The following is a 57671-nucleotide window of genomic DNA, read 5'->3' as shown; positions in this document are numbered from 1 at the left end:
TTTGTGCTTCAGGAGGTTCCGGCGATTTGTAATGAAGCGGAGCATACTTTTTACCCACAGGGAAAAGAAATCGTCTTCAATCCGACGCTGAAACATAATGACGGACTACTCTGCGAATCATATATGCAAGCCTATACGATCGGATTCAAAGAGGCCCAGTCGATGTTGAAAGAGGATGTAGATACACTGAAATCAGCCATGGCGCAGAGAAACCGGGTTTCTCTGGGACGTATAGGCGCTTTCCATAAAGGAAACGGGGATACGCTTGTTTTCCATCCTTCCGAAGGAGAGGCATTCGGGCTGGAATCCTACGGACTGGCGGCGTTTCATTTGTTGCCGTTGCAAACCATCCTGGAAGAGGGTGAAAAGGAGGCCAAGCTTTTGGAGACCTCCAAACACCGGCGGAAGGATGTCTATTACATACCGGTCAGCCGAACTTTCCTGAGAATAGCGGGTGCTTCCGTAGCTGTAATCCTTTTGTTTTTCATTTTATCGACTCCGGTCAAAGATGTAAATCCTTCGGCTTATACGGCAGGCTTTATTCCGGGAGAGATTGTTACACATGCCAAGCAACCGGCAGATAAAAAGGTGACGCCGCTGACAATCTCGGCCACTGATACTCCCAAGGAAAAAAAAGAGACCATACAAGAAACTCCGGCACTAACCACGCAAACGGAACCGGCAAAAAAAGCGGTTCCTGCTAAACAGATTATGTCGGATACAAAGAAATATTACATCGTCATCGCCAGTTTACCGAATGAGGGGCAAGCTAAAAAATATTTGTCGGAAATGAAATTGCCTTCCACTATGAAGGCCGGTGTAGTAATACGTGAGGGTAAGGTTCGCGTGTATGCCGATCAATTTACAACGCGGGAGGAAGCGGAATCTTATTTGTCCACTTTACGGACGAATGAGCGGTTCTCCAATGCGTGGCTATTTATCAGCCGGTGAGAATCGGAATCATTATTATTATTATTATTTCTTTTTAAACCCCGGCCTAGCGAAGGCTCTGATCTACCAGGTATAGGAAAAAACTAACCCATAAAAACATCCGGACAGGATTTCTCCCGCCCGGATGTACTATCATTGATTATTGTGGAAATCTTATTATTTGTCCGAACCGATGATTGCTACGCTGCGTCGGATGAATTTACTCAAGGCTTCTCCCTTTAATAGGCCATTTGCCAGTAGTCCCAGGTCGATAAGCTGGCCGACCAGCGGATTACCTTTTGCATATTCGGCAATGATTGCATTGCCTTGTTCACGCAATTCGTCGATCTTATGATTGGTATTTTCCATATCTTTCTTTTCCGCTTCGGTGATCTCTTCCGGTTTCTTTTTGCCTTGCGCCTCGCGAAGGTCGGCCTGGCGGGTTTTCCATCCTTTCAAATCGGAAAGGATCGGTTGAAGTTTCTCTGAGCAGGCGGATTCCTCGTCCGTCAGGATCTTTTTCACTAATTCGTGATCGGTATTCAACACCAGGTTATAGCTGTCCGGCATTTCTCCGTAGAAAGACATGCCTGGTTGCATTGCCGACATCTCACGCATCCTGCGCATGTATTCGCTTTGCGTCAGCAAGACCGGATTGGCCTTTTCGCCCAATGCTTCGAAGGTAACATAGAATTCCGTCTTTTCCATTGCCGGCAACTGGCTCTTGAAAATTTCCTGCAAGGCATTTTTCTGTTCTTCGTCCAAATTTACCTGGCTTTGTTCCGCCTTTCGGATCAGATTGTCGATTGTGTCGCTGTCCACACGGACGAAACGCGTCTTCTCAAATTTCTGTTCAAATTGGCTCACAATATGTACATCCAACTGCCCGTCCATTACAAGGACACTGTAACCCTTGTCTTTAGCGGCCTGGATATAGCTGTATTGTTCGTTCTTGTTGGTGGTATAAAGATAGATCAGCGTCCCGTCTTTATCTGTTTGTTCGTTTTGAATCAGCGTTTTATATTCGTCATAAGTAAAATACTTACCTTCTACGTCTTTCAATAAGGCAAATTTCACCGCACGGTCATAGAATTTATCTTCGCTAAGCATTCCGTATTGGATGAATAGCTTCAGGCTGTCCCATTTCTCTTCGAACTGTGAGCGGTCGGATTTGAAAATCTCCTCCAGCCGGTCTGCCACTTTCTTCATAATATGGTTGGAGATCTTCTTTACATTCTGATCACTTTGCAAGTAGGAGCGGGAAACATTCAACGGAATATCCGGAGAATCGATCACTCCATGCAGTAAAGTCAGAAATTCGGGAACGATTCCTTCGACCGAATCCGTCACGAACACCTGGTTGCAATAGAGCTGGATCTTGTTTCGGTTCAGATCAATATTACTCTTGATACGCGGGAAATAAAGGATACCCGTCAAATGGAACGGATAGTCTACGTTCAGATGAATCCAGAACAGCGGTTCTTCGCTCATCGGATAGAGTTCCCGGTAGAACTTTTTGTAGTCTTCGTCTTTCAGGTCGGCCGGTTTGCGTACCCATGCCGGCTGTGTATCATTAATGATATTGGGTGCATCCGTTTCCACTTCCTTGCCGTCTTTCCATTCTTTCTTTTTACCGAAAGCAATGGGTATCGGAAGGAATTTGCAGTATTTGGTAAGCAGGGAGTTGATTCGTGTCGTTTCAAGGAATTCCTTGTTATCCTCATCGATATATAGAATAATATCTGTTCCGCGGTCTGCCTTTTCGGTTTCTTCCAAATCGTATTCCGGATTGCCTTCGCAACTCCATTTCATGGCGACGGCGCCTTCCTTATAGGACTTGGTGATGATTTCCACCTTCTTCGATACCATGAATGACGAATAAAAACCAAGTCCGAAATGACCGATGATGGCGGCCGCGTCGTTCTTGTATTTTTCAACAAACTCTTCCGCTCCGGAAAATGCGATTTGATTAATGTATTTATCGATCTCTTCAGCGGTCATACCGATTCCCCGGTCGGAGATGATCAGTTTGCCCTTCTCGATCTTGACCTGAATCGTGAGGTCACCCAATTCCCCCTTAAATTCACCGACGGACGCCAAAGTTTTTAATTTCTGGGTTGCATCGACTGCGTTGGAAACCAATTCACGAAGGAAAATTTCATGATCACTGTAAAGGAATTTTTTGATGATCGGGAAGATGTCCTGACTTGTTACACCAATATTACCTTGTTTTGCCATATTCTTTATTTATTTTTTGATTATATTTCATCTCTTTTTCTAAGAGCAAAATTTAAAACAGCCTCTAAACGTTGATTTTTTTGCAAAAAAAATGCCAGACAAGATTGCCTGACATTTTGACTATAGGGAAGGAATCACTTAAGACTCCTTTTTCTTTATTTCGCTCGTTATTTTCTGCTCTTCTTTGTCAAATCCAACGAGAATCGTGTCTCCTTCAGTTACGGACGCCCGGATAATGAGTTCTGCCATTTCGTCTTCCAGGTACTTCTGGATGGCACGTTTCAACGGACGGGCGCCGAATTGTACGTCATAGCCTTTGGACGCAATGAAGTCTTTGGCATCTTCCGTCAGCTCTATCTCATAACCCAGTCCGTTAACCCGTTGATAAAGACCTTTCAGTTCGATATCGATGATCTTATGAATGGCTTCCTTATCCAATTGGTCGAACATGATGATATCGTCGACACGGTTCAGAAACTCCGGTGCGAAAGCCTTGTTCAATGCCTTCTGTATCACCCCACGGGAAAATTCTTTATCGGGGTCCCCTACACCGGTGGTATTGAATCCGACACCGCGGCCGAAATCTTTCAACTGCCGCGTTCCGATGTTCGAAGTCATGATCAGGATCGTATTCTTGAAGTCGATCCGTCTTCCCAGGCTATCCGTCAACCGGCCTTCGTCCAGCACTTGCAGCAACAGGTTAAATACGTCCGGATGCGCTTTCTCTATCTCATCCAAAAGGACGACCGAATAGGGTTTACGGCGTACTTTTTCCGTCAGCTGTCCCCCTTCTTCATATCCCACATATCCCGGAGGCGCACCGATCAGACGGGAAACGGCGAATTTTTCCAGGTATTCGCTCATGTCGATGCGGATCAAGGCATCTGCCGAATCAAACAGGTATTCAGCCAGTTTCTTGGCCAGATGAGTCTTACCTACGCCTGTCGGACCCAGGAACATAAAGGTTCCGATGGGTTTGTTCGGGTCTTTCAGTCCTACGCGGTTCCGCTGAATGGCTTTGACAATCTTGCTGACCGCTTCATCCTGGCCTACGATTTTCTGTTTCAGGACATCGCCCATTTCCAGCAACTTCAGGTTTTCCGCCTTCGCGATCCGTTGGACCGGAACGCCTGACATCATGGCAACGACTTCGGCAACCTTGTCTTCATCCACCGTCTCCCGATGTTCCTGCAACTCCTGTTCCCACTTAGTTTTGGCGGCTTCCAGTTGCAACAGATATTGGCGTTCCTTATCGCGGAAACTGGCTGCCAGTTCAAAGTTTTGTGATTTGACGGCGGCTATTTTTTCCGTTTTTGTCGCTTCTATCTGTTTTTCCAACTCTTCAATATGTTGGGGCACAATAATATTTGAAATATGTACCCGCGATCCGGATTCGTCCAAAGCGTCGATCGCCTTATCCGGGAAATTACGGTCGCTGATATAACGTTCTGTCAGCTTGACACAGGCTTTTAAGGCCTCCGGCGTATACGTTACATTATGATGTTCCTCATACCGGTCTTTGATGTTATCAAGGATCTGTAACGTCTCTTCGGCCGTTGTCGGATCGACGATGACCTTCTGGAAACGACGTTCCAGAGCGCCGTCTTTCTCTATGTTCTTACGATATTCATCCAAGGTCGTCGCCCCGATGCATTGTATCTCACCGCGCGCCAAGGCCGGCTTCAGCATGTTGGCGGCATCCATCGAGCCCGAGGCCGAACCGGCGCCGACAATTGTATGGATCTCGTCGATGAATAGGATGATATTCGGATTTTTGGACAGCTCGTTCAATATTGCCTTGATACGTTCCTCGAATTGGCCGCGGTATTTGGTTCCGGCAACGATCGAAGCGATGTCCAGGCTGATTACCCGCTTATCAAACAAAACGCGCGATACTTTCCGTTGGATGATCCGTAAAGCCAATCCTTCCACGATTGCCGATTTACCGACACCCGGCTCGCCGATCAGCACCGGATTGTTTTTCTTCCGGCGGCTCAGGATCTGTGCAAGGCGTTCGATCTCTTTTTCACGCCCAACGATCGGATCCAGGCGGTTTTCCGACGCAGCCCGCGTCATATCCGTCCCGAAATTATCCAATACCGGCGTATCGTTTTGCGACTTGGTCTGGACTCCGGGGTTGCTTCCCTGTGCACTGCCGCTTCCGGGCGGCTCTTTCCGCGACGAGAACGAATCGTCGTCGTCATCATCGTCGTCATCCGTATAGCCGTCTTCGATATCATCCAGTTCTTCTGCCTCTTCTTGCAGATGAGTGAGTCCCGTTTCATCCGCCAAAAGGTTATAGACGGTCCGGTAGTCGATGCCGATTTCGTTCAGCATACGGGCGACCAGGTTGAACTCCTCTTTCAGGATAGCCAGCAGAAGATGTTCCGTACCGGTTTCCTCTCTTTTGAACAAACGCGATTCCAGCATGCTCATCCGTAAAACACGTTCCGACGTTTTACTTATAATTATGTCGTTCAGCGTCCTGTCTTCCGTCTCGAAGGTGTTTTTAGTCTCTTTCTCTATTTTTCTTTTTATGGTGGTCAAGTCTGTATCCAATTCTTTCAATAAATTGAAAGCCCTGCCTTCACCGTCGCGAATGATTCCCAACATCAGGTGTTCAGGGCCGATATAACTGTTCTGAAGCCTTGCAGCCTCTTCCCGGCTATACTCGATAACATCAACCAATCTTTTTGAATAATTGTTTTTCATATTTTCCCTTTATTCTAAATAATGCCTTTACATGCAAAAATAATAATCTATTTCAATAATCTACTCAAATACTATGCCATAATTCATTAATAATATTAATCAACCGATAGAGAGAAACATGCAATGCACTCCAACAAGGAGTTGCTATCGAAAGTTTTTATTCCCGCCTGTCCGTTTATTTGCATAAGGATTTTATTACCTTTGTCGTCTTATAATGATTAAGTTTTAGATTAATGAATTCGAACACGCGTAAACGCATAATCACTTTCTTTTGGGCGGGTTATGCCATTCTTATAGGCTTGGTTGTTTTGGTTTTCATCGCGATAGCCAATGGCTCCATCGGCTATATGCCGCCGGTGGAACAGTTGGAGAATCCGATTGACAAATATGCTTCCCAGATCATTTCGGCGGACGGAAAGACGTTGGGCGTCTACGCAAATAGCAAGGATAGCCGTATTTTTATTACCTATAACGACCTGTCCCCCCATTTGGTAAAGGCTCTGGTGGCTACTGAGGATATCCGTTTCGCCAATCATAGCGGAATCGATGCAGTCGGTCTGCTCCGGGCGTTAGTGAAGCGCGGGATCCTGATGCAAAAAAGCGGTGGCGGCGGAAGTACCGTTACGCAGCAGTTGGCAAAGCAGTTGTTTTCGCCGGGCGCCGAGAATGTGCTGGAACGGTTGCTTCAGAAGCCGATCGAATGGGTAATTGCCGTCCAGTTGGAAAAATATTATACAAAAGAGGAAATTGTAAATATGTATTTCAACAAATTCGATTTCCTGTATAATGCGGTGGGCATCCAGTCCGCAGCCCAGGTATATTTCGGGGTGAAGCCGAAAGACCTGAAGATCGAAGAAGCGGCGACGTTGGTCGGGATGTGTAAGAATCCTTCCTATTACAATCCGCTGCGCCATAACGAACGGACGCGCAACCGGAGAAATACGGTGCTTCGCCAGATGGAGAAAGCCGGGTATATCAGCAAGGCGGAATGCGATTCATTGGTCAAGCTCCCGTTGACCCTTCGTTTTACGCGAATGGATCATAAGGACGGGTTGGCTCCCTACTTCCGGGAGTATTTGCGGTTGGTGCTGACGGCTTCCAAGCCTTCGCGCAGTAATTACGCCTCGTGGCAGGGTCAGAAGTTTTCGGACGACTCGCTGGCATGGGCTACCAATCCGCTCTATGGATGGTGCAACAAGACTAAGAAATCGGACGGAGAGTTTTATAATCTCTACACCGACGGTTTAAAGATTTATACGACGATCGATTCCCGGATGCAACAATATGCCGAAGACGCGGTGCATGAACACATGGGCGGCTCAGTTCAACCGGATTTCTTCCGCGAACAGAAGGGGCGGGAGGGCGCTCCTTTCTCACGGGACGTGACGGATGAACAGGTGGAAGATATCATGTTTCGGTCGATGAGACAGACGGACCGCTACCACGGGTTGAAGAAAACGGGAAAAAGTGATAAGGAGATCCGCAAGGAATTCCAGAAGCCGGTGGAAATGCGGGTGTTCAGTTATAACGGGATGATAGATACGATTATGAGTCCCTGGGATTCCATCCGTTACCATAAGTCTTTCCTGCGTTCCGCTTTCATGGCGATGGATCCGAGAACCGGCCACGTGAAAGCCTATGTGGGAGGGGTCGATTACAATGTATTCCAATATGATATGGTGACCGGCGGCCGTCGCCAGATCGGTTCGACCATGAAGCCTTATCTTTATTCGCTGGCGATGCTGGAAGGGATTAGCCCGTGCGACGAGATGCTGCATGTGGAGCAACAACTGACCGACGAGTTGGGACGCCCCTGGATTCCCCGCAATTCCACACGGAAGAGAGAAGGGGAGATGGTGACGATCCAATGGGGATTGCAGAATTCATCCAACTGGGTTACCGCCTATCTGATGAAGCAACTCTCACCTTATACATTGGCCCGCCTGCTGCATTCTTATGGCATCCGGGGCTATATCGATCCGGTCGTTTCGATGTGTCTGGGAACGCCGGACATATCCGTTGCCGAAATGGTGAGCGGTTATTCAGTCTATCCGAACAAAGGGATCCGGATAGAGCCGTTGTACGTAACGCGCATCGAGGATACGAACGGCAATACGATTGCAACCTTTAATCCGAATATGAATGAGGTGCTGAGCGAAGAGGCTGCCTGTAAAATGCTTCATATGCTGCGAAGCGTGATTGATGGGGGGACCGGCGGACGTATCCGTTTCCGTTACGGCATCCGGGCGCCGATGGGCGGCAAGACCGGCACGACGCAAAACAACTCCGACGGTTGGTTCATGGGCTTTACTCCGAGCCTGGTCGGCGGATGCTGGGTCGGCGGGGAAGACCGGTCGATTCATTTTATTCGCATGTCGGAAGGGCAGGGGGCGAGCATGGCTTTGCCTATTTACGGCTTATTCATGCAGAAAGTCTATGCGGATAAGACGCTCGGTTACTCGGAAAGCGAAAACTTTGATATTCCTCCCCAGTATGCCGATCCGTGCCATACCGATAGCGTTCAGCAAGAAGAGCAAGCGGCTCCTGCCGAGTCCGGTGGCATCGATCATATTTTCAATTGATATTCAGGGAACCTTTTAGGAATGCGGTTTGTTTTTATATAAAATTCTGAAAGCAAGATTGTAAGCCGGGTGGCTTCGCTTGTTTTATGTAAAACACAGTGAATACAATATGATAAATCGTGAGTTGATAAACCCCCAAAGCATTATTGTGGTAGGAGGATCGAACAACCTGCATAAGCCCGGCGGGCGGTTGGTGCGCAGTCTTGTCGACGGTAAATACAGAGGTGACCTCTACATTGTTAATCCCCGGGAGGAGGAAATACAGGGAATCAAGGCCTTTCCGAGTGTGGAAGAGGTTCCGGAAGCGGAACTGGCTATATTGGCCATACCGGCTCTCGCATGCCCGGCTTCGGTAGAGGTGCTGGCAAAGAAGAAGAATGTAAAAGCCTTTATTATCATCTCCGCCGGCTTCGGGGAAGAATCCAAGGAAGGGGAACAGTTGGAGAACCAAATCCTGCAGATAGTCAATGAGGCAGGCGCTTCTTTTATCGGACCCAATTGCATCGGATTGATGAACACGCATTATCACGGGGTTTTTACCCTTCCTATTCCGGAGTTCCATCCGGAGGGAGTCGACTTTCTTTCGAGNTGCGATTCATTGGTCAAGCTCCCGTTGACCCTTCGTTTTACGCGAATGGATCATAAGGACGGGTTGGCTCCCTACTTCCGGGAGTATTTGCGGTTGGTGCTGACGGCTTCCAAGCCTTCGCGCAGTAATTACGCCTCGTGGCAGGGTCAGAAGTTTTCGGACGACTCGCTGGCATGGGCTACCAATCCGCTCTATGGATGGTGCAACAAGACTAAGAAATCGGACGGAGAGTTTTATAATCTCTACACCGACGGTTTAAAGATTTATACGACGATCGATTCCCGGATGCAACAATATGCCGAAGACGCGGTGCATGAACACATGGGCGGCTCAGTTCAACCGGATTTCTTCCGCGAACAGAAGGGGCGGGAGGGCGCTCCTTTCTCACGGGACGTGACGGATGAACAGGTGGAAGATATCATGTTTCGGTCGATGAGACAGACGGACCGCTACCACGGGTTGAAGAAAACGGGAAAAAGTGATAAGGAGATCCGCAAGGAATTCCAGAAGCCGGTGGAAATGCGGGTGTTCAGTTATAACGGGATGATAGATACGATTATGAGTCCCTGGGATTCCATCCGTTACCATAAGTCTTTCCTGCGTTCCGCTTTCATGGCGATGGATCCGAGAACCGGCCACGTGAAAGCCTATGTGGGAGGGGTCGATTACAATGTATTCCAATATGATATGGTGACCGGCGGCCGTCGCCAGATCGGTTCGACCATGAAGCCTTATCTTTATTCGCTGGCGATGCTGGAAGGGATTAGCCCGTGCGACGAGATGCTGCATGTGGAGCAACAACTGACCGACGAGTTGGGACGCCCCTGGATTCCCCGCAATTCCACACGGAAGAGAGAAGGGGAGATGGTGACGATCCAATGGGGATTGCAGAATTCATCCAACTGGGTTACCGCCTATCTGATGAAGCAACTCTCACCTTATACATTGGCCCGCCTGCTGCATTCTTATGGCATCCGGGGCTATATCGATCCGGTCGTTTCGATGTGTCTGGGAACGCCGGACATATCCGTTGCCGAAATGGTGAGCGGTTATTCAGTCTATCCGAACAAAGGGATCCGGATAGAGCCGTTGTACGTAACGCGCATCGAGGATACGAACGGCAATACGATTGCAACCTTTAATCCGAATATGAATGAGGTGCTGAGCGAAGAGGCTGCCTGTAAAATGCTTCATATGCTGCGAAGCGTGATTGATGGGGGGACCGGCGGACGTATCCGTTTCCGTTACGGCATCCGGGCGCCGATGGGCGGCAAGACCGGCACGACGCAAAACAACTCCGACGGTTGGTTCATGGGCTTTACTCCGAGCCTGGTCGGCGGATGCTGGGTCGGCGGGGAAGACCGGTCGATTCATTTTATTCGCATGTCGGAAGGGCAGGGGGCGAGCATGGCTTTGCCTATTTACGGCTTATTCATGCAGAAAGTCTATGCGGATAAGACGCTCGGTTACTCGGAAAGCGAAAACTTTGATATTCCTCCCCAGTATGCCGATCCGTGCCATACCGATAGCGTTCAGCAAGAAGAGCAAGCGGCTCCTGCCGAGTCCGGTGGCATCGATCATATTTTCAATTGATATTCAGGGAACCTTTTAGGAATGCGGTTTGTTTTTATATAAAATTCTGAAAGCAAGATTGTAAGCCGGGTGGCTTCGCTTGTTTTATGTAAAACACAGTGAATACAATATGATAAATCGTGAGTTGATAAACCCCCAAAGCATTATTGTGGTAGGAGGATCGAACAACCTGCATAAGCCCGGCGGGCGGTTGGTGCGCAGTCTTGTCGACGGTAAATACAGAGGTGACCTCTACATTGTTAATCCCCGGGAGGAGGAAATACAGGGAATCAAGGCCTTTCCGAGTGTGGAAGAGGTTCCGGAAGCGGAACTGGCTATATTGGCCATACCGGCTCTCGCATGCCCGGCTTCGGTAGAGGTGCTGGCAAAGAAGAAGAATGTAAAAGCCTTTATTATCATCTCCGCCGGCTTCGGGGAAGAATCCAAGGAAGGGGAACAGTTGGAGAACCAAATCCTGCAGATAGTCAATGAGGCAGGCGCTTCTTTTATCGGACCCAATTGCATCGGATTGATGAACACGCATTATCACGGGGTTTTTACCCTTCCTATTCCGGAGTTCCATCCGGAGGGAGTCGACTTTCTTTCGAGTTCCGGGGGGACGGCTCTTTTTATCATCGAATCGGCATTGACCAAGGGATTGCGTTTTTCCTCCGTCTGGTCGGTAGGCAATTCGAAGCAGATCGGTGTAGAGGATATTCTGGAATATATGGACCGGCATTTTAATCCGGTGACCGATTCGAAAATCAAAATTTTATATATAGAAAGCATCAAGGAGCCGGATAAACTGCTCTATCATGCATCTTCCTTAATTCGTAAGGGCTGCCGGATTGCCGCCATCAAGGCGGGCAGTACGGATTCCGGCAAACGGGCGGCTTCTTCCCATACGGCGGCTATCGCCAGTTCGGATTCAGCAGTGGAGGCGCTGTTTCGTAAGGCGGGAATCGTCCGTTGTTTCAGCCGGGAGGAATTGACGACGGTGGCCAGTATCTTTACCCTGAAAGAGGTAAAAGGCAAAAACTGTGCGATTATCACCCATGCGGGCGGGCCGGCGGTCATGCTGGCGGACGCTTTGTCCAAGGGACGGCTGAATGTGCCTACTTTCGACCCGGTATTGGCCAATGAACTGAAATCCAAACTGTATCCGGGTGCTGCCGTCAGCAACCCGATCGACATCATCGGAACCGGGACGCCGGAGCACCTGGCGATGGCAATCGATTATTGTGAAAAGAAATTCGATAACGTCGATTTGATGATGGTTATTTTCGGCTATCCGGGTTTGGTCAAGCCAGTAGAGGCTTATGAAGTGCTCCATAAGAAGATGGGGGAGTGCAGCAAACCTATTTTTCCCGTCCTCCCGTCTATCGTGACGGCCAGTCCGGAGGTGAAGAGCTTTGTGAAAAAAGGACATGTGAACTTTTCGGATGAGGTGACACTCGGAACGGCCCTGTCACGGGTGCTGAATACGCCCAAGCCGGCAAGTACGGATATCCGGCTTTACGGAATCGATATACCTGCCGTCCGGCGCATTATCGAACAGTTGCCTTCCAATGGCTTCTTGAATCCCTCCGAGGTGCGCATTCTACTGAAGGCGGCGAATATTCCGCTGGTGGACGAACATACTTCATCCGACCTGGATGAGATCTTGGCTTTTGCAAAGAAAGTCGGCTATCCGGTCGTGGCGAAAGTGGTCGGCCCGATCCATAAGAGTGATATCGGCGGGGTGACGCTGAACATCCGTACGGAAGATCATCTCCGCCTGGAGTTCGAGCGGATGATGAACTTGCCGGAAGTAACGGGTATCTTGGTGCAGCCGATGCTGAAAGGACAGGAATTATTCCTGGGGGCCACATACGAAAACCGCTTCGGGCATGTTGTCCTTTGCGGATTGGGCGGGATCTTTGTCGAAGTACTGAAGGATGTATCCTACGGCTTGGCTCCGCTTTCTTATGAAGAGACTTATTCCATGATTCATTCGCTTCGCGGTTATCCGATTATTAAAGGTACGCGCGGGCAAAAAGGAATCGACGAGCAGGAATATGCGGACATCATCGTCCGCCTTTCAACGATGCTCCGTTTCACCAGCGAAATTAAAGAAATCGATATCAATCCGTTAATAGCAACCGACCGGGGGCTTTTTGCCGTAGACGCTCGGATTCGGTTAGAGAAATGATTTTTCTCTTTTTCTTCCCGAAGAAATAATGTATTTTTGATGTCCGAACGGATAAAATACATGGCGGAAAGAGAAAAATATACAAATAGAAGCCGGACAAAGACCACAGTTGTTCCTGATATGGGGCGATTACAGCCGCAGGCTGTAGAGTTGGAAGAAGCTGTTCTCGGCGCATTGATGCTTGAGAAGGATGCTTATTCCATCGTGAGTGAGTTGCTGAAACCCGAATGTTTTTACGAAAAAGCGAATGAATTGATCTATGCGGCGATTGTCGACCTGGCAATCAGCCAGCGTCCGATCGATATGCTGACGGTGACGGAACAGCTGAAGAAGCAAGGTGACCTCGATGCGGTCGGAGGGCCTTTCTATATTTCCCAGTTGACGGGTAAGGTGGCGAGCAGCGCCCATATCGAATATCACGCCCGCATTATCGCCCAGAAATATCTGGCGCGGGAACTGATCTCTTTTACCGCCATGATCCAGGGAAAAGCGTTTGACGAAACTATCGATGTCGACGACCTGATGCAGGAGGCCGAAGGCAAACTCTTCGAAATCTCCCAGCGGAATGTGAAGAAGGATGTCGTACAGATTAACCCGGTTATCAAAGATGCGATGGATCTGTTGCAAAAGGCGGCCAACCAGAAGGAAGGATTGAGCGGATTGCGTAGCGGATACNAAACGGGCGGCTTCTTCCCATACGGCGGCTATCGCCAGTTCGGATTCAGCAGTGGAGGCGCTGTTTCGTAAGGCGGGAATCGTCCGTTGTTTCAGCCGGGAGGAATTGACGACGGTGGCCAGTATCTTTACCCTGAAAGAGGTAAAAGGCAAAAACTGTGCGATTATCACCCATGCGGGCGGGCCGGCGGTCATGCTGGCGGACGCTTTGTCCAAGGGACGGCTGAATGTGCCTACTTTCGACCCGGTATTGGCCAATGAACTGAAATCCAAACTGTATCCGGGTGCTGCCGTCAGCAACCCGATCGACATCATCGGAACCGGGACGCCGGAGCACCTGGCGATGGCAATCGATTATTGTGAAAAGAAATTCGATAACGTCGATTTGATGATGGTTATTTTCGGCTATCCGGGTTTGGTCAAGCCAGTAGAGGCTTATGAAGTGCTCCATAAGAAGATGGGGGAGTGCAGCAAACCTATTTTTCCCGTCCTCCCGTCTATCGTGACGGCCAGTCCGGAGGTGAAGAGCTTTGTGAAAAAAGGACATGTGAACTTTTCGGATGAGGTGACACTCGGAACGGCCCTGTCACGGGTGCTGAATACGCCCAAGCCGGCAAGTACGGATATCCGGCTTTACGGAATCGATATACCTGCCGTCCGGCGCATTATCGAACAGTTGCCTTCCAATGGCTTCTTGAATCCCTCCGAGGTGCGCATTCTACTGAAGGCGGCGAATATTCCGCTGGTGGACGAACATACTTCATCCGACCTGGATGAGATCTTGGCTTTTGCAAAGAAAGTCGGCTATCCGGTCGTGGCGAAAGTGGTCGGCCCGATCCATAAGAGTGATATCGGCGGGGTGACGCTGAACATCCGTACGGAAGATCATCTCCGCCTGGAGTTCGAGCGGATGATGAACTTGCCGGAAGTAACGGGTATCTTGGTGCAGCCGATGCTGAAAGGACAGGAATTATTCCTGGGGGCCACATACGAAAACCGCTTCGGGCATGTTGTCCTTTGCGGATTGGGCGGGATCTTTGTCGAAGTACTGAAGGATGTATCCTACGGCTTGGCTCCGCTTTCTTATGAAGAGACTTATTCCATGATTCATTCGCTTCGCGGTTATCCGATTATTAAAGGTACGCGCGGGCAAAAAGGAATCGACGAGCAGGAATATGCGGACATCATCGTCCGCCTTTCAACGATGCTCCGTTTCACCAGCGAAATTAAAGAAATCGATATCAATCCGTTAATAGCAACCGACCGGGGGCTTTTTGCCGTAGACGCTCGGATTCGGTTAGAGAAATGATTTTTCTCTTTTTCTTCCCGAAGAAATAATGTATTTTTGATGTCCGAACGGATAAAATACATGGCGGAAAGAGAAAAATATACAAATAGAAGCCGGACAAAGACCACAGTTGTTCCTGATATGGGGCGATTACAGCCGCAGGCTGTAGAGTTGGAAGAAGCTGTTCTCGGCGCATTGATGCTTGAGAAGGATGCTTATTCCATCGTGAGTGAGTTGCTGAAACCCGAATGTTTTTACGAAAAAGCGAATGAATTGATCTATGCGGCGATTGTCGACCTGGCAATCAGCCAGCGTCCGATCGATATGCTGACGGTGACGGAACAGCTGAAGAAGCAAGGTGACCTCGATGCGGTCGGAGGGCCTTTCTATATTTCCCAGTTGACGGGTAAGGTGGCGAGCAGCGCCCATATCGAATATCACGCCCGCATTATCGCCCAGAAATATCTGGCGCGGGAACTGATCTCTTTTACCGCCATGATCCAGGGAAAAGCGTTTGACGAAACTATCGATGTCGACGACCTGATGCAGGAGGCCGAAGGCAAACTCTTCGAAATCTCCCAGCGGAATGTGAAGAAGGATGTCGTACAGATTAACCCGGTTATCAAAGATGCGATGGATCTGTTGCAAAAGGCGGCCAACCAGAAGGAAGGATTGAGCGGATTGCGTAGCGGATACCATCAATTGGACAAGATTACTTCCGGATGGCAGAATTCCGATTTGGTTATTATCGCCGCCCGTCCGGCAATGGGGAAGACAGCCTTTGTCTTGTCTATGGCCAAGAATATGGCGGTAAACTTTAATACGCCGGTTGCCCTGTTCTCTCTTGAAATGAGTAATGTCCAGTTGGTTAACCGTCTGATTGTGAATGTATGCGAAATTCCCGGCGAGAAGATCAAGAGCGGACGGCTGGAAAGTTATGAGTGGGAGCAGCTTGATTTCAAGATAAAGGAACTCTACGACGCTCCGATCTATATCGACGATACGCCCAGTCTTTCGGTGTTCGAATTACGTACGAAAGCCCGCCGGCTGGTGCGTGAGCATGGGATCAAGTGCATCATTATCGACTACCTGCAATTAATGAACGCCAGCGGCATGAGCTTCGGTAGCCGTGAACAGGAGGTGAGTACGATCTCCCGTTCATTAAAAGGGCTGGCCAAAGAGCTGAACATTCCGATCATCGCGCTCTCCCAGTTGAATCGTGGAGTAGAAGCGCGCCAGGGAGTGGAAGGAAAGCGTCCGCAGTTGGCGGACTTGCGTGAATCCGGCGCCATCGAGCAGGATGCCGACATGGTCTGCTTCATCCATCGCCCGGAATACTACAAGATAACAGAGGACGAGCGAGGCAATTCATTGTTAGGATTGGCTGAAATCATTATCGCCAAACACCGTAACGGAGCTACTGGCGACGTGCGGCTCCGCTTCAAGAGTGAATTTGCCAAGTTCATGAACATAGAAGACGACATCCCGGTACGGGAATTTAATTCCGGCATGAACGGCGCCGATGCAATGCCGCCGATTCCCGCCCCCGGCGAAGATTTCCTGAAGGGAGGGCGAAATAACGAAATGCCGTTTTAAATCAACAGTGAAGAATTGAAATTTTAGTCGGACAATAGTAATATTTTATCTAAGTTTGTAGGAAAAACAATAAAGATGCATCACCTGAAAATTATATCGATCGCCCTTTTGTTTCTATTGGCCGGAGAAGCGCTTCAAGCGCAGGAATTATCTTCTTATATCAATCCTATGATTGGAACCGTAAAAATGGGACATACCTTTCCCGGAGCTTGTGTTCCACATGGTATTGTGCAATTGAGCCCTGACACCGATACCATTCCTCATAACGTCGACGGAAAATATCAAAAAGATGCGTACAAATATTGTGCAGGATACCAATACGATGATAAGACGATCGTTGGTTTCAGCCATACCCATTTCAGTGGAACCGGGCATTCTGACTTGGGTGATATTTTAGTCATGCCTATCACCGGGGAAGTAAAGTATAACCCTGGGACAGCCGATAACCCCGATAGCGGTTATCGTTCACGCTTCTCCCATGATACCGAGGTGGCCAAAGCCGGATATTACGAAGTCATGCTGGACGATTACGGCATCAAAGCCCAGCTAACCGCAACCGAACGTACCGGAATCCACCGGTATACCTATCCGAAAGAAAAGAACCAGGATATTATCATAGACTTAACGCATGGCATTTATAACTACGATGGCAAAGTCTTGTGGGCAAATGTCCGCGTAGAAAATGATACCCTGCTGACCGGTTTCCGTATTACAAACGGATGGGCTGCCTTGAACTACACCTATTTCGCTATTTCCTTCTCCAAGCCGATTCGTGATTTCGGATATTTTGAAAAGGAAAAACCTTTATACTCAGGCTTTCTCCGGAAGTTTAATCTAAAGAGCAATTTCCCGGAAATGGGCGGCCGTAAAATTGTCACCCACTTTTCTTTTGATCCGACAGACCCCACATTGGAAATGCGGGTTGCTATATCGGCCGTCAGTACACAAGGAGCTATCAAAAACTTGCAAGCGGAAACCTCCGGAAAAACGTTTGACCAGCTTGTTTCCGAAGCCAATAACAAATGGAATAAGGAACTCGACGTAATTGAAATTGAAGGGACGGAGGATCAAAAAACCATGTTTTATACCTCTCTTTACCACACGATGATTAACCCTTCCGTTTATATGGACGTAGACGGACAATACCGGGGAATCGACCATGAGATACATCAGGCTAATGGTTTTACCAACTATACCGTCTTTTCTGTCTGGGATACCTATCGCGCTTTGCACCCGCTCTTTAATGTGATCAACCGGGATCGTAGCAAAGATATCGTGGCTTCCATGCTGGCCCATTATGACCAAAGCGTACATAAAGCCTTGCCGGTATGGTCTCATATGGGAAACGAAAATTGGTGCATGATTGGCTACCATTCGGTATCCGTATTGGCTGATGCCATAACCAAAGGTATTCCTGTTGATATTAACCGGGCATTAGATGCCATGAAGCATAGTTCGAATGTGGATTATTATGATGGAACGTCTTATTATAAACAATTGGGTTATGTGCCGGTCGATAAAAACAGCAATGGAAACTCAATCACTTTGGAGTATTCCTATGATGATTGGACAATTTATAATACTGCTTTAAAAGCAAATAATACGGCCTTGGCCGAAGAATATAAAAAACGGGCAGCTAATTACCATCATGTTTTCAATCCTGAAATACGCTTCGTTAGCGGACGCTTAAGTGACGGAAGTTGGGAAAAAAACATAGATTTATTTAGTACGCACGGAGAAGGGTTTATAGAAGGTAACTCTTGGAATTACTCTTTCTATGTACCTCAAGATGTAAAAGGACTTATCTCGGAAATGGGAGGTGATAAAGTTTTTGTCACCCGCCTGGATTCCCTATTTACCATGCATCTTCCGAAAGAATTCTTTGAAGATACGGAAGATGTTACCGAAGAAGGAATTCTGGGAGGATATGTGCATGGAAATGAACCCAGTCATCATATTCCTTATTTATATGCCTGGACTTCCCAGCCTTGGAAAAGCCAGTATTGGATCCGGGAGATTATGAACCGGATGTACCGGAACAGCATTGACGGATTATGTGGAAATGATGATTGCGGACAAATGTCGGCGTGGTATATCTTTTCATCAATGGGATTCTATCCGGTTTGCCCAGGTTCAGACCAATTTGTGATTGGTGCTCCTTTCCTACCTTATCTGAAAGTAAATATGGGTAACGGAAAGTTCCTTACCATTAGGGCTGAACATGTAAGCGACAAGCTGCGCTATATCAAATCGGTGAAGTTAAATGGCAAAACGTATGCAAAACCCTATCTCACCTATGATGACATTAAAGATGGGGGAGAGTTAACGTTCGAGATGACTTCCAAGCCTAATAAAAAGAGAATCTTTAATGATGAAAGCGGACTTTACTCGCTAACAAAATAAAGGAGATCGGCTTTTATCAGCTTATAACAGTTGTCGGCTTGGCATTTGTTCACCTGGCATTTGTTCAATTGCATGGATTTCTTTGTTCCGTCTTGTTTCTCTTTAAAAAAATATACAGGTTTTAGGGATTTATTCAATGAGGAAGCGGTTGAGTTATAATGTTAATGAATTGTAACTTTGACTGCATCGCCTTTTAGATTCTCAGTAGGTATTGCAATGGACGTTGAATTGTCCGTCGGGTTATAAGTGCAATAATCCCCTTGCCATTTGCCGCTGAGATGGAGTACGATCTTCGATTGCTTTTGTGTGGGATCGCAAACGGAAAGCAACCGTTTGCCTTCGTGTTCTTCCAGCATGACGATGCAAGGTTGGTCGCTTGAAAGCGATTCTCCTTCCTGAATTTGTAGCGGTGCCGGATCGAAAAAGACGGCTTGCAGGACGTTTTTATTTCGGATGGCATGTACTTTTTCATCCTGTTGCAAGGGAAGGATGCCCGATTCTTCCACTTTGTCTTTCCAATTTTCTGCTGTAACAAGCGGAAAGACCATATATCCATAGGAGGCGTTTTCCGGTGAAACCCCATGGTTTATCCATAGCCTGAAGACATCCTTTTCAACAAGCGTATCACTATTTACCGAAGCCACCCGTTGCCAGTTGCCGGTGGCTTTCCCGCTTTCAATCTTCAGCAGAGCGTCATCGAAAAGGTAATACGCCATACTGTCATGGAATACAATTTGTCCGTTTCCTTTCTTCGCAATTGTAATATCTCCATGCTGCAACTTCTGTTCGATGGAAGTAGCTATTTCATAACCCTTATCTCCGTGAATGCCGCTGCCCATGCATACGATAGCCTGTTCCGTGAAAAAGTACGACTTCCGGGCGGTCAGTCCCTGGTCATTCAGGATCATGGCGGATACTCCCGCCTGTTCACCCGATAGTCCTCCGACAAAATCATGGTCATTTTTGTAATATTTGCTCAGAATCACTCCGGGAAACAAAGAGTCTGTTTTGTAGCAAGTTGTTCCCGGCAGTAATGTCCAATCCCATACCGGGAAGATGTTTTCATATTCTTTCCCGTCACGGTAATAATAGATGCTTCCGTCGCCCAGATACATTCCCAAAAGGTTTTCGTAATTCACGATTTCCGAGCCGATAGTCCTTTTGGAACTCATCTTTAATCCGGCGCTCCAATCTTTTGTCCGGAACAGGCCGTAATCGGAATACCGGAAGAAACGGTAACCGGTGAGGTTGTTTCCGGGAACGGTTGCTTCCACATCGCGCACCAGTATTTGTTTGTATATCTCCGCCCGTTCGGGATCAGCGATGATAGCATGTTTGAGGGCCGTACCATAACCTCTCGCCTTACTTTTCTGGGCATCCAATACAAGTTGGCGCCCGCAGGATCCGATATCCATAGATCCTTTCCAGCAGGTCCATTGCAAACCGTCGATCAGGTAGTTATAGATTACGTCCAATTGCTCTTTAGTCAATTCATAAGCCGTACCTTTGAATATTCTGGCCCAATACGTTTGGGACGTGGCGAAAGCCAGCCCATAGTTACCGAACTGCTGTTGGGGGCCATGTTGGTGAAAACTCATATCAGGACGTATGCCTTCTCCGTTTTGGCTGACTGCCAGTTCTTTCAGGATATAATCGCGGGCCTGTTTGAACGTCGGTTCGTCTTTCTGGAGGATGGTGCGTACCAGTACGTTTTCGGCAAGCCAGGCGCTGTTTTGCCCTGTCATTCCGAATTTGGCATTCTCCATATATTTGATGGCCGCTGCTATTTCTGCTTTATCCATTTCCTCTTCCATCAATAGAAATAAAGTTCCTAAGATTTTAGGAACGCCGATCTGGTTATACCACCAATTGGTGCAGACAAAATTACCGTCAAACCAGTATTTCATTCCGCGATGAATCTGTTTGGAGAGGCCTTTCCGATGGTAATAAGCCGAATTTTTATCCTGATAAGCGGTTGCCATTGTTGTCAGCCGGTTTGCGTGCAAAGTCGGTTCCCACAGGCTCCGCTTTTTATCCTGATAATTGATATCCGCCCATGAACCGTCCGGCTTTTGTGTTTCCATATATTGCTTCACCTCTCCGTCCGGCGCTGTATTCTGAAGTTCAAGTATATTCCGCTTTACCTGTTGCATATCTTTTATACCGGCAAAGCATATGATACCCGATAGCGCTATCCATACTAAAATCAATCCGATTCGTTTCATTTCAAAGTTGCTTTTTTACAAATGAATATTCTATTTTCTTTTTGTCAAGAAAGGGGACGCCAATTATCCATTCGCCTACTCCCGGTTCATCTATGCGTATTGTAACACGATTGTCCTGTGTTGAGAGGATGGAAGCCTTGATTTCGGGCGCTTTTTTCTCCGATGGGAGTAATATCCATACAAAAACACTATCGGCAGGCAATTGGGTCCCAAATACGGAAGTCATGTTTGGCTCGTAAGTGTTGTATTCTTTGCTATACCATCCTTGAATCGGATTTTCCTGCCCGGTTATTTGTTTGAGTTTCCATCCGGGGTTTCCGACGGGGATGATCGTTAGATTTCCTGTGTCATTATCTGTCGATACGATGCCGTTTCCAAGAAGTTTGATTTTGCAGGATGGATGCCAATGCCATAGCGTTTCAATCTCCCTTGGGCGGTCGGTTTGGAGCCGGTCTGCAACAATCCAGAAATGATCCCGCACATACATGACCGAGCGGGTATGGCTGAAAATTCCATCCGTGTCAATGAATTTATCAAATAGGCCGCTGCCATAATCATATTCTTTTTCTATACGGTAGTGATTTTCGTCGACGGGCGAAGAGGCAACCGGTATTCCTTTATCCTGTCCTTTTCCGTCTACCAAAACCAGGTTATGACCTTGACTTCCCAGGGCATATCCCCTGAATTTATCCGCTACATCACCCCTGTAAGCAAATCTTCCTGCATCGACCAACAAGTCCCGCCCATAGGCATAAACGGATAAATGTAGCTTATCATTATGCTGATGTCCCGCTCCCCAAGGCCCCATATCGAAAAAAGACCAATGCGCTTTTGCGTCATAACCGTTTCGTGAAATAAGTTGCCCTGCGTAGGGGAAAAAGCAAGATGGCCCGACGGACGGTTGGTTTCCCAGATTGCCGTTGGAAGCGATATAGGTCCATTCCGGACAATCGTATTCTTCTGCTATTTTTAGAATCTTGTCTTTGTTATAATCCAAATCGGCGTCATTATTCAATAATCCGAACCCATCCGGACGAATAGTCCATGCCAGATAATTCCACATATCTTTTATTGTACGCGTATAATATTCCGGCAGACGAATGCCTGACGCTTTACATATATTGGCAAACAAATTAAAATTGGATAGAGCCACAGCATGATAATGTGATGTTAACTCTGTTTGTACTCCATCCGGATAGACCTGTTCTTTCATACTTGAAAGCATGGCGTTGATCGAATAATCCATCCATTGCGGGGCTTCCTTAAGTTCCGGCCAGGCGCTGACAACCGTTGCCAACCCCGACATTTCCATCGTGAGCCAGTTACCTCCGGCATGAAAGTTTTTTGCATAATGGGCGTGGGAAGGCAAGCTGGTTAGTATTAGTAATTGTGTTGCCGGATTAATTTCTTCGGTATTCCAGAGTTCGTAAAATACAGATTTCCAAACTTTCTCGCGGGAACTCACTTCCAGTCCACGCCACATAGCCGTATTGCTTTTTTTTGCCGGATAAGGCCAACTGCTAATAATCCAGTCTTTTACAAAATTGTCAATATACCGGATATAATCAAGGTTTCCCGTCTCGCGATAGGCTCCTATTAAGTCGTTAACCGGATAATGACGGTTAAGTGCCCATGCCCACTCGATGTCATCTTCCGGACCGTTATATGCCCATTGTAAATGCCCATCCGGTAGCCGGGGCGTCTTCCCTTTTACTCCCTGAAAAGTGTAAGTATCCTGAAGAATCTCCTCGGCATTTTCTTTTTCTTTGGATGAAGCCGCCGGTAGTTTTTCCTTAGGAGTAATTAATCGGGATTTTCCGTAGTATTCCAACAAATGTTGACAGGCTGCCGGCAGATCTCCCTTTTGATAAGCCGCTTTTACCGCCGTTAAGCCGGGATAGTCGAGATTAAGTGCATTGAACAGAGACTGAACCTGTCCGGGATAAGCCTTACAAACATCTTCTACCGTACGGATAGACCGCCAATCGTTTTGCGCTCCGCAATACCCGCCGACGAACAATAGAATGGAAAGAATAATGATTCTCATCTCACATTATTAATTAGCAAGGTTCAAATTTTTATATCGAAGTAACGCCTCTATGTAGTAGTAATCGGCATAGGTAAGGGGAACGTCCACTTCCGAGTTGCCTGGCAGATGCCCCACGGAATGTTTCAGGATAAAATTACCGTTGGTCCCTTTTTCCGCAAAGTATTCCGGTGATGAAAGCGTTCTTATTTGCGTTTCCGCTACATTAAGGTATTGTTTACCCAATTCCTTATCTACATAACCGCTCAATTCTATCAACGCTGAAGCAATAATGGCACCGGCCGATGCATCGCGTTTCGCATCCGGTATTTCCGGTGCGTCGAAATCCCAGTAAGGAATTTTATCGGCGGGCAGCCTGGGATGGTTTATAATGAAGCCGGCAATGTGCTTGGCTTGTTCCAGGTAAGCAGGATCCTTTGTTTCCCGGTACATTACTGTGTAACCATATAGCCCCCACGCTTGGCCGCGGGCCCAGGCTGATTCGTCATTGTATCCCTGGTGGGTATTTTTCTTTTCTACCGATCCTGTAATCGTATCGTATGATATGACATGATACGAACTGTAATCGGAACGGAAATGATTCTCTATCGTTTTGTTTGCATGTGAGATACATATATCTTTAAACGTAGGATTGCCGGATGCTTCGGATGCCCATAATAAGAATTCGAGATTCATCATATTGTCGATGATGACGGGAAATTGCCATTTCTCATTTGAATTCCATGATTTTATACAGCCTGTAATGGGGTTGAAACGCGTTGCAAGCGACTCTGCTCCGGTCAGCAACGCTGAACGGTAAGCCGTATCTCCCGTCAGACGGTATCCGTTGCCGAAACTGCAATACAACATAAAACCGAGGTCATGGGTTCCTTTATTGTATTTTTCTTTTTCCACACGGGCTGTGTAGTCACGGGCGGCATCGAGCATTTTCTCATCTTTGCCATATTCATATAAGTACCACAACGTGCCCGGCATGAAACCGCTGCACCACCAGTCGGAACCGCTGGACACAAGTTTGCCTTCCTTGTCAATAGTACGAGGAAGTCGGTCGGGTTGATTTCGGAGAGATTCGGCCATCAGTTCATATTGCTGAACGGAACGTTCTAACCGGTCGTTAATCAGATCGTCTATCGGTTCTTTTTTGGTACAGGACGTCGTGAGTAAAGCGATGATACTTGCGATGAAAATAGATTGTGCTTTCATTAATATATGGATTTTGTTATTGCTCGTTTATTTGTTTGTAGCAGGCCATTGCGCTAATGCGGGTACATCAGCCGTTTTCTTTATTTTTTGTGGAATCAGTTTTACCGATAAGGCAACAGACGTATTGGCCGGCACTTTTACCTCGAAGCCTACCAGTGCCGTTCCGGGATTAGGCGCATCGTAATCATTCGGAGAAACCGTGCTTCCGATTTTCATCGTTACTTTTGCCGGTTCCGCCACTTCCAGCACTAATTTTTTCCCGTCTTTGCTAAGCTCGATTCTGTTTTTTCCTTTTATTTTCGCTTCGGCGGTTGTCATCATGGTCCAACGTATCGTAGCTTCTTTTCCGTTTGTTTTTATTTCGTCTCTTACCACCACATACTGTTGCTTTACAATCGCAATTCCACGTACGCATTCTGCTAACTGGCCTTTAAATAAAGCAGATAGGTCGGAGGTCGCATTCATCATATCAGGTGATGACGAGTAGGAGCGGATCGTGGCCATTCCTTTCACGTCATGTAGCTTGTTGTCGACCGTCAATGTATTATGTGCGAAATTATTATACCGGAATACGGTCCACCGCTGCGAATTTTGAGTCATATTCCATAAATCCACATTTTTGCTTTCTAAAGAATTATAGTCCTGCGATCCGAAATCCGAAGCCCAACGAACTCCGTCGGCTTCCATAATAAACGAACCGCCGTCGATATGGGCATGGTTACTGGATGGCGTTCCCCCTTTGAATCCTACATAGATGGCATTCGGATCCTCCCAGGAGGTTCTCATTAATGCTACGGGAGTGATCCCTTGTCCTACCCATATCTTTTTACCGGGAGCAGGAATTTTGTTTACTTCTACATTTTGTCCCCAGATCATAAGCGCCGGAAGGATCCTGTCTCTGGTCGGTATGTCCTTCGAGAGGTAATATTTTTCATTCCATAACAAGGAAGGATCATTTAGCTTGGAGGCGAACCAAAACATGGCAGGGCTCAGGCTTCCACCCAGTCCGCAATCTGCATAATTATAGCATTTATGCGACGGGCCTGTCATATGCTCTTGATATTCTGCCGTTTTCAAAAAAGCAAATGAATTGGGGAGTTCGAAGTCCGTTTTAAATGTTCTCTCTATCGCGCTTAAAAATAGTATATTAAAAGTCGTACCATATTCCCAGTACCCGTATCCTTCGGGATAAGCTCCGTCGGGGTTATATTCCTTCATTGAAATTTGAATCGTTTCTATCGCCCGGTCGATGATCCAGTTGGATAATTCGGGTATGTCTTCGTACACAGCCAAAGCGCCAAAGCTCATGCCGGCATTACATACTTGGTTCCAATTGTTGTTTGATTTCAGAAACCATGCATTCTTTGTGTTAAACGACGGATCCAGTCCCTTTTGTATAATAGCGTTTCTAACCGTTTCTCGGGTAGAAGAGGGTAAATGATCATACAGCCAGTCATATCCGATGGCCATGGCCAAGGTCATTTCGGCTACATCGAGGAAATGCGACGGATTCCAGTCATTGAATGCCGAGATCGCGAGCATTTCCCGTTCCGCTTTTTGGGCATATTTATCCTCACCACTCATGCGCCAGGCATAGGATAGATAGAAGATACGGCGAATACCTTCGCGTGATACGCTTAACAGGCGTCGTCCCGTCATTTTACGTTCCAATTCCGGCAAGCCGGTGATTTTATCACATTCGGCCATGATCGCCTGATGCACTTTATTCCATACCGGATCGGCTGCGATTCGATCCTTTATCTTTTGTTCTTCTCCTGCAAGCAGCATAATTCGCGGATGTGGCGGCATTTCGATTTTAGCGGGTAAATATTTCCATTGTGCCTGGCCCACAGTGGTTATTAATAGAATCAGCCAGCCTGTCAAATGCCATTTTCTCATTATCGTTTTCATGTCATTAAATTATCTATCGGTTTTATTGTGTTTTATTTCTTCCTTATTACAAAAGTATAATTATCTTTCTTTTTAGGAGTGATGACCTTAAAGTTTACTCGGTGGATTCTGTCTCCCCAGTTACCTAAGACACCTTGGTCTTCCTCTGTCTCCAACTTGATTTTTTCAACTTCGGCTTCCATCTGTTTGGGATTGTATGTGATTATGAAATCCATCGCATTACCTTCTTTCGTTTCGTAATGAATCGTGAGTTCGCCTGGTTTCAGTATTTCTGCCGGGTAACAGGTCATGAAATGCTGGGTGACGGAATTGGCCGTTTGGAGATCGGCAACGTCTTTGAGTGTAACATTCTTATCTCTGTTAAGGGTAACGGTTCTTTTCCAACTGTTGATCGCTGCTTCCGGGGGATATGCCTTCGCTATATCCAAAGAAAAAGAGGGCGATTTTCCCGGATGATAGGTTACGTTAGTCGCTTTGAAGGACACGCCCGGCTTTTGTGTTTCACCGTTGACCGTGGGCAAGTTATGATAATCCGAACAGTTGAACCATATTTCGTATCTTTTGGGGCTGAACGTTCGGGCAGTGTACTTCCCGGAGCCGACATCGATCAACAGAGGTTGTCCGTCATAGAAGACGACAAAATTGCCGATGTCGTTATGATTATGACTTTCGTCGTTATTTCCGCCCTTGGCAGCCAGATAAAATCCTGCAGTCTCCCCTTGTTTGTCGCGTGCACATATCACTTGCAGGTCGGGCAGCCAGACATCTTTAGGTAGAGGAAACTTTTGAAGAGTTTTTTGATATTCATCCTGGATAAAGAGAGAGAAAAGTTTCCGGAAATACTGGAAACCGACAGATCCGGAAGCCGGGCGGCGATAGGATGCACCGAAATTCATCATATCCTGGTCCCGGATATCTTTGCCATAGCGATAAATCATCTCACCGTCCATTCCCGGCCGGGGAGCGGCATCGGCAAAATTAAGGAAATAGGTTTCGCTTATCTGCGCCCGGTAAATATAACGTCCCATATTTTTAAACCGCTCGTCATTATAGACATACTGAAAAGCGCCTTTGCTTGCCAGGTTCAGGAAAGCGATATTATCATAAAGCGAAGCGCCGGCAGCTCCCCAATAGCCCGGGCCTTCATCGCATCCTCCATCTTGCGGATACGGATTGAGAAACTCATCGAGCACCTTCAATACTTTTGCCGTCATCTCAGCCCGTTTGGCGTCGTCTCTCTCAAGTAACAGCATAAAATTAAGCCAGTTGGAACAGATCCACGGATTCCAGTTGTTCGGCGCGCGGCCGCCGGCCGTTTTGCCCATCCATCCGTGGTATTTGTTCATTAACGGCTGCATCAATCTGTTATTTACTTCATTATAGATCCGTTTGCGGATTTGGGGAGAAACAGCGTCGAATTTGTCTCCTAAGAAATAATCGGCCCAAGCAAGAAAAGTACCCGTTTCTGCCGCAAAGAGATCGACAAAAGGTTCTGTAACATCCATCAGTCCTGAATAGTCCTTACCGGTAGGCAAGTGAGCGGGAACACCCCACCACGATTCTTCGCAAATAGACCATATCCCATTGATAATAGGATCGATAAAGCGGCCTTTATTCTCCGCTATTTCAGCCAGGATCATGGTTCCCAGTACACGCCGTTTCTTGAAACTGACTGCCTCGTACTGGCTGCGGTTCCCCGAACGGACGTAAAGCAGCGACAAAGTGGCCGGAATAGTCGGCCAGTCGTAATTCAATTCACTTTCGGCTGCTTTAACATAGGCCTCCATTATCTTCGGGTCCGCTTTTTCCCATTCGCTCCGTTCGTTCAAACGGGGAAAAGGTTTCCATTGGTCATGGGGGATCAGTATCCGTTGTAATTCCTCTACAGGATACTTACCGCTCAATAGATTTTGTTGTTGAGCGAGGAGATTGCACGAAACAATAAAAAATGCAATTAATAGAGCTTTCTTGTGCATCATAATTTATTAATATATCAATTATTTTATTTATCGGCTCTGTATTAATAAGATGCCGCTAAAGATAAGAAAATTAATTTTCAAAAACGGTACTGAAGACTTCCGTTAAAGATTCAGCGCATGGTTACGGTTACCTCTTTGAACATAAACGTATTGTCACTAATTCTTAACGACTTACCACTCACTGTGGTCACGTTATTGAGGATGATCTCCTTGGTTTTGATATATGGATAGTCCTCCACGTAAGAATCGTCATTTATTTCTTTATTAAAATCGGAGAAAATTGCAGGTCCACGATAATTTTCAGGACGATTAGAATCGTCAATTCGAAGGTTTTCGATTGTGATTCGTTCCGGCATATGGCAAGTATAACCGAAATCATGTTTTCCGGAATTAGAACCACCGATCAGATTTATGTCACCCGATCCTCTGGGCACAAAGACACAATCACGTATAAGGAATTCACCCTCCCAAGTACTGCCGTAATCGGAACGCAGATTGATAAACGTTGTGCTGTATAGGGTAGAATTTTCAACTGTAAAAAGCCCCTGCCCAATAGCGTTTATTCCTTGATGCCCTAACGTTGAGTTACGAATAGTAGCATTTACAACCCCCATATGGGCATCAAATCTGGAAAATGTACATTTATCAAAAACCAGGTTTTTACAGTAATTGGATCCCATAATTCCCCAATAAGTGTTGTCTTTGATGTCATTCGTTTGGCTGCATTTCTCGAATCTAATATTATTTGCCCGAGTCACAGAAATATCATAAGTCCCCATCGATACGACAGATCCCGCACTTCCAATTGTTTTATACACTTTATGCCCGGTCAGAACGGCATTTTTAATTGTCACATTGGAACAATCGCTGATGCTGATGAAACCGTTATAGGGCGCCCCATTGGCTCCTTCGCCAGTGATACGGTGTTCCAATCCATCTACAACGACATTGGAACGCCTGATAGCAATACCCCGGTTATAATAATTGTATTTCGATTCCTCTCTGTTTGCAATGGTAGTAAAACGTCCTCCGGAAATTGTCAGTTCCGTTTCATCAATGGGAAGATATTTAATGTTTGTAATCTCGTCAAAATCCCAAATGACGGGCGTGTTTTTATCAATATTCCCGTTTCGGTCAACAACAAATATATCTGTTTGGGGAGAGCCGTCATTTTGATTGGCTCCACATCGGATATAACGTTTGACGTTTGAATTGGTAACAATGACAAAACAGGCGCTTGGAAGGGAAACATCAATTTTTTTCTGATTTTTCTTAAGTGTAGTTAAACTTGTAAGCTGAAGTGGCTCTTGGGTTGAATTTACAGAGAAAACATTTGCGCCCCTATCTTCTATATTGGTATCATCAATGATAAATTCAGCAGTACCAAAATCGGTATTGGTTTGGATCTGAACCGTATTTTTTCTTCCACCCATGTAATAAGTGGCTTCTTCATCGGCTTTCACAATCAGATTATGTTTATTGGCAAACTTATGCGTTTCAGCAATAGCCTTTACATCATCGGTTTTCCCATCGCCCTTCGCGCCAAAGTCGCTATAGCATACCCATCCTCTGGAGATAAAGTTACGTTCATCCTCCGGAGATATTTGAATGCCCCCTTCTTCTTCAAAATCCACTATTTGTTCTTTTTCGTTACAGGATGATTGAACGGAAGTGACAAAAAACAGAATGCATAATAGAATTGATATTTTTCTCATTTTTATAAATTTTGAGTGGTATTCTTCGTCCTATTAGTAACGGTATTTTATTCACCAGGAATAAAATACCGCTAAGATAGTAAAATTAATTTTCAAAAACGGGACTGAAGACTTCCATTACGACGGCTCTATCGCGTGCGACGAGGACATCGTTGGCCGAATAGGAGACCGTGCCGTTGGAAACTGTATAGTTGAGTACGATTCCATCCCGCTCTTTATTTCCCCATTGGTACGCTTTGGACTTAAATTCGCCGGTTCCGGTTACCGTATAAGGCGATCCTTCGGGGGCGGTAACGGTACAATTATTCCCATTAAAAGTTAATAACAGATCATAGGATCCCGTAATAATCCCGGAATGGAAGTTGAGACTCAGCGAAACCTGATACCTCGCTGTGGTTACCAATTTTGAAGTCGGATTGTTTTCCACATATTTTTCGGTATCGTAGGCTGTTTTTTCAATTTCCGTTCCGGAAGCGTCTTTTACGTTACTACTTCCGTAGTAGAAATAAGTGCCATGAAATTCGTTAATATATTTAACAGCGAACAAAGTATAGTTTTTCGGTAAGACATTCCAATCTGTTGCATTGACCAGATTAGGGTTCGGATTGGCGGAACTGCCGGATAGGATCGTATCTACATCAGCAGAACCGATCAGCCTGATCGGAACGACATAAGCTTGTTTAATAGCCGAAGGATCGTCGAAAAAGGCATCGGTAAGTTGCACTTCGATCCCTCCGTTCGTCTTTCCCGAAGGGATAACGATCTTGTCGGTAGAACTCAGAGTATAGTAGTTCGAGGGAAGAGGCTTTACCGGATCCCCGTCTGCCGTAAAGAATAGATGATCGCACAGGCTTTCATCCACACGAATCTCAAATTCCCTGTTCCGGTCGTTTTCATAAACACCGCCCATCGCTACGGATATAACGAATTTATGGGCGTTGTCATTCGAATTGTCATAGATATAATCGCCCAGTACCAAGGTTCTTACGGGATACTGATAGGGAAAGAATCCCGCTGTATAGATATAATCCTCGTGCTCGCTATCAAAATTTTTACATGCCATGAGAAAGACGAGCAGGGTAAAAGCGAATAATTTATAGATATACTTCATTTTTTTATGCATTTAAGTTTAAAATAATGAGTTTGGAATTACCATCCTGCATTTTGCTGCAGATCATATTTCAGAACCTCGTTGTATGGTATTGGGCCGTAGTGCATATAGCCATTGTCATAAGCGCGTTCTTCAACCGTAAAATAGCGATAAGCATTGTTTCCGATCTCTACGCCGCGGGCCGGTTGGGTCAGATCCGCTTTCCAACGGCGCAGATCCCAGAAGCGGAAGCTCTCAAAACACAGTTCCAATCTTCTTTCATTCCTTATGAGCGTACGCATCTCCTCCTGGGTATTTATGGATTCCAAGTAGACATCGGGTTGCGTAATACCCGCCCTTTTACGGATGGCGGCAATTACATTTTTTGCAGTATAGCTATGTACAGGCGCTGCAGAAGGTCCCCATGCTTCGTTGGCCGCTTCCGCATAGTTCAAAAACAATTCGGTATAGCGAATATGGGTTTCGAAATGCTGTTGGTCCGAGACGGATGCCGGATTTACATTTACATCTTCCCTTAACAACTTTTTTAGATAGTAACCGGTCCGGGTGGAGTTGACCAACGCATTTAATCCGTCGCTACCACTGCCCAACCTAGTATTGATAGTTGTATTTTTCAATTTACTTCCATCGTACACAATATATAGGGCTAAACGGGGATCCCTGTTTTTATAAGGATCGGCAGCATTATAATCTGAATTTGGGTCGTCAATGGGGTAGCCATTTTTCATCGGAAAGGCGTCTACCAGGTTTTGGGTAGGGTTAATACGTCCGTTTCCATAGAGAGAAGGCGGGAAATTGTTGGTTTCCCTGGTTCTTCCGGTCGTTATCGGTCTTCTCCATAAAATTTCAGGCTGGTCTTTCTTGTCGTTGGCCGTCAGATTTCCCGCATCGATTTGGGCCTTCAGATAGAATTGATTGCCGTTGGGATCCAATCCGTTTACTCCGCCAATACCGTCTAATAGTTCGGCCGTCAGGTTGGCCGCTTTTTCCCAAAGCGTTTTGTCATTATTCGGATTAAAGGCCGGGCTTGCGGCAAGTAGAGCCAAGCGGGCCTTAAATGCTTTTGCATGACGGCCGCTCATCCGTTGCTGGACATTATCACCTAATACATAATTGTAGGAATAGACTTCTTTTACCTCACTGAATGCGGCAGGAATACTGCTCACATTACCATAATCGTCAGGCAGGTAAGTCAAGGCCTTGTCCAGATCCTCATAGGTGCTTTGGAGTGATTCTGCAAAACTTGCGCGGGGAGTGGCAAATCCTTCCTTACTGTCTACAAACTCATTATAGATAGGAGTTCCCAATAAATTGCCCGCCTTATCGTATCCTGCATGGTTACGAAGCAGGTAATATTTCAACAATCCGCGCATAGCGTATGATTCTCCGGTGAGCCTTCTGACAAAAAGGTCGTTTATTTCCCGGTCGGTGGGTTTCCATTTAATGCTATCTACAATTTCTAAGAATTGGTTGATATATAAAATACCACGGTTGCAATTATCCCAAAGATTCTGGGGATTGTACATCGCTGTCCATTCTCCCGTTGCAATACGAAGATAGGAGTTAACCAAATCGTTTGTAACGGCATCATCTGTAGCGGGTTCGTCAAAGCGGTAATCATTGGTCGGTATATACGTATAGGCTCTGATCAATAGGCCTTCCGCAAAGCTGGGATCTTCGTATACACGATTAAATGTACTATGATTGTCGTCTTCCGGCTCCAAAAGGCTGTCACATCCTGTGCATAAGGCTACAAGTAGAAACCCTGATAAAAGCATTTTAATTTTTTTCATTTTCTTTTGTGCTTTAATATTTAGCTTTCATTCATCGTTTTAGAAATTGGCCTTCAACGTAACTGTATAGGTACGATAATAAGGTTCACCTCCAACATTCAAGTCCCTTACTTTTCGGTTCTTGGCAAATTGGAACAAGTCGGTTGCATCGAGTGCAATATCCAGGTTCTTTGTGAAAAGAAAATTTGCGACCTTTTGGGGCATTCGATAACTCAATTGGACTCTTCTCAAATTGAAGTAGTCGTTATTGTATAGCCAGAAGCTCGAACGACGCAAATTATTACTGTTTGCCTGCGAACTGATACGGGGATATTTAGCTGTATTTTTAGTTTCTTCCGTCCAGCTTTGCAAGGCGATTTCCGAATATTTGTCGTTGGCATCCATCCAATAATAGCTGCTTTCCCTGAAGTTTTTCACTCCTTGTTGTCCTTCCCCGAGCAAAAACAGAGTGAAATTTTTCCACGATAAGCGTATTTCAAGGCCTTCCGACCAGGGAGCTTGCCAACGGCGCAGGTAAACTTCATCATTGCTGTCGATAATATTGTCTCCGTTCTGATCTTTATACTTGATATCGCCCGGCCTGACCGTTCCGAATGTCTGGTACGGACTGGCGTCTATCTCTTCCTGGTTCTGAAAAAAGCCGAGCGCTTCCAAACCAAAAGTAGCGTCTTTCCCGTATCCTTTCCGGTATTGATAGTCATTGGCGTACACTTCGTTTACGATAAGACGTTTCGATACGGAATATAAAGCGTGTACTCCGGTGTATAGGCTCCAATCCCCCCATGTTTTGTTTAAGCTAAGCCCCATCTCTATTCCTTGGTACCCATCTTTCTCAAAATTCTCATAAGGGACGAAATCTGTGTAAAAACTGGGATATGTCGTTGTCGGACGTACGACTAAACCGCTATAGGTATCATAGAAATAGTTTGCTTCCAACCCCAATAGTTTATCAAAAAACAAACCTTCGAAACCTACACTGATTTCTTTGCGTTTGGCAAAATCCAGATTCGGATTCGACGTCCAACTGGAAGCTACGCCCGACCTGCTTTTACCGCCTTCATACCAGGCATAACTGCCGGATGTTCCATAACGGTTATCATAATAGAAGTAGTCGCCGATAGGAATGTCGGAATTGAGTATTCCTGCAGATACTTTTAGCTTGAGATAGTCCATCCAGTCTAAGGAAGAGAGGAAATTTTCCCTATTGATAGCCCATGCAAGGGCGATTGAAGGGGAAAAGCCTACTTTGCCTTTTGGCAATTTTGCCGAGTTTACAAAAGCGCTGCTAAAATCAATCATATATTTCCGGTCATAAATATAGCTTGTCTGAAATCCGATGTGTGCATGTTTTACTCCTTGAAAATCGGTATAAGAACCGTCGTTATCCTTGAACGTACTTCCATAACCGAACAAAGAACCTGAGATATGATGCCGATTCTCAAAAGTACGGTCGTAACTCAACAACCCGTAAAAGCCGAACCTTCTTCTGAAATAACGGCCTTCTACGTTTTGTGTCCCCGGGCGGGAGTCTTTCCCGTGCTGTTTCAAATCGATAATACGGTCTTCATTTTCCGCCCAGATAGGTTCATATACCGAATACTCGTTTGGCGTCACCTGGTTATAAGCTACATAATAGTCGAAACTGATATTGGTATGGAAGGAGAGACCCGGTGTGAGCATGCCCAAGTCGAAATTAATCCGGTTGTTGAATGAGAAATTGCGCCAGATCGTTTCATTGAAACCGGCGGCATAGACATCTCCGATACCATGTGTGATAAAGTTACTGTTTCCTCCGATCAGGTATTTTCCGTCTATATCGTTTTTTCGGGCTTTCAATAAGCTGTTTTGCGGGTCAATCAGGTCAATCGGTAACAAAGGGGAAAACTCAAAAGGCCTGACGGATGCCGAATTACTCCAGAAACTTCCGCGTGGTCCTTTGGAATTGTTGAATAGACCTGTTGCATCCACGGAGGTGTTAATCCAATTGTTGATTTTCAGGTCTATATTTCCTCTTACATTGAAGGTGTTTTGGCGGGCGTTTTTTCCTTCGCCGAAATTCATCAGACCTCCTGCCGAATACCAGCCTACATTTGCGTAATAGCGGGCGTTTTCATTCCCTCCCGAAAATTCGGTATTCAGGTCGAAATAGTCTTTAAACGACTTCAAATATTCATCGGAATAATAATCGACATCCGGATAACGATATTTATTCCCATTCCTGTAGTTCTCAATTGTTTCTGCAGAATATTGAGGTTCAAAACCATCGCTTTCCCTGGCTTTGTTGAAGTATTCCATGTAGTCTGCAGAATTGAGGTATTTCGGCATTAGTTTGGGTACTGAAATGCCGTAATTAACTGTAATGTCGGATCTTTTTTTATAGGCTTCCCCCCGTTTGGTCGTGATTAATACCACTCCGTTCAGAGCGGCGCTTCCATACAAGATCGCCGAATTAACATCACGCAGTACGGAAATACTTTCAATGTCGGAAAGACGTATTGAATTTAATTCACGAGGTAATCCGTCTACAACGACCATCGCCGTACCGGTTTGGGTACCGGTAATGGCGCCAACGTCCAAACTGACTCCCAATCCCCGGATATTATTCCCTCCTAACATGCCCAACGCCCTTCCGGTTAGGATACCGCTGGCCCAGATACTGTTGTCGTATTGGCTTATCTCATCCATCCGATAGCCGCTGGCAGCTCCGACAACATCCCCTTTACTGACTGTACGGAAAGGTAGATTGACCTGTTCTTGCTCTCCGTAGAGGAGCGGAGAACGGCTAAGTTGCAGTTTTTCGTTGTTATCCTCAGGGGAAAAAATCGCCTTTTCATATCCTTCGGCTTCAACAATAATTTTTGAGCCGGTTTTTACTTTCAGGCTAAACTTTCCCTCTTTATCGGTATGGGTATAAGCCTCTTCATTGAAAACTTCCGCGTTTGCGATCGGATTACCCGAATCGTCCGTGACCGTAGATTGAATGGTAACCAGGTTCTCATCCTGGGCTGATAGCTTATCAGGGAAAAACAGCATTTGTCCGGATAATGCTATAGCTATAATGAGGTAAATTATTTTTTTCTTCATAAAATTAAAAAGGTTCAAGGTTATTAAATTTTACCAACCCGGATTTTGAGGAAATCCTTCATACTGCGTCGTATATTTGACTTGGATGGGTAGCCAATTGTGTTTTTTGCCTACTGTTCGCCTGATAACAACCCGTTCCCTGATATTAATCGGTTTTCCATTTTCGCCGCGATCAAAATCGAGTGCCGTTTTGTCCAGATAACGTTCGTCCCCGTTGCGGTTCCATCGGCGCAGATCGCAAAAGCGAGCACCTTCAAAGGCCAGTTCTACTGCTCTTTCGCGAACAATCTCTTCAAAGAAAGCCTCCTTTGAAGTTGTAAACTTATGATCTAGGTTGGGCAATTGTGCGCGATTACGTACTACATTCAGAGCCTCGACGGCTGTCATGGAATAATTGGCTGCTTTGGCATTTGGGCCTCCTCCCGGACTAAAATTTACCGCTTCAGCGTACATTAAGTAAATATCGGCCAGACGTAGATAGGGTTTATAGGCTTGTAGAGCATCTGCTTTTGACGCCGTAAAATCTTTACCGAGAGGTGCATATCTTAAATAATAATAACCGGTAACGCTTGGAGGATTGATACCGTTACGATGGCGTCCGCCGTTATATAACTGTGCATATTGATCTACCCCGGCAGTAGCCCATATCTGGTCTCCGTCTTTCAGGATATCCTTATAGAAACGGGGTTCTCTTCCTATCCATGGATCATTCGGGTTATAGCCGGAAGCAGGATCGTCGATAGGCAAACCGTTTGCCATGGCATAATTTTTAATGTAATTATGGGTAGGTACATCAGCCGACGAACCGCTATTCATTCCGATGGAGGAAGGCACCATCCCACCGAGCGTTGACCAGCGTACCCGGCTACGTTCGAAGATGATAGGCATCATAATACATTCCGTTCCGCCCGGCCTTTCCCAGTTCCAGCGCCAGAAACAGTCGGTCCATGTATCCCAGGACTGCATTTGGTAAATGCCGGTCTGGTCGGCCAACTGAAGCAGTTCGCCGAAAGCAGAGGCCGCTTGTGCACAAAGTTCTCCGTCGAAAGCATTATTACCGGTCGCTTCTTCGTTGATCATAGGGCTGGCTGCATATAATAATGCTTTTCCTAAATAACCTAATGCGTGGAATTTATTAATCCGATCTCGGTTATGTCCTTTGGTCGCTTCACCCGGACCTGACAGATCCCAATGATTGGGCAATAAGTCGGCGGCAGCACGAAAATCGGCTGCCATCTTTTTGGCACACTCCTGGAAATTCAATCGCTTAAATTCCGGAGTAAACAGATCTTCTGTAGGTTCTAACATCCGGTCGATATAGGGCATACCTCCCCAGTAGCGGCAGATTTCAAAATAGAACCATCCCCTGAAAAATAAAGCTTGCCCCTTCAGATGATTCCTTTCTTCATCCGTACCTTCAAAAAGACCTTCTTCTTCCAGTTTTGAAAGGGCGAGATTTGCTTTTCGTATAGCATACCAGGCATATTCCCAAATTCTTTTCGTGCGGGATTCGGCGTCGGTCGTATTCACGCTCTGACCGAAAAAATAACTTTCGTTGCTCCAATAGTTCCCCTGATCAAAAGGATATTGCGAAGGGCCAAGGGTTTCGTCTGCAAAAAGACATCTGTTGAAGGCGCCTCCCTTGTCCGGGTCCATGATGCACTTATACATTTCTTCTACAAATCCCTGGAAACTGGTGAAATTTCCGAATGCGTCCTTATCCGATATATCGGATTCAGGCGCTTTATCCAAATAGTCCTCACAGGAGGTTGCCGTTATTCCTATGATTGATACCAAGAATATTCCGATATAATATTTCATTCTTTTCATTTTAATTACTGTTTAAAAGTTTAGATCGATGCCGAGATTGATTCGTTTTACGGTAGGATATGCCCCTTGTGTGGCACTACCGCCCGAATAAGTCGTTTCCCGATCATCAGGCAGGTCTGACCAGAAGAACAGGTTGTTTCCGTTGAGGAAAATCCTCAGATTCTCGATACCTAATTTCTTTATCCAACTGTTTTTATCGAAGGAGTAGGATAATTCGACAATTCTCAAACGGAGGAACGAGGCGTCATAAACGTAATAATTTCCTATATTTTCCGCCGAGGTTTTCCATCTTGGTAAAAAAGAAGAGGCGTTGGGGTTGTCTTTTGACCAGTAATCGGCCACATGACCGAAAACAATATCCGTATCATTCATATAATTATCGAATGCTACCACCCTGTTTGCGTTATTAACGCCATAGAACTGGGTCATAAAGCTGAATCCTTTATAGTTAACACCCAAGGTAAACGCCGCTGTATTTTGAGGAACTTCCGAATAGCCAATTGGAGCTTGGTCTTCACTGCTTTTAATCACACCGTCGGCATTAAAGTCGATCAGATCGTAATAGCCCGGTAATTTTTGTAGGTCGTTCGTCTCCGTGGGGATACTGGCGTATACTTCATCCCAGTTGTTGTAAAATCCGTTGGCAATCAGACTTCTGATTTGACCGATGGGGTAACCGGCCGCTTTTAAATGAGCGTATTGTAAAGGTGGATCATCTCTAAACATAACCTTATTTTCATTATGTGTAATGGCGAGCTTGGACCAAATATCCAAACCCGGGGACAACGTTTTATTTACTCCCAACTCTATCTCGAATCCTTTTGACTTGACTCTTCCCAAGTTGGCACTTGGAGGAGTTGCTCCAAAGAATACCGGTACGGAACGGCTACTCCCCGCTATCAGGATATCAGTACGATCCTCCGTATAATAATCTGCCGTTAAGGAGAATAAATTGTTTAATAGCCCTATTTCCAATCCGAAATTATCTTTTACCGCCTTTTCCCATCGGACTTCGGGATTTCCGATAACGGTTTCCCTGTAGAATGTGTAGGGACTGGTTCCATTGGAAGCATTGTTCAGTCTTGCCGAGCCTCCGTATGCCAATTGGGAACTATACATCCAGCGACTTCCTCCACTATCATCCCCTACCCATCCTTTACTGTACCGTAATTTTAAGCGATCCACCCATTTTAATCGGAAAAATTTTTCGTTGGAAATATACCAGCCGGCAGCAAGGGAAGGGAAAAAGTCGAAGCGATAGCCCGGGCCGAATTTTTCCGATCCATTATAGGCGCCGTTCAATTCAAGCAGGTAGCGGGAATCATAATCATAAGTAAGCCTCGACACCCAATCTTCTCTGTAGTTTTTAAACATATTGCCATTCGCATATTCTTCCCGTTTAAATATCCCCATGGCAGAGACATTATGTAGTCCGAACCTGCGGGCGTAATTCAATTGAAGTTGGTACATAAGCCTGCGGGTTACCGGAATAGTGCCATCCCAGTTTGCAGAATTTATTCCTTCCGCCCTAATAGTCCACGGACGCATAATCCAGTCATATTCTTCGGTGCTGACCGGAAGATATACTGTGTATTCGGAGGGGTCTTGGTCAGGGCCTTCATAGAGTAAAGGATAAATTTGTTTATATCTGACATTTGTCACTGCTTCACCTGGTCTTACATGATTGGTGATATCATAAATTCCCCCTTCCGAGCGAATATTGTTATCATAGAATAAAGAGGCTTTTACTGTTAATCCTTTTGTAATGAAACTCAAATCTTGTTCCAAGGTGAAATTGGAATTTAACTGCGTGGTCCTTGTCTCACGAATTCCCAGATTATAGATTACGGCCAAAGGATTTACCGTATTATTACCCCCTTCCTGATAGGCGCCCCAATATCCGTCATCATACATAGGTAAAAATAAGTTGGGCGCAAGGAAATACGTAGCGCTCCACATCCATTGGTCTGCCCGGCTGGACGATCCTTCATTATTGAAATTTGTGTTTTTCTGTGAATAAAAACCTGACAAATCGACTGAAAGTTTTGTGCTTGAAGTGAGATTGAAGTCGATGTTGCTACGGAAATTAAAACGGTCATAATTGTAGTTGGGATCATATCCTTTTCCATTATTATAGTTTTTAAACATGTCTCCTTCATGTAAATAAGCCAGCATGCCGTAATATTTGACATTTTTGCTTCCGCCTTGGGCGCTTAAGGTTGCACGATGGGAAAACCCCATATCATCATACATGGCTTTTTCCCAATCTACATTCGGATAGATAACTGCATATTCGGGTGTTTGAGGTTTGCGGTAACGCTGTACGATTTCATAGGGGACGTACGAATTCCAAGACGGTTCATTCAGTACTCCTTCGCGTTCGATAATTTCGTTTTTAGCCATCATTGCGGCATATGAATCCAGCTTGTCTGGTTGTTTGGAAAGCATGGTTCCTGTTGCCGTATAATTGAAGTTTAGCTTTGTCTTTCCTGCCTCACCTCTTTTCGTTGTGATTAATACTACGCCGTTTGCTCCTTTCACTCCGAATACGGCTGTCGCCGAAGCATCTTTCAGAATGGAAATGTTGGCTACTTCGTTTACATCGATATTGTTCATATTGCGTTCCACTCCATCAACCAATATTAGCGGCTGGCCTCCATTCCATGTATTTTGCCCGCGGATAAACATATTTGTCGCACTGTTACCGGTCGTAATACCTCCCGGTTCACCGGAAGAAGTCAGGGTGACAAGACCCGGCAATTGACCAGTCAGAGCTTCCGTCAGGTTGGTTACATTTCCCGTCCGTTTCAACTCTTCTTCGGAAGCTTGAGCAATAGAAGCGACAACACTTTCTTTTTTCTGAACACCATAACCTACCACCACCACTTCTTCCAGTTGTGTCAGATTCTCTTTTAATTTGATTGTTAGCGGTGCTCTTGTTTTTACCGTAATATCCTGAGCAATATATCCAATGTAAGAGGCCCGTAATGTCGCATTTTCATTTATTTCCAGTGAAAATCGTCCGTTTATATCCGTTAAAGTTCCGTTGGTCGTCCCTACTTCGATAACATTTACTCCTATTAGAGGATCTCCGTTTTGATCATAGACTATTCCCGTAATTCTGATCTTATTACTTTGTTGGTCGATTTCAATTGAATTATTTGTCGAAAGAAGTAATTGCGAATAGGAATTGTCTGCATTTACTAAACTCATTTCTGTGAATAAGATGAGTGTTGAGAGTTTTATAATTCTAAAAAAATCCTTCAAATCGGTTTTGACGTAACCGAGATATCGTATTTTTATCATGTACTGCAAATTTAAGGTTACTAATTTTATTGAGATAAATCACTTAAGGTTGTTTAATCAGATGAATAAAACTGCTTTTTTAGCTGTTGTGCGTTTTCAATGTTGTTTATTCTCCATAGGCATTCGATTTAAGAAATTAAAAAGTGGATCTTTCAAGTATCTAATCTTTTATCAAAATATATTTTGCTTCTTCTCCAATAGAAGCGGGATGTATAAATTGATGCTATAATAGTCTTGTCTGGTTTGTAGTAATAATGGGGGGGAGAGGATTGAGGAAATAAAAGATGAATTATTACTTAAACGGAACAGATTTCTTTTTGTAGAATCGTCGTAATTTATTCTGTTTTGGTAAATTATCAGTCGTATTATACACTGTTTTTATAACTGTTGGTGAAACCTATTGTCTATTAATGCAATAGCATCGTTTGTAAAACCTATCAAGAATTTATCTTGCGTGAGATGAAATTTGTTGCAGAATAGGAATAAATTCACATAGGATATTTAGATTTTTATCTGAGATCGTTTTTTTGTAAAAAAATATTCTTAAACGTTTGTTTTTATTTAAAACCTTTATTAGTTTTGGAGCGTTGTAAGCAATATTTAACGGGAGCCCGCTTCTATTGGAGAAGCGGGCTTTTTCGATTACCTAATAATGCTTACTATTAGGCTTATTTTATTGAAATATCCCTAATAATGGGGATTAAATCCATTCTCCAGAATATCTATCTTTGTGATAAATCAATCTATCAGAGAATGGAAAAAATAAAACCATCAATTAGTGACAATGTCGCTGATACCCTTTTTATTACTGTATATATGCGTGCTTTGGATGCCCAACAAAAACATCCTGTTTTAAATGATACCCAAAGTTTGAAATTGATGCACCGGATAGATTATCCGTTTGAAAAATATTCGGGCACTAAAGTAATGAGTCGTATAGGAACCTGCGTTCGTTTGAAATACATTGACAAACAATTGGAAGAATTCATTGCCACGCATGAAAACGTTGTTGTCGTGAATATCGGGTGTGGATTGGATGATAGGTACAATCGTGTGAAAAATGCTTCAAAAGCGATTTTCTATGAGCTGGATCTTCCTGAGTCTATTAAATTACGTGAGCAATTGATGCAAACGCATCGAAATCAATTTTTAATTCCGGATTCCGCGTTTGAAACCGGTTGGCTGGATAAACTGAAAGAAAAACATCCCGACAGTAATTTCATTTTTATTTCGGAAGGAGTATTTATGTATTTTCCCGAAGAAAAAGTGAAAAATCTTTTATGCACCATTGCCGAACGTTTTCCCAATGCCCGCATTCTTTTTGACGGACTTTCGGAATACTTGAGCCATCAATCGGACAAGCATGACACCTTACGGAATGCAAAAGCGGTTTTTGAATGGGGCTTCGATGATAACCGTATCTTTGAGCGTTGGGATCCCCGCCTGAAACTGGATAAAGTCTTTTATATTATGCATGGAATGCGTCCCTACAATTTCATGGTGCGGCTCATCAGTTATATTCCTGTATTCGGGAAAGGATCCAAAGTTATTTCACTGACTGTTTGCAATTAGCTGCGGGAATTTTAGGAAGAGAAAAGGATTCGTCTGTGGATGAATAGAAAAATTTCATGTATCTTTGGGTGTCATGAATTTAAAATGTTGCCTGTATGAATAAAAATGATTTATATATAGAAAAAGCGAAGTTGATAGAATCTATTGTTGGTGTTAATGATGTAAATATAATCAAGAAAATTCAGTCGTTTTTAAGAAATTCAGTTTCTTATCCTGCTGCTATGTCTGTTAATGAATTGAAAGAGGAAGTAATGCAATCCGTTGAAGACGCTAAAAACGGAAAGGGTAAGGCGCACGAGCAACTATTTAAAGAGGCTGAAGAATGGAAATAATTTGGCAACCAAAAGCAGAGCAGAGATTAAAGGAGATATATTCTTTTTATAGAGAAAAAAGCAGGTCTGAAGCGAATAAATTGTTAGTGGATATTAAAAACGCTGTATTCCCTTTAGTTCAGTTTCCTCAAATGGCTGCTTTAGAGCCATATCTTTCCGATTTACCTGTAAGTTTCCGTTCTTTAGTGGTTAGAGACAATTATAAAATAATTTATTTTATTGACGAAGACAAAGATATTATAAATATTGTTACTATCTGGGATTGTCGGCAGGATGATAAAAAGCTCAAAAATGAACTGGGGTAATTAATCAAACTTGATCTTTTTTGCTTCGTTTTTTGGATCAAGCTCAAAAATGAAGTTTTCCCATCTGTTATCCGCTAAGAGTGCGAAACCGATTTTGAACGATGGATATATGTATTAAAAAATATGGAAACACTAAAGAGACTGCCCTTTAAGGCCCGCAAGTCAGTCTTCGAGAAGTTGGAGAAGATTGTAGACATCGCCTCCCTCACGAAAGAAGAGCGCGAGAAGTACGACGAAAGCATCAAAGTCTACCGCGACAACCTTGCCGTCCTCGCCTTCGCCGAACGGAAAGGTGAAAAAAAAAGGCCGCACCGAAGAGAAATTGAATATTGCGCGAAATCTGAAAGCAAAAGGCCTCCCGGTCGACCTCATTTCCGAGACCACCGGCCTTACCGCCGAGGAGATCGAAAAGCTATAACAACCTCATAGCGAAGTCACTTCAGGCTTCGCTATTTTTATCCCTACAACCCCCAATCTTATTGGCATCCCGCCGCGCTTGTCGTATTATAGAGGCCGATAGGACTCTCCCCGGCCTCATCGTAGGAGGGTGTGATGCTTTTGACACGCCCTCTTTTTATGCCATTTCAAAGAAAGAAACTGTAAAGAAAGCCTGAGATTTACGGCCGTTCCGTTAGCGTTACATTACGGAACTGGATGTCCTTTCCTTCGCTTTGCAGGCCAATGTAACCTTCCTTGACCGGATTCGTGCCGACATTCTGGTATACGCCGTTGATGAAGACTGTAATGGTGCCGTCTTTTACAAAGATATTGGCTTCGTTCCATTCACCGGCCGGCTTTTCACTGCTCTCTTTCGCTTTTTGTACGACCGGGAAGGCCGGGCGTTCAGCTGTTCCTGCCGGCAACTCGAATTCCAATAGATCGGAACCGCCCAGCAAGACGAAACTACCTGCATCACCCGCTTTTAATTGACACTCGATTCCGTTAGGAAAAGGGTTATTCGCTTCTTCTATCAAGACAAAGATTCCGCTGTTGGATTCAACACCTTTCGGCCAACGCCATTCCACATGCAGTTTAAAGTTGCTGTATTTCTTTTTCGTGTACATGTAACCGAACGGATCTCCCGTAATATGGATCAGTCCGTCCTTGATGGTGAATACTCTCTCGGGCGGAACGGCATTGTCTTTAACGATAAAGTTCCAGTTGGAAAAATCTTTTCCATTAAATAACTTCTCTATTTTTTGCGCTTGCCCTTGTACACTAAAGTAAAAAAGAGAAAAACTTAATAACGCTCCGATAATTAGTTTGCCTTTCATATATAAATATTTGTGGTTATTAATCAACGATTAGTTTTCGGTAACGGATTCGCTTCGGTTCGACGTCCCCTAAATTCTTCCGCTTGTATGCTTCATACTCAGAGTAGGTCCCTTCATAGAATACGACTTCCGAATCGCCTTCGAAAGAAAGGATGTGCGTGCAAATACGGTCGAGGAACCAGCGGTCGTGCGAAATAACGACGGCGCAGCCGGCAAAGTTTTCCAAACCTTCCTCCAAAGCGCGTAAGGTATTTACATCGATATCATTTGTCGGCTCGTCGAGCAGCAAGACATTTGCTTCGGTTTTCAGCGTGATAGCCAGATGCAACCGGTTGCGTTCCCCTCCGGAAAGTACGCCGCATAATTTTTCCTGGTCGGCTCCGGAGAAATTGAATTTGGAGAGGTAAGCGCGTGCGTTGATCTCTTTGCCTCCGACACGGATGAATTCGTTTCCGCCCGAAACGACCTGATAGACCGTCTTCTTCGGATCGATGTCCTTATGTGTCTGGTCGGCGTAACCTATCCGAACCGTTTCTCCCACTTCAAAAGTACCTTTGTCTACGCTTTCCATTCCCATGATCATCTTGAACAGCGTTGTTTTGCCGGCGCCGTTCGGGCCGATTACGCCCACGATTCCGTTGGGGGGAAGCATAAAGTTCAGATGGTCGAACAAAAGCCGTTCGCCGAAAGCCTTGGCTACCTCTTTCGCTTCAATAACCTTATTTCCTAAGCGCGGTCCGTTCGGGATAAAGATCTCCAATTTGGATTCCCGTTCCTTTGGGTCTTCATTCAAGAGCTTTTCGTAGGAATTCAAACGGGCTTTTCCTTTAGCCTGACGAGCTTTGGGCGCCATACGAATCCATTCCAATTCGTTTTCCAAGCTTTTGCGCCGTTTGCTGACCTGTTTTTCCTCCTGGGCCATCCGTTGGGTTTTCTGATCGAGCCAGGAAGAGTAATTGCCTTTCCAGGGAATACCTTCCCCCCGGTCGAGTTCCAGAATCCATCCGGCTACATGATCGAGAAAATAGCGGTCATGCGTAATGCAGATAACCGTTCCCTGGTATTGTTGAAGATGTTGCTCCAGCCAGTCGATTGATTCGGCATCCAAATGGTTGGTCGGCTCATCGAGTAATAAAATGTCCGGTTGCTGGAGCAACAGGCGGCATAGCGCTACACGGCGGCGCTCCCCTCCGGAGAGGGTATCGACGGTCTGGTCTTCCGGCGGGCAACGCAGGGCATCCATCGCGCGCTCCAGACGGCTGTCCAGGTTCCAGGCGTCCGCCGCATCGATCTTGTCCTGCAGTTCGGCTTGCCGATTGATCAGGGCGTCCATTTTATCCGGATTTTCCAATATCTCCGGATCGCCGAATTTTTCATTTACTTCTTCATATTCTTTCAGTAGGTCGACTGTTTCCTGTACGCCTTCCTGCACAATCTCTTTGACGGTTTTCCCGGCCTGTAGCTTAGGATCCTGTTCGAGATAACCCACTCTGTAACCGGGTGAAAAGATAACCTCTCCCTGATAATCTTTGTCCAAGCCGGCAATAATTTTCAATAAGGTCGATTTCCCGGATCCGTTCAATCCGATAATTCCTATTTTAGCTCCGTAAAAGAAAGAGAGATAGATGTTTTTTAATACTTGTTTCTGAGGGGGGTAAATTTTGGATACCCCCACCATTGAAAAGATGATTTTTTTATCGTCTGCCATAAATGGTTACAATTTAATTTTTAATTTTCTCCTTTTCATTTACGGAGAAAGAGTAGGGGAAGTCTTGCGGTTGGGTGCCCCGGTTATGGTTGGGGGTGGCGCTCATTCGGAAATCAATCGTTCCTCCGTTTTGCAATAAGCTATGGGTGAAATAATTCTTAGTATGGGGCTGTCCGTTTACCGAAATGGATTCCACATAGATGTTTTCTTTGCTATTCTCTGGAGCGTTAATAACTAACCGGTTTCCATTCTGGAAAGTCAGCGTCGCTTTCTTGAACAGAGGCGCTCCCAAAACATATTCGTCCGTACCTGGACAAACAGGGTAGAATCCGAGTGCCGAAAAGACATACCAGGCGGAAGTCTGTCCGTTGTCTTCATCTCCGCAATAGCCATCGGCTGTCGGCAAATACATCTTGTTCATCACTTCGCGCAGCCAATATTGTGCTTTCCAAGGTTCTCCTGCATAATTATAGAGATAGATCATGTGTTGGATGGGCTGGTTGCCATGCGCATAATTTCCCATATTCATGATCTGCATTTCACGTATTTCGTGAATAACACCTCCGTAGTAGCTGTCGTCAAAGAGGGGTGGTACGGCGAAAACCGAGTCCAGCATCGTAATAAATTCTTTTCGCCCGCCCATCAGGTCGATCAAACCTTGCGGATCGTGGAAAACAGACCAGGTATAGTGCCAACTGTTTCCTTCGGTAAATGCGTCTCCCCACTTTAACGGAGAGAAGGGTGCCATGAACTTGCCGTCCTTGTTTTTTCCGCGCATCAGTTTGGTTTCCGGGTCGAAGAGATTTTTATAGTTCATCGCCCGCTTGGCATAGAGTTCCAATTCTTTCTTCGGACGTTTGAGGTCTTTGGCCAGTTGGTAGATACACCAGTCATCATAGGCGTATTCCAGCGTACGGGCGGCGTTTTCGTTGATCTTTACATCGTAGGGGACGTAACCGAGCTTGTTGTAATACTCATATCCCAGCCGACCGGTTGAAGATATCTGGGGGTGTACATTGTTGGCGCCATGAATCAAGCCTTCGTACATAGTCTGGAGATCATCTACTTTGACTCCCTTCTTGTAGGCATCGACCAATACGGAGGCCGAATTATTTCCCACCATACAGCCTCGGTGTCCCGGGCTGGCCCATTCCGGGAAGAATCCGCTTTCTTTATACGTGTTGATCAATCCTTCCTGAATTTCTTTGTTTTGCTCGGGATACATCAGGTTGAGGAAGGGGAACAGGCAGCGGAATGTATCCCAGAAACCAGTGTCCGTATACATGAACCCAGGAAGCACTTCTCCGTTATAAGGGCTGTAATGCACGGCCTTACCGTTGGCGTCGATTTCGTAGAATTTACGGGGAAACAGCAGCGAGCGATAGAGGCAGGAGTAAAAGGTGCGGTATTGATCCGACGTGCCGCCTTCCACCTTGATCGCTCCCAGTGTCTTATTCCAAGCGGCTTTTCCTTTCTCGGCAACCGTGTCGAAGGAATCGTCTCCCAGCTCCTTCAGGTTGATTTCAGCTTGTTCGTAACTGATAAAAGAGGAAGCCACGCGGGCATGTACCTTTTCTCCTTTCCGGGTTTGAAATCCGATAACGGCGCCGGAATGGTCCGCTGTTTGCTCCAGCCGGTTTTCGGTCAGGTTGGAACCTTCGAAAGTTGCCTGGTAGGTAAAAGCCTTGTCGAACCGGATGACGAAATAATTTCTGAAGTTCTTCGGTACGCCTCCGCTATTCCGGGTGGTGTAACCGATGATTTTATTTTCCGAAGGGATTACTTTGACATAGGAACCCTTGTCGAATGCATCGATGACTACATAGGAGCGGTCGTTTTCCGGAAAAGTAAAGCGAAAGATAGCCGCACGTTCCGTCGGAGTAATTTCCGTGACCACGTCATGCTCCGCCAGGTAAACGCGATAATAATAAGGTTTGGCGACTTCCGCCTTATGTGAAAACCAACTGGCCCGTTTATCTTGGTCAAAGGTCGGTGAACCGACAACCGGCATGAGGGAAAACTGACCGTAGTCATTAATCCACGGACTGGGTTGATGCGTCTGTTTAAATCCTCTGATCTTATAGGAAGTATAAGTATAGGCCCATCCGTCGCCCATTTTACCAGTCTGAGGTGTCCAGAAATTCATACCCCAAGGGCGTGCAATAGCCGGATAGGTGTTTCCGGTAGACAGCTCGAAAGTAGAATGAGTTCCCATTAAAGGATTTACATATTCAACCGGATCGAAAGTCTCTTCTTTAACAGCCGCCTGACCTTTCAGGTTACCGCCTAATAGCGCAATCGAAAGCGCTCCCAATACAAAGTGTCGATTCTTCATGATTTTAATTTATACCATTCCTAAAAAAATGCAGCTTGTTTTTACTCATTAGAATACAAAGAAAAGGAAAGAATTTCATCCATGAAAGCGGGTATGTAAAAAAAGCCCGAAAAAATGTTTCGGGCTTTTTCAATCATTAGTGGTTTAATTATAACCAGGGTTCTGTGTCAAGCTCGGATTGCGTTGAAGTTCATCCACCGAGATTGGCCACAACAGATCCGACTCTTTAAAGGTGGCACCGGAACCATTCGTGCTGCCCACAAGAGATTGATATTCAACTTTCCCTTTTTCAGTAGTTGAAATAACCGGGAACATGCCGGTACGGAGGCAATCGTCCCAGATCTTAAACTCTAATGGGAACTCGCGCAAGCGTTCTGTCCAACATTCCTGAACAAAAGCGTCTTTGGATAGACCCTGCAATTCCGTGGCATATTGAGCGGTTGTTTTTCCTTCCATATCGGCACGGGCTTTGATTTGTGCCAAATATCCGGCTGCTTCTGCTGTGACTCCCGAACTTTGGGCCGTAGCTTCCGCGGCGATTAATAATGCCTCTGCATAACGATAGAAATTCCAATCTTTTGTTCCTTTTCCTGTATTCAATAAAGCTTCTTCGTCATAGTAATACCAGCATCCTGCTACCTGTGAAGTCCAGACCAGTCCTGAGGCCGGATGGGTATAGGTCCAATGGAAAAATTGGTTGGGCTGGATGCGAAGATCATCGGATTTATAGACATTCAGGAATTGATTAGTCGGTCCGTAAACTCTTTCGAATATGGAATAGGTGCCAAATAAAGCGACAGCCTGAGAACTGAAGGCATAAGTAGGCCACCAACCGCTATTATTAATCGTTGCATCGAATTCCTGTGCATAAATTACTTCATCTAAGTTATCTGTGGAACGAAGTTTATTATAAGCGCTATTTACACCCAAATCAGTATTCGGAGTAAGGCTATGAGGCGAATTTACTACGATTTTAGCCTGTTCTGCGGCTTCGGCATATTTGCCTTGTTGAAGATATACATTGGCAAGCGTCATTGCTGCTACATATTGGGTGATACGATGTGCATTGCTTGCAAATTTAACCGCAGGAAGGGTTTCTACCGCTGTTTTCAGATCCGATTCGATTAATTCATATACCGAAGCGACCGGAGTGCGTTCCAGATATAAGTTTTCTAATGATTCGTATGGTTCGGTCGGCATAGGAATTGCGCCGAAAGTCTTTACTAAATAAAAATAATTGAATGCCCGGAAAAACTTGGCCTCAGCTACTAATTTATTAGCTGTTTCCGTACTCATTTCTATCGTAGGGATATATTTAATTGCTGCATTTGTTACATTGATGGAAGCATAGCAATTATCCCAGATGTCATTCATCGTATTGGAAATAGTCTGTGTATATTGTTGACGGTTTAATTGTCTTGCATACATGCAAACTATTTCTTGTCCCTCATAGCTGTTTGTAAAATAACCGGTCAGCATGCCATTAATGGAAGCGTTGGGTCCGAGGTAAGCAGATCCTGCGTTAGAATATCTTTGCGGAGCTCCGCTTCGATATAAATAATTCACATTGGCGATTGCTTGCGCTTCTGTTTTGTAGTAAGCTCCTGAAGTGATTGACGATTTCGGGTTTTCATCCAGGAAACTATTGCATGCTGTCATCCCGAACAAGCCTATGCTTAGTAATGAAAATACTATCTTTTTCATATTATTTCTCTTTCCTTTTTAATTAATTAAAATGTTACGTTTACACCGAGTGTGAAAGTAGTTGCTCTCGGATAGGAGAAGAAGGTCATGTTCTGGCCGAATTTCTCGCTGTCTCCATATTGGGATGTACTTTCCGGATCATAGCCATTGAAGTCTCCTGAACAAATTAAGAACGGATTGTTGGCATTTCCATATACGCGCAATCCGGAGATACCGATTGCCTTACATTGCTTGGGGGCGAAGGTATATCCCAATTGAATCAAATTGACCCGTAAATAAGAGCCATCTACAATCCAAGCAGAGTCAACCGTCGTATCCTGGCCGGCATGTCCGGAGTTGGTTAAATAAATTGCCTGCTGCATTGTATTCGGATTGGTACCGTCGTATGCATCATAAAGTATGTTACTTAAGCCATTAGTAATACCGAAGCGGTCATAGGTAGAGTGATAGAATTGTTGCATCGTCTCTACGCCCCAGACAAATTGCATATCGATCGTTAAATCAAAATTCTTGTATCTGAAGTTATTGATGAAACTACCTGTCCAATCAGGAGTACCTTTCCCCAGGATTTCTTTATCTGCGGAACGTTTGGCCCGTCCTACCTGATTTAAAGTACAATCCCCGGCTTCATAATCTTCCGTTGTATAGACACCGTATCTTTTATATCCGTAAAAGCTATTCATGTTTTCACCGACACGGATAATGCTTTCATAACCTCCGACCCAACTGTTCAAAAGGATATCCTCATCATTTTCTCCTAAACTGAGAACCTTGTTTTTATTGTAGTTCATATTGAGTGTTGAAGTCCAGGTAAAATCTTTCGTTTGTACCGGTGTTCCGTCAATCATAATATCGAGCCCTTGATTTTGTACGGAACCGATATTTTTGAGTACCCAATCGAAACCGGTAGAAGTCGGCAGCGGACTCTCCAACAATAAATCAGTCGTTTTCTTATGGTAATAAGCGATATCAAAATTCAATCGATTATCAAACAAACCTAAGTTGAAACCGATGTCCCATTGAGCCGTTTTCTCCCACTTTAAATCAGGATTGGCCATGGAACTAATATAGGAATATGGAGATCTTGTGCCATCCAGCAACCAAGTACCGGCAGAGACGGAAGCTAACGATTGGTAAGGATCGATTTCCGAGTTACCTGTTAAACCATAGCTGGTGTGGAGTTTTAAAGTACTGATCAACTCATTGTTGCTTAAGAAGTCTTCATTTGACGCGATCCAGGCCAAACCTGCTGACGGGAAGAAAGCATATTTGTTGTTTTCTCCGAATTTGGAAGAACCGTCGTAACGGCCTGTTACGGTAGCGGAATAACGATCTTTGTACGTATATGCCAAGCGTAGAAAATAAGAATTCATCGCCCAACTGTTCCAGTCCGATTCCGGAGAGGACGGAGTAGTACCAACTCCTAAGTTGTTATATTCATAAAAGTCGTCGTCGAATCCTTCCGTTCTTGATCTATCATAATTGTATGTCCGTTCTTGCCAGGAAAGACCGGCCATCGCATTGATCCGATGCTCATCAAATACTTTGTTGTAAGTCAAATAAGTCTCTTCCTGCCAGTAAAGGGTGTTCGTATGGTTAATTTCCGCCCATCCGTTTGGCATGGAGATATTATTAAGGGACACGGAAGAATAGCCTTTATAGGTTCTTTGATGGTTATCGATACCTAACTGAGTTTTCAGATCCAGGCCATCTAACAGATGAAAAGTTAATGCGGCATTCCCGAAAATTTGCGTGTTGTATCTCATCCTTTTCTGTAAATCCAGAATCATGACCGGGTTAGACATCCCTTCGAACCCGAAAGTTTCGGCCATCGAGGAAGAAGAGGAAGTCGTGTACTTTCCGTTAGCATCGCGTACCGGTAGCCATGGCAGCATTTCAATCATGGTACGGCGGGCTTCCTGACCTCCTCCGTCTTCAGGAGTGTAGCGTCCCCAAGTATGGTTGACTAAAAGGTTAATCGCAGTAGATAACCAGGGAAGAGGTTTTGCATCATATGCCAATTTTGCATTTACACGCTTGTTATACGTATTGTTTAGAATGCCTTGCTGGTCGGTATAGTTCAGGAATGCTCCGACTGAAGAGTTTTTGCCACCTTGCTGGATATTCAATTGGTGATTATGGGAGATAGCTATCCGGGTCGCTTCCTTTTGCCAATCGGTATCATATAATGGGTTACCGTTGGCATCGAAATAGTTACGGTCCGTAAACCAATCTGCACGATTTAGCGACCAGCTTTTTCCTTGATACTTATTCTCGTTTTCCAGCCCGATCATAAAGGCATCCGTCCATTCCTGTGCATTCAGCAGATCCATATAACGGGATACCGTACTTAAACTTATGGAACCTTGATAGCTGACGCTCGTCCCTTCTCCTTTATTGCCTCGTTTAGTTGTCACAAGAATGACACCGTTTGCTCCACGGGCCCCATAGATTGCAGCAGCAGATGCATCTTTCAATACTTCTATGCTCTCAATGTCATTCGGGTTTAGCAAATGGAAGTCTTCCATGACTACGCCATCCACTACATATAACGGATTGGAGGAAGAATTGATCGTAGACATACCACGGATAACAACGCGATTGGCATAAGTGCCCGGCTGACTTGAATTTGAGTAAATGTTAACTCCGGAAGCTTTCCCTCTTAAATTGTCTAAAGCACTGAAGTTTTGGCTTTTCAGTAAGTCTTCTCCTTTGGCAACGGCAATGGATCCGGTTACATCTGATTTACGCATAGTTCCATATCCCACAACAACAACTTCTTCCAAAGTCTTGGAGTCTTCTATTAACGTAACATTAATTTGAGTTTGATTACCAACGGGAATTTCCTGAGTCAGGTAACCAATATACGAAACTTGGAGAATGGCATCAGGAGTTACTCTTTCCAACGTGTAATTCCCATTTATATCTGTGATGGAACCATTTGTCGTACCTCTTATAAGGACATTGGCTCCAATAACGGGGTCTCCGTTTGAATCGGTAATGATCCCGGTGATCTTCCTCCCTTGTTGTTGGACAATAGAAGGAGCTGCCTTTTTCGTAAGGACAATATAGTCGTTTTCAAAAGAATAATTAATGCCTGATTGGGTAAAAGCTTCATTTAAAAATTGGTTTACCGGTTTCTTACCTGAATTTACCGCAATTGCATCATCAATATTTACTTCACTCTTACTGTATACAAACAAATAGTCTGTTTGCTTTTCTACTTGATCGATAAAATCTCCGATCGTCAAATTGTTTGTAATGATATTCACTTTTGCATTCTGTGAATTACTGTTTTCCGCAAAAGACGTGAATATACAAAGAAAAAAAAGACAGGTTGAAAATTTCATAATACGTAGAATTTTCGGTTTGTTTTTCATAACTTTACTTTGTTTTAGTCGTTAATACTTGATTTTTTGTAATGATTTTGTGTTAACACTCAACCGGTGGATGCTGGAACATCTGCCGGTTTTTGATTTTAGTTTGTACTACATAGGCAATTAGATTTAAAATTTCACATTTGAGTTACGTTTATTTTATTGTAATTGTGTTTAATTCATCATCCTTTATAAAGGCGAAATATTTTACTTTTTGTAATGTTCGTAAGACACTCACTATTCCGTCTCTCTGTCTAAACTTTCCGCTGAATTTGTATTTTTCGATTTCCTTGTTCTGGATCTTGATTGGAATGTCATAATACAATTCCAATTTTTTAATAATTTCATTAAATGGAATGTCATTAAAAGTATAAATGCCTTCTTGCCAGAGCAAGAAGCTTGTTTCCTTAAACGAATGTTTTTCTAACTTGTTTCCACGCATTTCAGCCCGTTCATTAGGTGATAGAATGAGAGTGTCTGATGGATTCTTTTTATTTTGTATTTGAACCGATCCTTTTATCAGAGAAGTATTGAACTCATCCTGTCCTTTGTAGGCAAAAACATTAAAGCGGGTGCCTAACACTTTTATGTCTACCATTTCAGTAGAAATGATAAAGGGGCAATCTTTATTTTCTTTTACATCGAAGAATGCCTCTCCGTTTAACTCGACAAATCGTTCTTTTTGGGAAAAATGGTTCGGATAACGTAAAAAAGAACGGGCATTCAACCAAACGGTTGTACCATCTGACAGTTTGAGATGAGCGCGTTGCCCAGGAGGTACGGTCAGTTCTTCATAAGTTACGACATCTTCCTTTTTTTGAATATTCATGATTGCCCAAGTCGAAAAAATAGCTATACATAAGGTGGCGGCGTATCCCATGATCTGTTTTAATGGGAAAACGGCCTTTTCCCTGTTTTTCTGAAGGATTTGTTTAAATGCCATCAACTTATCAAAACCTTCTTCAACATCGCTTTCTATAGGGAGTAGAGCGGTTAGTGCATAAATGTTTTGAAAAGAGGCGAACTCCGATTTTAAGTCCTCTTCCTTGGTTATTCTTGAAAAAAGTATCTCCTTTTCTTTTTCGGTTATATTCCCCTTGAAATAGTTAACAATTAAATCATTCATGCAGCTATTGGTGTTCTTTTAATTATAAGTAGAGCGTTTATAATTCTATTTACCACCAAGAATGGAAAGGTTAATGAATGTTATTTTATATGGGACAGGAAAAATAATAGCGGTAGGTAATCTTTTAATAAAACGCGAAGTTTTTTTAAGGCAATGCTGATTTGATTTTCTACTGTATTGACGGATATATTCAGCTCTTCCGCTATTTCGCGGTATTTTTTCCCTTCTATATGACTTTTGATGAATATTTTCCGACAACGTTCCGGCAACTTGGCGATGCTGGAATTTATGATTTGTTCTATTTCTTCTTCTGAAGAAAAGGTCTGGTCCATAAGTTCCAATGAATACAATTTTGCACTCAATTCTTCTTGGCCTTTGTCTTCAATCAATTTGTGACGAAGATAATCCATGCATTTGTTTTTTACTAAAGAAAAAAGATAGGATATAAGGCTGACCTTTATCTCTAATACTTCCCGTTTTTCCCATAGTATTACAAAAACATCTTGTACAATGTTCTCGGCATCTTCATTTAATATGACATATTCTTTGGCAAAACGATGCATCCTTGAATAATAAAGAATATAGATCTTATCAAAATTATCCCTTACGCTTCCTTTATAGTTTGCCAATTCTTTCATCTTCTTAGAGATACTCTTTGTTATGATAGATATGCGATTATTAACAAAGCCATCCATGTAAATCTTATATGCAAATATAAAAATAATAAAATAAGGAACCGTATCTTTTATACTACATTCTTTTTTCCCATAAAGTAAAGCCGGAAGCGGAATTTTCTGTATTTCTTATTTCATATTCAGATTTGTTAATAAACAATACGGCAAACTTTGCTGTTTTATAGACAGAAACTTGGAGAAATTAATCAATTAAAAAAGAGAATTATGAAGAAAATTTTGTTTGGAATCGCGATCGGTGCTGTAGCCGGATATCTGGCTGGTGTTCTAAGTGAGAAAGAAAATCGGGAAAAACTATCTGATGAGTTTGGGAAATGCGTGGATAAAGCAAAGAACAAATTCAAAGATATTGTCGATGTAACAAAAAATAAGGCTGAGTATCTGAAAGAAAGAGCCGAGACGAAAATCAATAAGGGCAAAGAAGCTTTGGATGAACTTAAAGAATAGCCGGAAAGGGGATGAAAACGCATGCCTTAGTGCGATTTCTTATCCATAGGGGTTTTATCCTAAAAAACAAAGAAAAAAAGAGAGGTTCCGTATTTGAGAACCTCTCTTTTTTAGTTGAAATCAAACTTTTATTTTAGCGACGACCTTGCGAATTGAACCTTGCCCGATACCGGGAGCATGGCCGTCTTCGGGGAAATAAACGGCATACTGTCCCGGATAGATCTTTGCATATGTCGTTGGACGGTCTACAAAGAAGGTGATATCTTTTTCTTCATTGTAAGGCGTCGCTATCAAAACTAAATCTTCTCCGCATTTCCAGCCTATCTGCTCTACCCCTAAAAGAGGCGTTTGAATATCAATAAACTGGTTGTGAGTCTCAATCCGCGCTTCCTCCTTTTCTTTTCCTATAATGCTGGATACAGTGAAATAGAGTCCCGGGTTATCAGTTTCGATTTTCCCATCTTCTATCTGGGAAAAGTCGGTGTTTCGAATAAAATCAAACGCTTTTTTGAAAAGAGGATGCAACTTTTCGATGCGTCCGGTGTTTAACAAAGAATCTTGTATCATAATTTAATGATGAATTAAGGAGTTTTTGGGGAATATTATTATTTCCATTATCAATAATTATTTCGGAAAATTGTTTTATCTAGTCGGGTATATTCCGACTTCATTTATTTCATATATATAACTGCTAATCTCCCTTGTTTGTTATGATAATAATTGCAAAATAGCTACAAATTCTTTTGTCGGACTATAGCCCTTTGCATACAAAAAAGACCGCAATGTGATTGGACACTCCGGCCTTTTAACTTGATAATTATGCAATTAACCCATAAAGCCTATCTTTGCATGAGTACCATCGCAAAAAGGTTTGTGTTTCGAACCGCCGCAACGGCAGAGATGTGGGTTTTCTTTTACGACAGACGTCCCGTCTGCAAGGATTAATTCGACTTTGCCTTCAACTGATAGTGGAGCATTCGGCAATACTCTGATTTTAAGTACTGAATCTTTCGTATCCATAATTTGATGACTTTAGTATGATTTCTATTAAACAAAACAAGGTCGGAAAGGTTCTCATGGGAAAAGAAAAACGGAGAACCCTTACGAATTCTCCGTTTTTGCGAGAGCGGAAGACGGGGCTCAAACCCGCGACCCTCAGCTTGGAAGGCTAATGCTCTATCAACTGAGCTACTTCCGCAATGATTCCCAATGTGGGCAGTGATGGATTCGAACCACCGAAGGCGAAAGCCAGCTGAGTTACAGTCAGCCCCATTTGGCCACTCTGGTAACTGCCCTTTTGCGAATTGCGATGCAAAGATACGATTAGTTTTCTAAATTGCAAGTGATGGCGGCCATTTTTATAGCTGTAATTGCGGCCTCATCCCCTTTATTACCATATTTTCCGCCGGCCCTGTCTTCGGCCTGTTGCATGTTATCGGTCGTTAACAGACCGAAGATAAACGGAATATCATACATCAGATTCAATTCGGTTATGCCTTGCGTTACGCCGGAACAGACATAGTCAAAATGAGGAGTATCTCCCCGGACTACGCTGCCTAAGGCGATCACTGCGTCCACGTCCCGGGTATCGGCCAGTTTTCTCGCTCCGAAAGTCAGTTCAAAACTTCCCGGAACCCGGACGATCTGTATGTTTTCCTTTTTTACTCCGTGTTTTTCCAGGGAATCACAGGCTCCTTTTAATAAATTCTCCGTGATATTGCGATTCCATTCGGAAACAACGATCCCGAATTTCATTTCGGATGCATCGGGTATGCTGTCAAAGTCGTATGCCGATAAATTGTGATATGCTGTTGCCATA

The 57671-nt window shown here is 44.6% G+C and carries 33 protein-coding genes, 2 tRNA genes and 3 pseudogenes (1 of these 38 running past the window's edge); 13 read left to right on the top strand and 25 right to left on the bottom strand.

Annotated features, from left to right (window positions below; all coding sequences use genetic code 11):
- Window positions 1-951, top strand: the 3' portion of a protein-coding gene (locus tag BQ8014_RS12870) for an HU domain-containing protein (protein ID WP_080904695.1). The gene continues 75 nt to the left of window position 1, outside the view; only the last 951 of its 1026 coding nucleotides appear in the window; its start codon lies beyond the left edge, outside the window; it ends in the stop codon at window positions 949-951.
- A 156-nt stretch (window positions 952-1107) separates the two neighbouring features.
- Here BQ8014_RS12870 and htpG read toward each other — a convergent pair whose 3' ends face one another.
- Complete coding sequence (gene htpG / locus BQ8014_RS12865) at window positions 1108-3168, bottom strand: molecular chaperone HtpG (RefSeq protein WP_080904694.1); 2061 nt, start codon at window positions 3166-3168, stop codon at window positions 1108-1110.
- Between the two features lie 138 nt (window positions 3169-3306).
- Entirely contained in the window at window positions 3307-5880 is a 2574-nt protein-coding gene (locus BQ8014_RS12860; RefSeq protein WP_080904693.1) for an ATP-dependent Clp protease ATP-binding subunit, read from the bottom strand.
- Between the two features lie 233 nt (window positions 5881-6113).
- Between BQ8014_RS12860 and BQ8014_RS12855 the strand changes: the two genes are divergently transcribed.
- The 7 genes and pseudogenes from BQ8014_RS12855 (at window position 6114) to BQ8014_RS12825 (ending at window position 18776) form a co-directional block, all read left to right on the top strand.
- Entirely contained in the window at window positions 6114-8462 is a 2349-nt protein-coding gene (locus BQ8014_RS12855; protein WP_080904692.1) for a transglycosylase domain-containing protein, read from the top strand.
- Between the two features lie 109 nt (window positions 8463-8571).
- Window positions 8572-10644 carry a penicillin-binding transpeptidase domain-containing protein gene (locus tag BQ8014_RS12850; RefSeq protein ID WP_160150090.1) on the top strand — a complete coding sequence of 691 codons (2073 nt, stop codon included), beginning with the start codon at window positions 8572-8574 and terminating at the stop codon, window positions 10642-10644.
- A 109-nt stretch (window positions 10645-10753) separates the two neighbouring features.
- The gene (locus BQ8014_RS12845) at window positions 10754-12814 is read left to right on the top strand and encodes an acetate--CoA ligase family protein (protein ID WP_080904691.1); all 2061 of its coding nucleotides are present in this window, start codon (window positions 10754-10756) and stop codon (window positions 12812-12814) included.
- A 60-nt stretch (window positions 12815-12874) separates the two neighbouring features.
- Window positions 12875-13489: pseudogene (locus BQ8014_RS12840) on the top strand (replicative DNA helicase); the annotation flags it as partial.
- Window positions 13490-13493: 4 nt separating this feature from the next.
- Window positions 13494-14798 (top strand): annotated as a pseudogene (locus BQ8014_RS12835) (acetate--CoA ligase family protein); the annotation flags it as partial.
- Between the two features lie 60 nt (window positions 14799-14858).
- Complete coding sequence (dnaB, locus tag BQ8014_RS12830; RefSeq protein WP_080905962.1) at window positions 14859-16373, top strand: replicative DNA helicase; 1515 nt, start codon at window positions 14859-14861, stop codon at window positions 16371-16373.
- Window positions 16374-16448: 75 nt separating this feature from the next.
- Window positions 16449-18776 carry a GH92 family glycosyl hydrolase gene (locus tag BQ8014_RS12825; protein ID WP_080904690.1) on the top strand — a complete coding sequence of 776 codons (2328 nt, stop codon included), beginning with the start codon at window positions 16449-16451 and terminating at the stop codon, window positions 18774-18776.
- A gap of 161 nt (window positions 18777-18937) precedes the next feature.
- On the opposite strand, the gene BQ8014_RS12820 is transcribed toward BQ8014_RS12825, so the two are convergent.
- The 11 genes from BQ8014_RS12820 to BQ8014_RS12770 form a co-directional block, all read right to left on the bottom strand.
- Window positions 18938-21001 (bottom strand): polysaccharide lyase 8 family protein, encoded by a 2064-nt coding sequence (locus tag BQ8014_RS12820; protein WP_080904689.1) that lies wholly within the window; start codon window positions 20999-21001, stop codon window positions 18938-18940.
- A gap of 1 nt (window position 21002) precedes the next feature.
- A complete protein-coding gene (locus BQ8014_RS12815; RefSeq protein WP_080904688.1) occupies window positions 21003-23048 on the bottom strand; it encodes an alginate lyase family protein in 2046 nt (681 codons plus the stop codon).
- A gap of 9 nt (window positions 23049-23057) precedes the next feature.
- On the bottom strand, window positions 23058-24251 hold the full coding sequence (locus tag BQ8014_RS12810; protein ID WP_080904687.1) for a glycoside hydrolase family 88 protein: 1194 nt from the start codon (window positions 24249-24251) through the stop codon (window positions 23058-23060).
- 27 nt (window positions 24252-24278) lie between these two features.
- Window positions 24279-26162: a heparinase II/III domain-containing protein gene (locus BQ8014_RS12805; RefSeq protein WP_080904686.1), complete on the bottom strand. Its 1884-nt coding sequence runs from the start codon at window positions 26160-26162 to the stop codon at window positions 24279-24281.
- Between the two features lie 32 nt (window positions 26163-26194).
- Complete coding sequence (locus BQ8014_RS12800; protein ID WP_200814396.1) at window positions 26195-28141, bottom strand: heparinase II/III domain-containing protein; 1947 nt, start codon at window positions 28139-28141, stop codon at window positions 26195-26197.
- A gap of 110 nt (window positions 28142-28251) precedes the next feature.
- Window positions 28252-29856 (bottom strand): hypothetical protein, encoded by a 1605-nt coding sequence (locus tag BQ8014_RS12795; protein WP_080904685.1) that lies wholly within the window; start codon window positions 29854-29856, stop codon window positions 28252-28254.
- 85 nt (window positions 29857-29941) lie between these two features.
- Entirely contained in the window at window positions 29942-30967 is a 1026-nt protein-coding gene (locus BQ8014_RS12790; protein ID WP_160150089.1) for a DUF5627 domain-containing protein, read from the bottom strand.
- Between the two features lie 38 nt (window positions 30968-31005).
- Window positions 31006-32760 carry a RagB/SusD family nutrient uptake outer membrane protein gene (locus BQ8014_RS12785; RefSeq protein WP_080904683.1) on the bottom strand — a complete coding sequence of 585 codons (1755 nt, stop codon included), beginning with the start codon at window positions 32758-32760 and terminating at the stop codon, window positions 31006-31008.
- 39 nt (window positions 32761-32799) lie between these two features.
- Window positions 32800-35844 carry a SusC/RagA family TonB-linked outer membrane protein gene (locus BQ8014_RS12780; RefSeq protein WP_080904682.1) on the bottom strand — a complete coding sequence of 1015 codons (3045 nt, stop codon included), beginning with the start codon at window positions 35842-35844 and terminating at the stop codon, window positions 32800-32802.
- 30 nt (window positions 35845-35874) lie between these two features.
- Window positions 35875-37674 carry a RagB/SusD family nutrient uptake outer membrane protein gene (locus BQ8014_RS12775; protein ID WP_080904681.1) on the bottom strand — a complete coding sequence of 600 codons (1800 nt, stop codon included), beginning with the start codon at window positions 37672-37674 and terminating at the stop codon, window positions 35875-35877.
- A 12-nt stretch (window positions 37675-37686) separates the two neighbouring features.
- Window positions 37687-40980 (bottom strand): SusC/RagA family TonB-linked outer membrane protein, encoded by a 3294-nt coding sequence (locus BQ8014_RS12770; RefSeq protein ID WP_080904680.1) that lies wholly within the window; start codon window positions 40978-40980, stop codon window positions 37687-37689.
- 753 nt (window positions 40981-41733) lie between these two features.
- Between BQ8014_RS12770 and BQ8014_RS12765 the strand changes: the two genes are divergently transcribed.
- The 4 genes and pseudogenes from BQ8014_RS12765 to BQ8014_RS12750 form a co-directional block, all read left to right on the top strand.
- Window positions 41734-42552: a class I SAM-dependent methyltransferase gene (locus tag BQ8014_RS12765; RefSeq protein ID WP_160150088.1), complete on the top strand. Its 819-nt coding sequence runs from the start codon at window positions 41734-41736 to the stop codon at window positions 42550-42552.
- Between the two features lie 95 nt (window positions 42553-42647).
- Complete coding sequence (locus BQ8014_RS12760; protein WP_080904678.1) at window positions 42648-42884, top strand: hypothetical protein; 237 nt, start codon at window positions 42648-42650, stop codon at window positions 42882-42884.
- Window positions 42875-43189 carry a type II toxin-antitoxin system RelE/ParE family toxin gene (locus tag BQ8014_RS12755; RefSeq protein ID WP_080904677.1) on the top strand — a complete coding sequence of 105 codons (315 nt, stop codon included), beginning with the start codon at window positions 42875-42877 and terminating at the stop codon, window positions 43187-43189. The genes BQ8014_RS12760 and BQ8014_RS12755 overlap by 10 nt, the downstream gene beginning before the upstream one ends.
- A gap of 78 nt (window positions 43190-43267) precedes the next feature.
- Window positions 43268-43607: pseudogene (locus tag BQ8014_RS12750) on the top strand (PD-(D/E)XK nuclease family transposase); the annotation flags it as partial.
- Between the two features lie 199 nt (window positions 43608-43806).
- On the opposite strand, the gene BQ8014_RS12745 reads toward BQ8014_RS12750, so the two are convergent.
- The 7 genes from BQ8014_RS12745 to BQ8014_RS12715 form a co-directional block, all read right to left on the bottom strand.
- A complete protein-coding gene (locus BQ8014_RS12745; RefSeq protein ID WP_080904676.1) occupies window positions 43807-44463 on the bottom strand; it encodes a 3-keto-disaccharide hydrolase in 657 nt (218 codons plus the stop codon).
- A gap of 19 nt (window positions 44464-44482) precedes the next feature.
- Window positions 44483-46171, bottom strand: coding sequence for an energy-dependent translational throttle protein EttA (ettA, locus tag BQ8014_RS12740; protein WP_080904675.1), 1689 nt, complete (start codon window positions 46169-46171; stop codon window positions 44483-44485).
- 13 nt (window positions 46172-46184) lie between these two features.
- Window positions 46185-48506: a GH92 family glycosyl hydrolase gene (locus tag BQ8014_RS12735; RefSeq protein WP_080904674.1), complete on the bottom strand. Its 2322-nt coding sequence runs from the start codon at window positions 48504-48506 to the stop codon at window positions 46185-46187.
- A 144-nt stretch (window positions 48507-48650) separates the two neighbouring features.
- Window positions 48651-50210, bottom strand: a complete 1560-nt coding sequence (locus BQ8014_RS12730; protein ID WP_080904673.1) for a RagB/SusD family nutrient uptake outer membrane protein — start codon at window positions 50208-50210, stop codon at window positions 48651-48653.
- 26 nt (window positions 50211-50236) lie between these two features.
- Window positions 50237-53590, bottom strand: coding sequence for a SusC/RagA family TonB-linked outer membrane protein (locus tag BQ8014_RS12725; RefSeq protein WP_080904672.1), 3354 nt, complete (start codon window positions 53588-53590; stop codon window positions 50237-50239).
- 151 nt (window positions 53591-53741) lie between these two features.
- Window positions 53742-54713 carry a FecR family protein gene (locus BQ8014_RS12720; RefSeq protein ID WP_080904671.1) on the bottom strand — a complete coding sequence of 324 codons (972 nt, stop codon included), beginning with the start codon at window positions 54711-54713 and terminating at the stop codon, window positions 53742-53744.
- Window positions 54714-54793: 80 nt separating this feature from the next.
- Window positions 54794-55351: an RNA polymerase sigma-70 factor gene (locus tag BQ8014_RS12715; RefSeq protein WP_080905960.1), complete on the bottom strand. Its 558-nt coding sequence runs from the start codon at window positions 55349-55351 to the stop codon at window positions 54794-54796.
- A 261-nt stretch (window positions 55352-55612) separates the two neighbouring features.
- On the opposite strand from BQ8014_RS12715, the gene BQ8014_RS12710 reads away from it, so the two are divergent.
- Window positions 55613-55852: a YtxH domain-containing protein gene (locus BQ8014_RS12710; protein WP_139785126.1), complete on the top strand. Its 240-nt coding sequence runs from the start codon at window positions 55613-55615 to the stop codon at window positions 55850-55852.
- Window positions 55853-55972: 120 nt separating this feature from the next.
- On the opposite strand, the gene BQ8014_RS12705 is transcribed toward BQ8014_RS12710, so the two are convergent.
- From BQ8014_RS12705 to ribH, 5 genes are all read right to left on the bottom strand, one after another.
- Complete coding sequence (locus BQ8014_RS12705; RefSeq protein WP_080904669.1) at window positions 55973-56419, bottom strand: NanQ anomerase/TabA/YiaL family protein; 447 nt, start codon at window positions 56417-56419, stop codon at window positions 55973-55975.
- A 258-nt stretch (window positions 56420-56677) separates the two neighbouring features.
- Window positions 56678-56872 carry a CDGSH iron-sulfur domain-containing protein gene (locus BQ8014_RS12700; RefSeq protein WP_080904668.1) on the bottom strand — a complete coding sequence of 65 codons (195 nt, stop codon included), beginning with the start codon at window positions 56870-56872 and terminating at the stop codon, window positions 56678-56680.
- A gap of 105 nt (window positions 56873-56977) precedes the next feature.
- Window positions 56978-57050 (bottom strand) — tRNA-Gly (locus BQ8014_RS12695).
- Between the two features lie 14 nt (window positions 57051-57064).
- Window positions 57065-57147: transfer RNA gene (locus BQ8014_RS12690), tRNA-Tyr, on the bottom strand.
- A 28-nt stretch (window positions 57148-57175) separates the two neighbouring features.
- On the bottom strand, window positions 57176-57670 hold the full coding sequence (gene ribH, locus BQ8014_RS12685) for a 6,7-dimethyl-8-ribityllumazine synthase (protein ID WP_080904667.1): 495 nt from the start codon (window positions 57668-57670) through the stop codon (window positions 57176-57178).
- Window position 57671: the final 1 nt, after the last annotated feature.

The organism is Parabacteroides sp. Marseille-P3160 (assembly GCF_900162725.1).
Taxonomy (GTDB): domain Bacteria; phylum Bacteroidota; class Bacteroidia; order Bacteroidales; family Tannerellaceae; genus Marseille-P3160.
Note: the sequence above shows the minus strand (reverse complement) of the source record. Positions and strands in the feature narration are given on the sequence as shown.

Excerpts from the sequence above, each read along its gene's own strand:
- BQ8014_RS12800 (WP_200814396.1), bottom strand. The coding sequence starts at position 28,141 with ATGATGCACAAGAAAGCTCTATTAATTGCATTTTTTATTGTTTCGTGC.
- ettA (WP_080904675.1), bottom strand. The coding sequence starts at position 46,171 with ATGGCAGACGATAAAAAAATCATCTTTTCAATGGTGGGGGTATCCAAA.
- BQ8014_RS12785 (WP_080904683.1), bottom strand. The coding sequence starts at position 32,760 with ATGAAAAAAATTAAAATGCTTTTATCAGGGTTTCTACTTGTAGCCTTA.
- ribH (WP_080904667.1), bottom strand. The coding sequence starts at position 57,670 with ATGGCAACAGCATATCACAATTTATCGGCATACGACTTTGACAGCATA.
- BQ8014_RS12810 (WP_080904687.1), bottom strand. The coding sequence starts at position 24,251 with ATGAAAGCACAATCTATTTTCATCGCAAGTATCATCGCTTTACTCACG.
- BQ8014_RS12845 (WP_080904691.1), top strand. The coding sequence starts at position 10,754 with ATGATAAATCGTGAGTTGATAAACCCCCAAAGCATTATTGTGGTAGGA.
- BQ8014_RS12775 (WP_080904681.1), bottom strand. The coding sequence starts at position 37,674 with ATGAAAAGAATGAAATATTATATCGGAATATTCTTGGTATCAATCATA.
- BQ8014_RS12860 (WP_080904693.1), bottom strand. The coding sequence starts at position 5,880 with ATGAAAAACAATTATTCAAAAAGATTGGTTGATGTTATCGAGTATAGC.
- BQ8014_RS12770 (WP_080904680.1), bottom strand. The coding sequence starts at position 40,980 with ATGATAAAAATACGATATCTCGGTTACGTCAAAACCGATTTGAAGGAT.
- BQ8014_RS12795 (WP_080904685.1), bottom strand. The coding sequence starts at position 29,856 with ATGAGAAAAATATCAATTCTATTATGCATTCTGTTTTTTGTCACTTCC.
- BQ8014_RS12735 (WP_080904674.1), bottom strand. The coding sequence starts at position 48,506 with ATGAAGAATCGACACTTTGTATTGGGAGCGCTTTCGATTGCGCTATTA.
- BQ8014_RS12715 (WP_080905960.1), bottom strand. The coding sequence starts at position 55,351 with ATGAAAGAATTGGCAAACTATAAAGGAAGCGTAAGGGATAATTTTGAT.
- BQ8014_RS12825 (WP_080904690.1), top strand. The coding sequence starts at position 16,449 with ATGCATCACCTGAAAATTATATCGATCGCCCTTTTGTTTCTATTGGCC.
- BQ8014_RS12805 (WP_080904686.1), bottom strand. The coding sequence starts at position 26,162 with ATGAAAACGATAATGAGAAAATGGCATTTGACAGGCTGGCTGATTCTA.
- BQ8014_RS12755 (WP_080904677.1), top strand. The coding sequence starts at position 42,875 with ATGGAAATAATTTGGCAACCAAAAGCAGAGCAGAGATTAAAGGAGATA.
- BQ8014_RS12725 (WP_080904672.1), bottom strand. The coding sequence starts at position 53,590 with ATGAAAAACAAACCGAAAATTCTACGTATTATGAAATTTTCAACCTGT.
- BQ8014_RS12790 (WP_160150089.1), bottom strand. The coding sequence starts at position 30,967 with ATGAAGTATATCTATAAATTATTCGCTTTTACCCTGCTCGTCTTTCTC.
- BQ8014_RS12760 (WP_080904678.1), top strand. The coding sequence starts at position 42,648 with ATGAATAAAAATGATTTATATATAGAAAAAGCGAAGTTGATAGAATCT.
- BQ8014_RS12705 (WP_080904669.1), bottom strand. The coding sequence starts at position 56,419 with ATGATACAAGATTCTTTGTTAAACACCGGACGCATCGAAAAGTTGCAT.
- dnaB (WP_080905962.1), top strand. The coding sequence starts at position 14,859 with ATGGCGGAAAGAGAAAAATATACAAATAGAAGCCGGACAAAGACCACA.
- BQ8014_RS12820 (WP_080904689.1), bottom strand. The coding sequence starts at position 21,001 with ATGAAACGAATCGGATTGATTTTAGTATGGATAGCGCTATCGGGTATC.
- BQ8014_RS12730 (WP_080904673.1), bottom strand. The coding sequence starts at position 50,210 with ATGAAAAAGATAGTATTTTCATTACTAAGCATAGGCTTGTTCGGGATG.
- BQ8014_RS12720 (WP_080904671.1), bottom strand. The coding sequence starts at position 54,713 with ATGAATGATTTAATTGTTAACTATTTCAAGGGGAATATAACCGAAAAA.
- BQ8014_RS12745 (WP_080904676.1), bottom strand. The coding sequence starts at position 44,463 with ATGAAAGGCAAACTAATTATCGGAGCGTTATTAAGTTTTTCTCTTTTT.
- BQ8014_RS12710 (WP_139785126.1), top strand. The coding sequence starts at position 55,613 with ATGAAGAAAATTTTGTTTGGAATCGCGATCGGTGCTGTAGCCGGATAT.
- BQ8014_RS12700 (WP_080904668.1), bottom strand. The coding sequence starts at position 56,872 with ATGGATACGAAAGATTCAGTACTTAAAATCAGAGTATTGCCGAATGCT.
- htpG (WP_080904694.1), bottom strand. The coding sequence starts at position 3,168 with ATGGCAAAACAAGGTAATATTGGTGTAACAAGTCAGGACATCTTCCCG.
- BQ8014_RS12815 (WP_080904688.1), bottom strand. The coding sequence starts at position 23,048 with ATGAGAATCATTATTCTTTCCATTCTATTGTTCGTCGGCGGGTATTGC.
- BQ8014_RS12780 (WP_080904682.1), bottom strand. The coding sequence starts at position 35,844 with ATGAAGAAAAAAATAATTTACCTCATTATAGCTATAGCATTATCCGGA.
- BQ8014_RS12855 (WP_080904692.1), top strand. The coding sequence starts at position 6,114 with ATGAATTCGAACACGCGTAAACGCATAATCACTTTCTTTTGGGCGGGT.
- BQ8014_RS12765 (WP_160150088.1), top strand. The coding sequence starts at position 41,734 with ATGGAAAAAATAAAACCATCAATTAGTGACAATGTCGCTGATACCCTT.